The sequence below is a fragment of the Micromonospora sp. DH14 genome (assembly GCF_029809455.1).
Taxonomy (GTDB): Bacteria; Actinomycetota; Actinomycetes; order Mycobacteriales; family Micromonosporaceae; genus Micromonospora; species Micromonospora parva.
Window position 1 is genome coordinate 1 of record NZ_JARVKT010000022.1, and the last position, 56,661, is coordinate 56,661.

Sequence of the window (56,661 nt, forward strand, 5' to 3'; positions counted from 1 at the left end):
CACGCCGGACCCGGGCTGCCGCGTTCATGCCACCACCAGCCGGATACCTCATACCTCCGGCCTACCGAATCAATCGACCGAGATCACGCCGACACGCCGACGGACGTCAGCCTTTCAACCTCTGTAGCCACCGCCCGATTCTCCGCGCCTCTGAATTACCGGCTGCGGTCGGGACTGATGAGGGACGACTCAGCTGCCGTCAACCGTGCCGTCGCTGAGCTGCGGAGGCTTGGGTAGCAGGATCGGGACCGTTGACAGGCCTTGGATCGCCATGGAGTAGTACGAGTCGAAGAGGTCGAACACCTCGTTGGCCTGGTCAAGGGTGAGGTCGTCGGCGCCGGTGCCGGCTGGCCAGTCATGCGATGAGACGTGGTACTCGGAGTCCATGGACATCACCTGAACCGATCCGATCTGCCGGGGCGTACGGGGCTCACCTCAGTGAAAACGTACGCGGTGCCGTTCTGGTTCACAGGCGGGTGCGTCGATGTATCGTGATCGCTCGATGTAGTGGGCCGAGTGTAACAGGGCTCCACCCTAGTGAAGGTGCTCTTTGGGGCCACCGAATCCGTCGGTTCTGCCCGATAGATGGATGAATTCCCACGTCCTCGCGAGGTACGCGTAACCGGTGGTGCTCGCGTTCAACAGGGCCAGCAACATCAGCGCGCTCCATGCCATCGACGTGATGCCGAGGATCTGCATATCGGCCGGGACCTTCCATTGCAGGAGGGGGAGCTCTGCTTTGTAAACCATGAACAGGCCGCTGGCGGCGATCGAACACAGCACAGTGGCCAGCAGGGAGATCCGCGCCGCGAGTGTTCCCTCAAGCAGACGTCGCGGTTGGCTGTCAAAGCCGAGCCAGGCTGCGGCGACGGCGGGAAAAACCAGAAGGAACGCCGGCACGTCGGTGCCCGGGTCGGGGTCGCGCGAGGTGACGAAACCGATCAGCCAGATGAGGAGGGCTGCCGCTGTGGAAGCGATGAGCGCGCGGAAGACCGAACCCGGTGGCACCTCGTAGAAGCGGAACCGCACATCCGGGATGCGATCGCCGTTGGGCAGTTTTTCTCTGGGTTCGGGAAAGAACCGTGTGTAGAAGTGGGCGTAGCGTTGACCGGCGCGGCGGCGGAAACGGTAGTAGGGCGGGGGCGTGGTCAGTTCCAGCAGCGGCCCCGACTTCTCCTGTGCGAAGCTCTGCTCAAGTCGTGACTGGCGATCGTTCCAGTGGGCGTTCAGGTATCCCACCAGTTCCTGCGCCTCCTGGACGCCGACGAACACCCCGTCCTGGCAGTCGATGATGAGGTGATAGCTCTGCGTGGTCCACGCGTTGTCCAGCGATATGGAGAAGTCGACAGGTCGGGAGCCCAGCAGCAGTCGTGCGCGCGCCTTCAACCAGCTCAGGATGCCCTCGGACAAGGGCGCAAGGGCGAGGGTGGGCGTCATCATCCGCTCGTACGAGACGACGAATCGACCGTCCACGGGACAGGGCACGGCCGCCACCACCGCGTAGTGGGATGACAGCTTCTTGATCAGTTGCGCCGCAAGCTTCAGCGCTGCGGGGTTCGCGAGCTTCGCCCGGCCGTTCGCGTGTCCTGCCCGGTACAGCGCGATGCTGCCTTCGCTGTCATCAGGCTCATCGCTCGTGGTCGTGGCCCGACGCATCACCGCCTGGAGGGCGGTCCGTTCCGCTTCGAGAGCGTCCGGGTGTCTGCCGTTGGAGATGTCCTCGCCGTAGGCGATGTCGAGGAGGGTCCGGAGCACTTTGGCGACAAGTTGCAGGTACTGCCGGTAGGAGAGCACCGGTACCGCGCTGCCGTCGGCCGCCAGGACCCGCAGGTTGTCCACCATTTCGCCCTTGCGGGGCACGAGCACGGGGAAGAGGATGACGGCCGGATGCTGGGTGGCGTCGGCGGCGTCGCTCCGCCCACCTTCGGAGCCCTCGTTGCCTGTTGTCGTCCGCTGGACCGGAATCCCTGGCCCCGGAAGTGTCGCGGTATCAGCGGAGTTCAGCAGCCGTTGGACGTCCCGTGACGGCAACTGCGCATCGATGGTGACCAACTGGGTCAGTGTCCGCTGGCCCGGATCGTATCGCTCGGTGAGCCGCTGACGAACGTGTGCGGGGTAGATGACGGCAGAGGCGAAAATGCGTGCCTGCGCGGGCCCGGCGTTGTCCGAGGTGTTGCTGATCTGAGCTTGGCCAGCCGTTCGCTGCAGGACGTTGACCTGGTATTCGGGTAGCCCCCATACCTTCGTGGATCGATGTGATGTCCGTTGCGGAAGAACGTAACGGCGTCGGGTGTGTATGACGAGGAGCAGACCGAGTGTCAACGCCGCCAGTGCCCGTAGCGCCCATCTCAGGTCGGCGCCCCAACTGTCCGGCGTGCCGACGATCACGAAGACAAACAGCAACGCCATGAGGATGCAGGTGACGAAAACGGATAGGGCCGATGGCGGCGATACCACTTTTCGCTCTGCGGCGACACGGGCCGACGACGATTTACCCGCCGGCTCTGCTTCCTGCGCGGCCGGTGCGTGTTTGAGCGAGGAGACCACATCCACCTCCGGGATCGCCGCTAGGACTCAATGAAATTCACGTTGGGCTCTACACCCTTACGGCCGGCCATAGAGGGAAGAAGATTGGTGTCAGCGATGTGACAGCAGGACCGGGCGGGCGGTTACAGTTGCCCACAGCAACGGTTCGATTACGGTGGACGGCCGGGCTGACTGCTGCTCCCCCGAACCGGTTGATCGGGTCCGGCGGCTCAGCCTGCGGGGGCTGTGTCGCTCGGTGCGCTGGCCGTGGGAGCCATGGCCGTCGGGGCCGTGGCCGTCGGGGCGCTGGCCATCGGGCGGCTGGCTGTCCGCAGGGCAGTGGTGCGGGAGTTGCGCGTCGGCCGTTTGGAGATCGACGAGCTGGTGGTGCGCAGTCGACCCACCGCCGGCGAGTGGGGCGACGCGTGTCCGTCGGCGGGAGCATGCCCCGCCGACGGACCTCACGCAGGGCGGGCCTACGGTTTGCGGGCGAGCATCCCGACGAAGGTGTGGTAGGTGTCGGTCTGCACCGTGGCGGGAGCGTCCGGCTCCGGGCGCCACTCGGCCAACGGCACCAGCCCCGGTTCCAGCACCGTCAGCCCTTCGGCGAACGAGAGGATCTCCTCGTCGGTACGCCAGCGGCCGGTGCCCAGCGACTCGTTGAAGACCCGTTCGACCTCGCGGGCCTTGCGGGAGCCCTCTGGGTCCCGCTCGCCCGGGTCGCGGAAGTGTGAGATCGCCACGTAGCTGCCGGAGGGCAGCGCGTCGATCAGCGCCGCCGCCACCGCCTTCGGGTCTTCGTCGTCACCGAGGTGGTGCAGGATCGCGAAGAGCAGCAACCCGATCGGCCGGTCGAAGTCGAGGAACCGGCGTGCGTCGGGGTGGTTGAGGATCTTCTGCGGTTCGCGGATGTCCGCCTGGATCACCGTCGCGGTGCCCTCCGCGGCGAGCAGGGCGCGTCCGTGCGTCAGGACGATGGGGTCGTTGTCCACATAGACGACCTGAGCCTTCGGGTTGTGCTCGGTGGCGACCTCGTGCACGTTGCCCTGGGTGGGCAGCCCGGAGCCGATGTCGAGGAACTGGTTGATGCCCGCCTCGGTGACGAGGTAGCGGATCACCCGACGCAGGAAGGCCCGGTTCGCCTGGCCGGCAGCCGGCCCGTCCGGTGTGATCCGCAGGGCGTGCTCGGCGACCTTCCGGTCGGCCTCGAAGTTGTCCTTGCCGCCCAGGAAGAAGTCGTAGACCCGGGCCACGCTGGGAATGGTGGGGTCGATGCCGGCGGGTGCCGCCTTGTCGCGGGTCATAGGCGTCTCCATTCGATCGGGGTTGGCGCAGGCAGAGGTCTGCGGGTGGTGCCGGTGTTGCGGCGAGTGTAGCGATCGGAACTGTTGGATTTTGCCCTACTGGTATCGCTCCCAGCCCAGCGAGGGGCGTGAATGGTGCCGACCTGGGAGGAAGGGTGCGGCGAGCGCCCGGTGTGAGCCGGGCCGCCGCCGACCGAGGCGTGAGATACGTTGGCGATCATCGATGTGTCACTGCATGGTCGGTGTATGACAGGCGTCTCCCGGTCCTCGCTGTTCTGCCGTCCGCGGCCGGCCCTGCTGGCCGCCGTCCTGCTGTCGACGGCGGTCCTCGGCACCGCCCTGAGCGCCGCACCGGCGGCCGATGCCGCCACCGCCGCGCCCGCCGCCCATCCGGGAGTCGCCCCGGCAGCCGGTGCGGCAGCGGTGTCCGCCGCGGCGCCGGCCGGAACCGCGCCGCCGGCGCCGGTGAGTACGCCGAGCACCACGCCCGTCCCGCCGAGCCCGCCCACGAACCTGACCGCCAGCGAGGTCCGGACCGGGTCGATCACCCTCACCTGGACGGCCGCCACGTCCAGCTGCTGCGCCATTACCGGCTACGACATCACGTACTACCAGGAGTTTGGCGACGTCATCCTCAGCGCCACCGCCGGCGCGGTCACCACCACCACGATCACCGCCCACGTCGGGCCGGGCATGCAGCTCTCGTTCCGGATGATCGCCCGGGACAGCCTCGGGCAACGTTCGAACTGGTCGGACAGGCTGACCGTGGTCACGCCGGTGACGGACACCGGACCGGACACCACCCCGCCGAGCGCGCCGCAGAGCCTGACCGTCGGCGAGGTGACCGCCTCGACCGTCGCGTTGTCCTGGTCGCCGTCGACGGACAACGTCGGCGTGCTCGGATACAACGTCTACCGGTTCGACGGCTGGTTCACCTCCAGGTTGATCGCCACCGTGCCGGGTACGACGTACACGGCGTCGCTACCGACGTCGACGCCGCTGCGCGACCTGTACTACGTGCGGGCCCGGGACGCGGTGGGCAACGTCTCGATCGCGTCCAACACGGTCGAGATGCCCACGACGCCCACGACGCCGCCACCGCCGCCGCCCTCCACCTGCCGGGTGACCTACCGCAACCAGTCCGAGTGGGCGGGCGGTTTCGTGGCCACCGCGACGGTCCACAACCTTGGGGCAGCGCCGGTCGACGGCTGGACCGTGACCTTCAGCTATCCGGGGGACCAGCAGGTCACCTCGGGGTGGAACGCCACGATCGGCCAGACCGGCGCCACCGTGACTGCCCGCAACGTCGACTGGAACCGGGTCCTCCCGCCGGACGGCTCGGCGACCTTCGGCATCCAGGGCCGGTGGGGCGTCAGCGACGCGCCGCCAACCGGTTTCTCGCTGAACGGCGCTCCCTGCGCGGTGGGCTGAAGGAGTCTCGTGAACACCCGTCCCCGCACCAGGGCCCTGGTCGCCGCTGTCACCGCCGGTGTCCTCGTCGCCGCCACGCTCGTCGGCGCGCCCGCACCCGCCCGGGCCGCGAACACGCTCACCATGAGGGGCGCCGACGTCTCCTCGTTGCAGCGCAGCCTGGATCTGGGGGCCGCGTACTACGACGCCGGCGGCGTCGCCCGCGACCCGCTGGACATCCTGAGGTCCGTCGGCGTCAACTACGTCCGGCTGCGCGTCTGGAACAACCCGATCAGCGGCTACAACAACAAGAGCAGGGTGTTGGCCCAGGCGAGGGCGGCCAGGGCGAAGGGCCTCAAGGTGCTCGTCGACTTTCACTACTCGGACACCTGGGCCGACCCTGGTAAGCAGTACAAACCCGCCGCCTGGGCCACCCACAACCTGAGCCAGCTGCGTACCGACGTGTACGCCTTCACCTACGACGTCTGCGCCAGCCTCAGCGGGCAGGGCACCCCACCGGACAGCGTCCAGATCGGCAACGAGATCAACGTCGGGATGCTGTGGAACGAGGGCAGGGTCGTCAACAACGACTTCGCGCCGCTGGCCAGCCTGCTGAAGCAGGGCTACCACGCGACGAAGGCGTGCGGCGGCGGCATCCCGGTGATGATCCATACCGCCAACGCCGACAGCAACGCCAACGCCCGATGGTTCTACGACGGCATCCGCGCCCAGGGTGTGCAGTGGGACATCACCGCCCAGTCGTACTACTGCATGTGGCACGGCAGCCTGGCGAACCTCTACAACAACATCGTCGACCTGCGTGGTCGCTACGGCAAGCCGGTGGTGATCGTGGAGACCGCGTACCCCTTCACCCGCGACAACGCGGACAGCGAGCCGAACGCCATCGGCGACGCGACCTGCGACGGCATCAGCGCGACCTGGTCCGGGCAGGCCCAGGAGTTCGACTGGGTCCAGAACACGGCGCGCAACGCGGGAGCCATCGGTGTCTTCTACTGGGAGCCGACCTGGTACGCCGTCCGCGGCAACGGCTGGGACCCGGCCAACATCAACGGCACCGGAAACCAGTGGGACAACATGGCCGTCTTCAACTGGTCCGGCCAGGTGAACCCGGGCGTGCGCTGGACACCCTGACCCGGCTGGGTCGGGCGTCCGGCGGCGGCTCCCGGCGTATGCCACTGCCACCCGGAGCGGCGACCACTTTCCGTCGCCGAACGTCCGCGATCAGGCGTCGGGGGAGGGTCAGCAGGTGCGCGTCTGCCAACTCACCTTCGTCGCGACCAGCGGCACGTAGAAGTTTCCCCCGCCGGGGCGAACGCACTCGACGCCGGTGTGCTCCGTCCCGAGATAGTTGTAGGACCAGCTGATCTCGGCGTTGCGTGAGGTGCGGTTGTAGAAGTTGAAGGCCGGGACGCTGCCGGACCATTCGCTGCTGGTCACCAGGGACGGAGTCGCGGTAGGACCCTCCGCTGGGTGATCCCAGTTGGCCCAGATGCAGAACGTGCCCTGCGGGCAGTTTCCGGGCGGCCAGACGTCGTTGGATGCTGCGGGGGGTGCCGCCGAGGCGGCGGGGGCGGTGGCCAGCACCCCGACGACAGACGCGACGAGGGCGAGGGATTTCACCAGCACGGTTCACCTACCTAAATCGATGGTCTTCGATGAATATCGATAGGTTACCGGTGGAAATTTGAATGGTCAAGCACTTGGCATCGACCCGGAGTGGAGCGCGGCCTACACTGCGCAACAGGTGCCCAGGAGGCTCCCGTGAACCGTCAGCGGTTGAGGTAGGCGGCCAGGCCGCCGAGTTCCTCACTGGCGATGAACACCGACCGCACGTTGAGGATGGCCTCCTCGACGTGCGTGGGACAGCCCCACGCCGCGTCGCCCCACGAATCGGCGATCTTGATCTCGGCCGGCGCGGTGCACCCGGCGGCGCCACCGAGCTGGCAGTGCTCAGGGTGCGGCGCGGCGGCCTGCGCCGCCGCGGCGGCTCGCATCTGGGTGGCGAGTTCCGCGGCGGCGGCCGCACGCTGCTCAGCCTCGGCGCGGAGCTCCCGCTCCACGAGCACCACCCTGGCCAGCTCGTCATTGGCCGACCTGGCGTGTGCCTCGGCGGCGAGCTTCGCCTGCTCGATGTGGTGGCGTTCGATGGCCAGGGCTGCGGTGCCGGCGAAGAGCCGGGCGAGGGCGAGGTCGGTGTCCTGCGGGACGCGCGGGGTGCGGTGGTACATCGCGAAGGTGCCCAACAGGCCGCCGTCGCGGGCCAGGATCGGCGTCGACCAGCACGCCGCCAGTCCGGCCTGGTCGGCCAGGTCCCGGAAGTCGTCCCAGAACGGGTCGGTGGCGATGTCGGTGACGATGACCGGCGCCCGCCGGTGGGCGGCGGTGCCGCAGGAGCCGACACCTTCGCCGGTCGCGATGCCGTCGATGGCCTTGTTGTAGAAGTCGGGCAGGCTCGGCGCGGCGCCGTGGCGCAGGTGTCGGGCGTCTGCGTCGGCGAGCAGGACGGAGACGAGCACCCCCGGTGCGAGGTTCTCGATGCAGCGGGCCATCCCGTCGAGCACCTCGGTCAGTGGTGCCTGGCGGGCGATCTGCTCCAGCAGGGCCCGGTGTTCCGCCATCAGCCGCTGGGCATGTCTGACCTGTGTGGTCTCCACACCGAGCACCCGAATCCCGGTGACGTTGCCGTCGGCGTCCCGGCGCGGCTCGTAGGTGAAGTCGAAGAACGCCTCCCGCTCCTGCGGGCCGCTGCCCAGCATCACCTGGATGTCCCGGCCGGTGTAGGGCTCACCCGTGCGGAAGACCTGGTCCAGTAGCGCGATGAAGCCCTGATCGGCCAGTTCGGGCATCAGCTCGGCGAGCGGGAGCCCGACGCGGGCGCGTTCCTCACCGATGGTGGCGAAGAACGCCGGGTTGGCCGTCTCCAGCACGTGCTCAGGCCCCGTGAGCGATGCGAAGACGGCGATGGACTGCCCGAACAACCCCCGCAGGTCCTCCTCCGCTGCCTGCTCGGCAGCAGCCGGAGCCGCAGCGGCAGGAGACCGTTGGCCTGGCACTGCGGTCATCGTGTGGTCTCGCCTCTCGTCTGCGGCTGTCGCCGGTCCAGCGTACTCACGGGTCCGGCACCGAGGTCCTACCCACCAACCAGGCGTCGCAACCCGTCGCCCGAGCAGCCACGACACCCGGCACGCGGGGTTCGTCAGCCCGTCCGGTGTGAGGGCTCCGCCGTGGTGGGCCGGGGTTGCTGTTGCCACGGATCACCGCGGGCGCCGGCGGCGAGGTGTCGCTCGTAGCTGTCCACCTTGCCGTCGACGAGGTCGAGGCAGTCACGCAGCCGCGTGAGCTGCTCGGTGATGTGGCGCCGGTGTTCGCGGAGCAGTTCGAGCCGTTCGGCCTCGTTGCCGCTGCCCTCGCGAACGAGCTGGGCCAGGCGGCCGATGGTCGTGAGCGGCATCCCGGAGGCCCGGAACTTGACACAGTTCGCCAGCCACTCGACGTCCCAGGCGCTGTAGACGCGCCTGCCGGACCTGTCCCGCTGCACCTCGCTGGCCAACAGACCCGCACGCTCGTAGAGGCGCAGGGTGTGCACACTCAACCCGGTGCGCTGTGCCACCTGCCCGATGCTCAGCCCGCCGTCCGCCATGGCACCGACCGTAGCCCGTTGACCTAGACCCCGGTCTAGCACCTAGCGTCCGCCGCATGACGCACACCACACTCGGCGCGCACAGTACGACCGACGACGTCCTCGCCGGAGTCGACCTCACCGGCACTACCGCCCTCGTCACGGGCGGCTACTCCGGCCTCGGTCTCGCCACCACCCGCGCCCTCACCCGGGCCGGCGCCCGGGTCATCGTCCCCGCTCTCCGGCCGGACGCGGCGCGACAGGCACTCGCCGACACCGCCGGGGTCGAGGTCGACCGACTCGATCTGGCCGACCTCACCTCCGTCCGCGCGTTCGCCGAACGGTTCCTCCGCAACCATCCCGCCCTCGACATCCTGGTCGCGAGCGCCGGCATCATGGCCTGCCCGGAGACACGCGTCGGACCCGGCTGGGAAGCGCACTTCGCGGTCAACCACCTCGGCCACCATGCGCTGACGAACCTGCTGTGGCCCGCCCTGACCGCCGCCGACACGGCTCGGGTCGTCTCGGTCGCCTCCGGGCGGGATCCGGCGTGGCGTATCCGGTGGGACGACGTGCAGTTCGAGCGCCGCTACGACAAGTGGGAGGCGTACACCCAGTCGAAGCTCGCGAACATCCTGTTCGCCCGCCACCTCGACCTGCTCGGCAGGGCACACCGCGTCCGCGCCTTCTCCGTGAACCCCGGCTGGATCCGCACGCCCCTGCAACGGCACCTCGCGGCCGAGGAGATGGTCGCCGCCGGCTGGATCGACGCGGACGGGAACTCCGCGCCGGGCCTGTTCAAGACCGTCGAGCAGGGCGCGGCCACCCAGGTCTGGGCCGCCACGTCACCCCAGCTCGACGCGAACGGCGGCGACTACTGCGTGGACTGCCACCTCACCGACAGCGACCCGACGGACAGTGCCGAGGCAGCCCGACTCTGGGCGTTGTCAGCCGACCTGACCGGCCTCGATCTCGGCGAGCGGGCCTGAGCCGTGCCGGTCGCGGCGGTCAGATCAGGGCCGCGGCCAGGGTGCGGAACGCGTCGGCGGGGAAGGTCGTGTCGTCGCCGCCGTTGAGCACCTGGATCGCCACCTCGTCCGCGCCGGCCTGGTAGTGCTGCTCCAGGCCGGCCGCCACCTTCTCGACCGTCCCCCAGGGGATCAGGGCGTCGACGAGCCGGTCGCTGCCGCCGTCGGCGAAGTCCTCATCGGTCCAGCCGAAGCGCCGCAGGTTGTTGGTGTAGTTCGGTAGCGCGAGGTATCCGCTCGTGTACTGGCGGGCGGTGGCACGCGCGGTGGTGGAGTCCGCGTCGAGGACCACCGCGACCTCCGGGGCGAGCAGGCGGTCGGGCCCGATCGCCGCCCGGGCCTCGGCGGTGTGCTCGGCCGGGGTGAAGTACGGGTGGGCCCCGGCGGAACGGTCGCGGGAGAGTTCCAGCATCCGCGGGCCCAGGGCGGCCAGGATGCGCCGCTCGGGCGCAAGCCCGGCCGCGTCGAGGCCGTCCAGGTAGTCCACCATTCTTGAGTACGGCCTGCGGTAGTCGGTGCCGCCGGCCTCCACCACCAGTCTGCTGTGGACAGTGACGGTGTCGGCCTGCTTCGTCGCCAGGCCGGCCTGAATCTCTCACGGTGCCAGGCCGGCCTGGATCGCCAGGATGGCCGCGCGTACCCGGTCCCGGCTGTTGGTCTTGGCCAGCACGTTCGTCACGTGGGACTTGACGGTGCTCATCGACAGGTAGAGGCGTTCGGCGATCTCGTTGTTGTTGAGCCCGGCGCCGATCAGGGCCAGCACGTCGACCTCCCGGGCGGTCAACTGGTAGGCCGACAGGTCCACCCGGGTGGCCGGGCCGGTCGCCCGGACCCGGTCGAGGACGGCACCGGTGACCTCGGCGGAGAGGACCGCCTCGCCGGCCGCGACGGTGCGCACCGCGGCGATCAGGTCGCGGGCGCTGGACCGTTTCAGCAGGAACCCGCGGGCCCCGGAGGCAATGGCGTCCAGCACGTAGGCGTCGTCGTCGAAGGTGGTGACGACGATGACGGCCGGTGCGTGCGGGATCGTGGCCAGCTCACGGGTGGCTTGCAGACCGTCGAGTACCGGCATGCGGATGTCGACGAGGGCGACGTCGATGCGGGAGTCGCGGCGTACCGCGTCGAGGAACTGCCGGCCGTCGGCCGCCTCGGCCGCGACCTGGATGTCGGGTTGGGATCGCAGGATCAGGCTGAAGCCGTCCCGGACCAACTCCTGGTCGTCGGCGATCGCGACGCGGATCACCGGTCCACCACCGGCAGGTTGGCCTGCACGACGGTGCCGCCGCCGGGGCGTCGGCCCAGCTCCCAGCTGCCACCGCAGGCGGAGACGCGTTCCCCGATGCCGAGCAGGCCCGACCCGCTCGTGGGCGTGCGGGGCGGCCCGACGCCGTCGTCGCTGACCCGCAGGCGGGCATGGTCGCCGACCCGGACCAGGTCGACCCAGGCCGCCGTGGCTTTCGCGTGCCGGGCGATGTTGGTGAGGGCCTCCTGGGCGATGCGGTAGACGGTCAACACCCCGATCTCGTCCAGGCCCGGCTCGGGATCCAGTTGGACCCGCACCGTCACGCCCTGCTGGCGCAACGGCTGCGCGAGCAGTTCGTCGATGTCGGACAGGCGCGGCGGCGCGCTCACCGCTATCGACGCGTTCGGGTCGCGCAGGTGCACGACGAGAGTGTCGAGTTCACTCAGCGCGGTACGGCCACTGCCCGCTATCGCCCGCAGCGCCGCCCCCGGGTCGTCGCTGAGTTGGCCCGCCTCGGCCTGCACCACCATCGCGGTGACGTGGTGGCCGACCACGTCATGCAGCTCCCGGGCCAGGTTGGTGCGCTGTTCGAGCCAGGCGGCCTGGCCGCGCAGGTCGGCTGTCTCCCGGGTGAGGGCGTAACCGCGTGACCACGAGCGCAGCAGGATCGCCAGGAGGTAGCCGGCCGTCACGAAGAAGAACGGCTGCTCGTACAGCCCTCGCTCGTTGAGCAGTGCGATGCCGAGTGCGCCGGTCGCACCGGTCAAGCCACCCACCCAGCCCAGCCACGGGTGTCGGGCCGGATCCTCGCAGGTGGAGACGAACACCAGGCCGGCAGCCGCGAGGCCCAGCTGCACCGATTCCCCGGTGCTCACGATCGCCACGAACCCCGCGCAGACCGCGAAGATCAGGGTTCGGTGGCGTGGGTGCAACGCGGTGGCCCCGAGGCCGACCGGCAGCACCAGCCACGCCCAGCCCGCCGGAACCGACACGCCCCCCTCGACGGTGGTGACCACGGCGACGATGATCACGCCAACCACGCCGTACGCGAGCCGGCGCGCCCGCGCGGGGTCACGCAACAGTTCGCGGATTCCAGTGCTCACCCGCACAGTCTCCGCGACCAGCCGGAACGCCGACCAGTACCCAGGTACCGGATCGGCCGGCACCTCGGTGCCGCCCGCGCGCCCAGATCGGCACCGCGGCACGTTCCGCGCGACCGCTCACCGGACGAACCTGCGGGGGTGACTCTCGTTGACTCCCGCGCCGCCCTCACCGTCGGCCCTTTCCGTACGGTTCCCAACTACATCACCGCCGTTCGTACGGTCGCCGCTGTCGCCGTCGGTGTTGTCGCCCTCGTCTCCGGTTCGGTGGCATTGATGGCGGTATCGTACGGTATCTACTGGGTCGGCGACGTGCTCGACGGCTGGGCCGCCCGTCGACTCGGCCAGGAAACCCGAGCCGGTGCCGTCTTCGACATCGTGAGCGACCGCGCCTGCACCGCCGTACTCTGCGGGGGTCTGGTCGCCCTCGTGCCTGAGGTCGCGGTCGTGGCGGTGGTCTTTCTGCTCTCGTTCCTGGTGCTGGACACCATGCTGTCGCTGGCGTTCCTGTGCTGGCCGGTGCTCAGCCCCAACTACTTCCACCTCGTCGACCGGCGGGTGTGGGCGTGGAACTGGTCGCCGCTGGCCAAGGTCGCCAACACCGCCGGGGTGATCGGCGCCATCGCGTTCGGGCAGTACCGGCTCGCGCTGGGCGTCGCCGTCGCCGTCGTCGCGGTGAAGCTGTGGTCGGTCGCGGCGGTGGTCCGGCTGCTCCACCGGGACGGCCGGGCGTGAACAGCCTCGCCGAGGCCGCGGTGGCGCTCGGCTACGGTCTCGCCTCGGCGCTCGTCCCGGTCGTCAACGCCGAGGCGTACGCGGTGGTCGCCGGGCACCGTGGCGGGCACGCCCTCCTCGCCGTGCTCGCCCTGGCGCTCGGGCAGACCGTCGGCAAGCTGCTCCTGTTCGAATCGGCGCGACGCGGATCGGGGTGGTTGGCCCGGACGCTCGCGCGGCGCGGCGAATCAGGTCGGGCGGTGGCCCGGACGGCACGGTGGGCTGCGCCGATCCGGCGCTGGCTCTCCCGCCGCCGCACCGCCCTGCCGACCGTGCTCGTCTCCGCCACGGTGGGGGTTCCGCCGCTGGCCGTCGTCAGCCTCGCCGCCGGCACCGCAGGCCTTCGACGCTGGGAGTTCGTCGTCGTGTGCCTGTCCGGTCGGCTGCTCCGGTTCGCAGTCCTCGTCCTGCCGGCGGCGCTGGCCTGACCACCGGTTCGCGTCAGAGGAGCCGGCCGTCGTGGGCGAGCAGGGCGATCTGGGTACGGTTGTCGAGATCCAGCTTGGTCAGGATGTGCGAGACGTGGGCCTTCACCGTCGTCACGCTCATCAGCAGTTCGCCGGCGATCTCGGCGTTGGAACGCCCGTGCGCGATGGCCAGCACGACGTCGCGTTCCCGGGGCGTGAGCACCGCCAACCGCGCCCGCGCCTGCTCGTAGGTCTCGGCTCCCGACGCGACCCGCTGCATGAGCCGGCGCGTCACCCCCGGCGACAGCATCGGGTTGCCGGCCGCCACCGCGCGGACCGCCTGGCTGATCTGCTCGGGTGGAGTGTCCTTGAGCAGGAAGCCGCTCGCGCCGGCTCGCAGGGCCCGTACCACGTGCTCGTCGGTGTCGAAGGTGGTGAGCACGATGATCTCGGGGGGACGGTGGCGGCGGCGCAGGCGTTCGGTGGCGGTGATGCCGTTGACGCCGGGCATCCTGATGTCCATCAGCACCACGTCGGGCAGGTGCCGGTCCACCGCGGTGATCGCCGTGGCACCGTCGGCGGCCTCGCCCACGACGACGATCCCGTCCGCCCCGTCGAGCATCAGCGTGAGCATCCCCCGCACGAGGGGGTCGTCGTCGACGATCACGACCCGGACCGGTCCCGTCACGTCGGCCACGGCAGCCACGCGGTGAGGTGGAACCGGCCCGTGGCGTCGACGTGGTGGGTGACCCGACCACCGGTGAGCGCGGCCCGTTCGGCGAGGCCGATCAGACCCGTACCGGCGCTGCCGGTGGCGCCGCCGTCAGGCGTGGTCGGGTTGCTCACCGCGATGCGCAGGCCGGTGCCGGGCGCGCCGCCGAGCACCAGCCGGACCGGCTGCCCGGCGGCGTGCTTACGGGCGTTGGTCAGCGCCTCCTGCGCGATCCGGTACGCGGTGCGGCCCACCGCGGCGGGAATCTCGACCGGCGGGCCGAGCGGGTCGTTCACCTCGATCCGTTGCCCGGCGGCCCGCGCCTCGTCGAGCAGGCGCGGCAGGTCGGCGAGTGTCTGCCCGGGTGGCGCGTCAGTCGGCGACTCGGCGTCGTCGCTGCGCAGCAGGGTGATGACCTCGCGCAGCTCGTCGAGGGCGTGATGGGCGCTGGCCCGGATCACCCCGGCGGCGGCGCTGAGCCGCTCGGGCGGCGCGTCCGGCCGGTACTCCATCGCGCCGGCCGCCGCCGCCAGCAGTGACAGCCGGTGGGCCAGCACGTCGTGCATCTCCCGTGCGATCCGGCCGCGCTCCGCCGCCCGCGCCTCGTCGACCCGCCGTTCCTGCTCCTGCTCGGCCCGCCGGGCCCGGTCCCGCAGCTCCGCCAACAGGGCGTTGCGGGCCTGCGCCCAGGTGCCCCAGCCGAACAGGGCCGCGTACGCGATCGTCATCAGCACCAGCCGCCACCCGTACGGCAGGCTCGGCACCGGCCGCCAGAACGCCTGCACCGCCTCACCCGCCACGCTGATCGCCGCCACCGCCGCCGCCTGCCGAAACGGCCGGTTGCGGGCGAGGAACAGCACCGCGAAGCTGGCCACCGGCGTGGCCACCGGGGACAGCGCGACGAGCACGCCGGCCAGCACACCACCGGTTCGTGGGCGGAGGATGACCACCGGAACGAGGATCAGGGCGGCCACCGCCAGCGCGACGTCGACGCCGACCAGTCCGGGGGAGCTGGACCGGGTGGCGGACCACAGCATGGTCGCGACGAGGACACCGACCGCCGCTGTCGTCACGCCCACCTGAGCGAATCGCCACGCCCCGGGCGGTTCGACCTCGCACGCCGCCGCATCCACATCGCGCACGCTACTGCGCTGGTGGCGGGCCGGACCACCTCCTTTGGTAGTACGCCGAGCCGCCGGCGGACGTACCCGTCGCGGCGTCCGGACCGACGCGTCCGGGCCGGCCCGGTCCGCAGACTCAGGCCATGACGAAGAACCTTCCCCTGGTACGGGCCATCGTGGCGGCCGGCGCGATCGTGGTGGCGGTGGCCGAGTTCGCGCTGCTGCACTCGGCTGCCGGCGTCGACCTGTCGGTCAGGTCCGGCGGCTCGACCCGACAGGTCACTGTGGGCGCGGTCATCGTCGCCGCGACGGTCGCGGCGCTGGCCGGCTGGGCGCTGCTCGCGGTGCTGGAACGTCGCATCGACCGCTCCCGTGTCTGGTGGACCTCGACCGCGGTCGCGGTCCTGCTGCTGTCGCTCGTGGTCGGGCCACCCAGTGGCGTCGGCGGGGCAGCGAAGGCGACCCTCGCGCTGCTGCACCTGAGCGTCGGCCTCGTCCTCATCCTCGGCCTGCCCCGGCCCCGACCGGTAGGGGCGGACCGGTGACCGCGCTGACCGTCCGCAAGCAGGACGGGGCGTTCGTCCTCGACCCCGGGTCGCGCGCCTCGCTGCGTACCGGCTGGACCTGGCGGTGCGGCGAGATCCGCACCGGCACCGGCCGCTGGACGGTCGAACCGACCGGCCGCCGACGGATCGGATTCGCCGCCCGGGGCGAGCACGGCGTGCCGGTACGGCTCGACCCGGGCCGCTCGCACGTGCCGGGGCCGGGCGGGGTGGCGCGCTGGACGCCCGGCCACTGCGGTGGCGAGCTGGTCCGCGACGGGCACCGCCTGGCGGTGCGGCTTCCCGGCCGACGGGGTGGGCCGATCCGCGTCGACGTCACCGGCGAGTGGGCCGAGCTGGAGCTGGTGGTGCTCACCGCCTGTTTCGCGCTGATGAGCCGGCGGCGGCGGCGCACCCTGATCATGATGGCGGTGGTCAGCGGGGCCGGTGGCTGACCGTTCGACGGCGGAGCGTGCGACGCGACGCGGTGGGATCGGTCGGCGCTGGTCCGACGGCGCGACCGCGACGCGTGTCCACGGCGAGCAGGGTGAGCGCGGCCAGCGCCAGCAGCCCGCCGACGAGCGCCAGCGGGCGGGCCCCCGAGGTGGGCAGCAGGGCACCGCCGAGCAGTGACCCGCCGGCGATGCCGGTGTTGAAGGCGATGCTGACCCCGGCCGACGCGATGTCGGTGCTGCCCGGGGCCAGGTGCAGCATCCGGTTCTGCACGGCGGAGCCGAACGCCGCGTACGCGAGGCCGATCCCGGCGAGGAACGCGACCACACCCGGCTTGAGCGCGCCGAGCGCGTACAGCCCCAGCAGCGACACCATGCCGATGCTCAGCGGCGTCAGCAGCGAGGCGATCGGTCGGCTGTCCAGAGTCCGCGCCGCGACCAGGGTGCCGACGACCCCGGCCGCGCCGGAGACGAACAGCAGCGGTGCCAGCACCGCGTCGGCGAAGCCGCTGACGTCGAGCAGGAACGGTGTCACGTAGGTCTGCAGGGTCATGAAGCCGCCGATGCCGAGGGCAGTGGCGATCAACAACACCGCGAAGCGACGCCCGTCCGGCGCGGAGCCCCGGGCGGCGCCACCAGCGGCCGGGGGATAGGACGGAAGGAGGACCACCACTGCGGCGGCGATCGCGAGACCGACCCCGGCCAGCACCGCGAACGCGGCGCGCCAGCCGGCCTGCTGCCCGAGCCAGGTGCCGAGGGGTACGCCGAGCACCGGGGCGAGCGTCGCCCCGGTCGCGAACAGGGCCACCGCCCGGCCGCGCACCGCGACCGGAAACGGCCCGATCACCGTCGCCGTGGCGACGGACCAGAACAGCGCCTGGGCGAGGCCGGTGACCAGACGGGCACCCGCCAGCACGGTGTACGTCGAGGCGAGCGCGGCGGCGGCGTTGGCGGCGGCGAACAGCAGCATCGTGACGCCGAGCAGCTGCCGCCGGGGGATCCGCTGGGTCAACCGGGTCAGCGGCACGGACGCCAGCACCACCACCACGGCGTACCCGCTGACCAGCAGTCCCACCTGTGAGCGGGACCGGCCGAGGTCGGGTGCGATGTGGGTGAGCAGACCGACCGGCAGCAGCTCGGTCGTGATGAACGCGAACGCGGCGAGGGAGAGCGTGACGAGCACCGCCCCGGCCCTTCGCGGCGACACCTCCGGTGCCATGGTCCACCCCCGTTCCAGGGGGCACCGTAGTGGAGCCCCCGACCTCAGCTCCGCTCGCGGGGTATCTCGACGGACGTCGATCCCGTCACGGGCGGCCGCCCGTCACCGGCTGCACCGTCACCACCTCACGCATGCCGGCTCGGTGCAGCCGCTCCAGCAGGGTCATCTCCGGGATGCTCCTCGTGTCCGGCGACGGTCAGCCGATCCTAGGTGGCCGGTCACGGCTCGTCCTGCCGGGCCGGTTGTGGACGAACGACACGTCACCGGCCGATAGGGCGACGGCGACCTCCCAGCGGCGCAGGCCGGCCGGTGGGGTGCCCACGGACGCCGCTTCGATCCGGGCGAGGTCGTCTCGCCGTCGACGGGTATCCCGCTCATGCGAAGCGGTCGGCCAGCTTCGTCAGCTTGCTGACGTAGGCCGGCCAGTCGAAGCCGTCGGGGAGGATGGTGCTGTCCCGCCGAAGGCCGATCGTTGTGTCGTGCTGTTCGCGCATGATGTCGGCGTGCCCGGCGTGACGGGCGAGATCGCAGGTCACATGAATGATGATCTTGTGCAGCGTCACGTCCTGCGCACCGGGCCGCCACCACGACACGTGCCCCGGCGCGTCGAGTGGCAGCTCGTCGATCGTTTGGTCGGCGAACGCGCCGACCCGGCGATACAGGTCGATCAGACCGTCCTTCGTCTCGTCTTCCCGGGCGTACCAGTCGGCCTGGGGGTCGTCGTCGAACGCCGCCAGCGGGACCAGCTCGCCAGGGGTCGGGAATTCGCGGCCGAAGGTGGGCCCGAAGTAGCCGGCTTCGACATTGAGGCAATGCTTGAGGACGCCCAGCAGGTTGTTGCCGGTCGCCGTGCGGGGCAGCCTGGCCTCGCGTTCGCTGAGCCCGTCGAGCTTCCAGATGAGGGTATCGCGGGTCCCTCGAAGGTAGAGGTGCAGCGCAGCCTTCATGTCGCTCAGATCAGCCATGCCGGCGAGTCTTCCCTATCCGCCGGACCGTCGCGCACCCTCGGCGGGCCGGTGCCAGGGCGCCGGCCCGCCGAGCGACGTGGTCAGCTTGCGGTGCAACTCGCGGTGGCTCCGCTGCCGGTGCCGGTGCCCTGGAATCCGAAACTGGTGGCCTGTCCCGCGGCCAGGCGCCCGTTGTAGCTCTGGTTCGCGACGGTGATGGTCCCGCTGGTGCCGCTGCTGACCCCGTTCCAGAGCGAGCTGACCGACGCGCCGCCGGGCAGGGTGAGGGTGACCCGCCAGCCGGTCAGCGCGGTGGTTCCCGCGGTGACGCTGACGTTGGCGACGAATCCGCCGTTCCACTGGTCCTGCACGGAGTAGACGGCGGTGCAGCCGGGGGTGCCGGTGGGCGGTGGGGTGGTCGGCGGCGGCGTGGTGGGCGGTGTGCCGTCGTCGAGCGTCAGGTTCTTCTGCTGGACGCTCCACTGGCTGCGGCACAGACCGCAGTCGGCGCCGACGAAGTTGCGACCGGTGGTGGTGTCACCCTTCAGGCGCCACGTGAAGTAGAGGGTCGCGACCCGGCCGAACTCGCCGCCGTTGGTCTGGTCGTAGGTGCCGCCGTGCCCGACATTCAGGTTGCCCATGAAGGCGGGCAGGCCGGCGGGGAGTTTGCCCCAGTCATCCATGGCGTTCGGGTAGGCGATGTCGCTGGGCCCGCCGACGAAGTAGGCGATCGGCCTGGTCAGCCTCCGGAGCTGGTAGTCGTCGGCGTCGTTCAGCAGTCCGCTGCTGAAGATGCCGGTCGTGGTGACGCGCGGGTCGTTCGAGACGGCGTACGCCTCCAAGCCTCCGCAGGAGAAGCCGGCGACGGCGACCTTGCTCGTGTCGATCTTGTTGTAGTACTTGCTGCCCTGCCGGGAGTTCTCCGCGACGGCCCAGTCGATGGACTGGGTGAGCATCTGGGAGGTGGTGGAGCCGGACCCGTTCGGGGCGCCGTTGGCGATGGCCAGGAAGCCGTGGGAGGCGATCTCGCGGAGGAAGTTGCCCTGGGAGAGGCCGTTGGCCGAGCAGCCGCCGTTGCCCCACACCACGATGGGCAGGCGTTCGGACGGGAGTGTCTGGGGCCGGAAGATGGTGTGGTTGGCAAGGGTGGTCGAGGTTTCGTAGTCGGCCGGGTAGGGGCCGGAGCCGCCGACGGCGGCGGACGCCGGTGTCCCGCTCAGCGCCATGATCACGGAGGTGACCGGGACGATGGCGGCCGCCAGGCCCGCGTAGATCTTCGATCGCCTTCTCATTGAACCCTCCAGAAACAGTCACGGTGGCGCTCCCTGGGGTGGTGTCATCCGCACCCCGACGAAGGTGGTCGGCGCTGGCCACGGGTCTGGTCGACAGGGGCGCGTCGCGGCCTGGGCGGTGGCCGTGCCCTCGGCCACCACTGCCCGCTCGTCCAGCGCCGGCGACCGCCCGGCCGCGGTCCCCACAGGCGATCTGATGGGAGCTGTGTGCAGTTACTATCACTCTCGTAACGAAAAGTGTCAATGTCTGGGCTGCTCTGACCGGCCGCGACCGGTCAGCCGACGCGTGCTGTGCCACCGATCGGCTCCGGGCGCGAGGGGTTCCTCGACGCCCGGAAATGGGTGATCCACGACGAGGCCTCCGGCCAGTGCGGCGTCATCACCTCGATCAGACGCGCCTGGGCGAGCGAGCCGAGCATGGTGTGGATGTCCAGGAAGGTCTCCCGCGCCTCGGGACGGGGCCAGGGCTGCGGTAGCAGATGCGCGGGCAGGTCCGGGTCGACGTCGGCGAACTTCCGCCAGGAGTCCATGGCCGAGGTGCGCGCCACCAACGCCCGGGCCCCGTCCACCTCCCCGTTGCGCGCGGCCGCCCGCAGCTGCGCGTACCGCGCGACGAAGCTCGCGTACGCCGAGGCGAGAGCGGTCAGGTCGTACGCGGCGGCCGGGCCGTGTGGCCCGGTCTCCTCGTCGAACCGGGCGTGCAGGACCGACCACCGGGCGCCCTCCACGTGCCGCAGCAACGCACGCAGCGCCTCCCGCACCGGCGCGGCGTCGGACCCCGGCCGGATCCACACGCTGTCGTACAGGCCCACGAAGCCCAGTGCGCTCAACGACCTGCGCAGCGCGTGACGGGCCGCCTGGCCGGAACTCGGAAGGGAGAAGGACGCCAGCAGCCACTCGCCGGTCCAGGACGCCGGGTGGGAGCCGAAGTTCAGGAAGTGCTGCATCCGGGAGCGGTGCTTGGCGATCGCCTGCGGCGTGAGGTGGTAGACCGGCGGCCGGCGGTTCCCCCGCACGGCGATGAGACCACGCTTGACCAGCCGGGACAGCGCGGCACGGGCACTGGACTCGCTGACCCCGAACTCGCCCAGCATCGCGATGACCGCCGTCGACGGCAGGTCGGCCTCCGCGGAGTCGAGGTACTCGCCGAGCAGGGTCGTCAGAAGGTGCTGCGGGCTGGACCCGGCCTGGGCCCGGGGGGTTCGGACGTCGTCGGCGGGCTCGTGGAGGTTCACCTCACCAGATTGCCGCACCACGACGCGCACGGGCCTCGTCCCGAGCAGGGCGGGGTAAGGCGCTACCCGGGGCGGACGAGGGCACTATCGTTCTGGCGTGCACATCCGCTTCGACGTCCCCGCCGATCCCGCCTACCCGGGCCGGGTGGCCGCCGCGCTCGGCGCCGTCCGGCTCCGCAGATTCGGCTATATCGGAGCGGTCCTGACGGCGGTCGGGGTCATCGGCCTCGTCGTCTCGCGGGGGTTCGGGTGGGGTGAGCGGAGTGCACCGCTGTGGACCGCGCTGGTCGTCGCCGGCGTGCTGTCGATGCTGTACCGGCCGTGGGTGCTGGCCCGCGCCCGACGCCGCTCCGGCCGCTACGCCGTCGCGGGCGCCTACGACATCACCGACGACAACATCATGATGCGCAGCGGCTCCGAGTCCGGTGGCATTGCCTGGGACGGGGTCGACCAGGTGCGCGACGTCGGAGATTTCTGGGTCGTGTACGTCGGCCGGATGCCGGCGACCGTGATCCCGCGCTGGCTGATGTCCGCCGAGGACGCCGAGACGTTGCGCGCCCATCTGACCGAACGCGGGCTGCTGGGACGTCGGTGAGCCCGGCGGCGTGCCGGAGAGCGGAACGCCAGCGTCGCGGAATCGGGCCGCCGTGTCGGCATCCGCGCCCCTGATCGGCGACGGCTACCTATTCTCGACGGGGACGCACCGAATCCCAGTGGTGGCCGTCGGCCCGACGGCTGACAGGAGGCCGTCATGAGCAGCAAGGATCGACCTGCGGGGATCAGCCCCACGGCGGTGAAGTCAGCGCCGGGGCTGTGGCGGATCGACCTGCAACGGCACGACCTCAGCATTCCCGGACGGGAGGTCATTCAGACCCGGGTGGAGTTCACGCCGGATTCGCCACCGTTCAAGCACTTTCACCCCGGCGAGGAAATCATCTGCGTTCTGCAGGGAACGCTGGAATACCGGCTTGAGGGGCAGCCGCCCGCGGTGTGCAATCCCGGCGACGCGCTGACCGTTCCGTACGGTGTGCACCACCAGGCCCGCAATGTCGGCGACGGCATCGCTGTCGAGCTGGCCACGTACGTCGTCGAGAAGGGGAAACCACTTCTCACCAAGGTGGAGTGAGCGCGGGGGCCAGGCGAGTCGCCTGACCCCCGCCGTGCGGGCTCGGTCAGCCCAGGTACTTCTCCCACGGACCGGTGATGGCCAGGGTGAGGCCCGGGTCCTGCATGTTGACGAAGAGCACCTTGCCGTCGGCGCTGAAGGTCGGCCCGCAGAACTCCGAGTCGTTGAGCTGGTTGCGGGCGATCGGGTACGTCGGGCCGCCCGGGATGGTGCTGAGCACGTGCGAGGCGCCGGAGCCGTCCTCGGCGAGCACGAGGCTGCCCCACGGGGTGACCGTCACGTTGTCCGGGCCGTCGAAGGTGAGGTCGGTGTACCTGACCGCCGTGCCCTCCTCGGACTGGGTCTGGTGCGGGAAGTACGTCACCAGCTGGATGGTCTGGTCCTTGAAGTTGTAGAACCAGACCATGCCGTCGTGCGGCGCCGCGTCCGCCGGCAGGTCACCCTCGTCCCAGGCGTACGAGTTGACCACGTACACGCCCTCGTCGGTGGCCCACACGCCCTCGAACTTGCGTCCTCGGGTGACCTGGCCGTCGGCGAACTGCTCGCGTACCGACGTGGTGCGCGCGTCGCGGTCCGGCACCTCGATCCAGCGGACCGGGAAGGGGCGGCCCAACTGGGCGGAGGTCAGGTACGCGACGTCCGGCAGCACCGAACCGTCGTCCATGATGATCTGCATGGCGGCGAGGACACCGGCGTTCGGTGCGAGGCGGGTGAGCACGCCCGGGCCCAGCTTGACGCCGTGCGGCGCCGTCCAGCGGTAGAAGAGGCCGTTGGGCCCGTCGGCGTCCTCGGAGAGGTAGATCCGGGTGCGGTCCTTGTCGACGGCCAGAGCCTCGTGGGAGTAACGGCCCAGGCACTTGATCGGCTTCGGGTCGGCGCTGCCGTCGGCCCACACCTCGAAGACGTAGCCGTGGTCCTTCTGGTAGACGCCGGAGCGGCTGCCCTCTTCCCACTTGTCGCCGGCCCGGTCCTCGGTCTCCTCGCAGGTGAGCCAGGTGCCCCAGGGGGTCGGTCCGCCGGCGCAGTTGGAGATGGTGCCGGAGAGCGCCACGAACTCACCCAGGTTGCGGCCCGCGAGGTCGGTCTTGATCACGGTGCAACCGCCGGCGTCGACCGCGCCCGCGTCGTAGACGGTCCCCTTGACGTGGGGCACGCCGAACTCGGCGCCCGGGTCGATCTCGTGGTTCTGGATCAGGGTGTACCGGCCACGGCCGGCGTCGTAGACGGCCATGCCGTCGTGGTCCGACGGGGTCACGCCCTGGCCGCGGTCGAGCCGGGTGACGCCGGTCCGGGTGATCACCGTGTAGCTGAAGCCCTTGGGCAGGGCCAGGACTCCCTTGGGGTCGTCCACCAGCGGCGGGAAGGGCACGTTGCCGGGCTTCACCGGCGGGTGCGGCCGGGCCGGGCTGGCCTGGGCCAGGGACGGCAGGCCGCCCGCGACGGCAAGGCCGACGCCGGCGGCGGCGCCGCTGGCGAGGAAGGTACGACGAGAGGAAGGCACGCGGATCAGCTCCTGGTCAGGACAAGTGCGATGGCTCGCAGCCAACTCCTGCGGGCGGACGGCGACACGTCACCAGTGGGAGCGGGCGGTGACATCGAAGTGAAGAGTCAGGGTCGCGACGGCGTGCGGTCCGTGGTGTCGGCGGCCTGCGGGCTTGACCTTGACGCTGCGTCAACCCTCCATGCTGACGCCATGAGCATCCCGCCACCAACAGCGCAGGCCGAGCAACCAGCGATCCACGTGCACGGCCTGGAGAAGTCGTTCAAGCAGCTGAGGGTGCTGCGCGGCGTCGACATCGACGTGGCGCGCGGCAGCATCTTCGCCCTGCTCGGCTCGAACGGGGCCGGCAAGACCACCGTGGTGCGAATCCTGGCCACGCTCCTGAAGGCCGACGGGGGGACCGCCCGGGTTGCCGGCTTCGACGTGGCGACCCAGGCCGCCGACGTACGGCAGGCGATCAGCCTCACCGGGCAGTTCGCGGCTGTCGACGAGATCCTCACCGGCCGGGAGAACCTGGTCCTGGTCGCCCGGTTGCGGCACCTCAGTGAGCCCGGCGTGATCGCTGACGACCTGCTGCGGCGCTTCTCGCTGACCGAGGCGGGCACCCGCAGGGTGCGGACCTACTCCGGCGGCATGCGTCGCCGGCTGGACATCGCGATGAGCCTGATCGGGAACCCGCCGGTGATCTTCCTCGACGAGCCGACGACCGGGCTGGACCCGGAGGCGCGCATCGAGGTGTGGCAGGCGGTCAGGGAACTGGCCAGTGGCGGCACCACAGTGCTGCTCACCACCCAGTACCTCGACGAGGCGGAGCAGCTCGCCGACCGGATCGCGATCCTGCACGAGGGCCGGATCGTCGTGAACGGCACCCTCGACGAACTCAGGCAGCTCCTGCCACCCGCCCAGGTCGAGTACGTGGAGAAGCAGCCGACCCTGGAGGACGTCTTCCTCACCCTCGTCGGCACGAAGACGGAGAAGGAACAACGATGAACAAGCACTTCCTCGGCGACACGACGGTCCTGCTGGGACGCTCACTGCGCCACATCGCCCGCAGTCCGGACACCATCATCACGACCGCTGTCATGCCGATCGCCTTCCTGCTGCTGTTCGTCTACGTCTTCGGCGGCGCGATCGAGACCGGCTCCGACTCGTACGTGAACTATCTGCTCCCCGGCATCCTGCTCATCACCATCGCGTCGGGCATCTCGTACACCGCCTTCCGACTGTTCCTGGACATGCAGGGCGGCATCTTCGAACGGTTCCAGTCCATGCCGATCGCCCGATCCTCGGTGCTGTGGGCGCACGTGCTGACCTCGCTGGTCGCCAACCTGATCTCGCTCGCCGTGATCGTCCTCGTGGCCCTGGCGATGGGCTTCCGCACCGGCGCCGGGGTGCTGGGCTGGCTCGCCGTCGCCGGCATCCTGCTGCTGTTCACCCTGGCGCTGACCTGGATCGCCGTGATCCCCGGCCTCACCGCGAAGTCGGTGGACGGCGCGAGCGCGTTCTCGTACCCGCTGATCTTCCTGCCGTTCGTCAGCTCGGCCTTCGTGCCCACCGCGTCGATGCCCGGCCCGGTGCGCGCCTTCGCCGAGCACCAGCCGGTGACCGCCATCGTCAACGCGATCCGGGACCTCTTCGCGCAGAAGCCGGTCGGTGCCGGCATCTGGGCCGCGCTGGCCTGGTGCGTCGGGATCCTGGTGGTCGCGTACGTGTTCGCCAACCTGACCTACCGCCGCAAGATCTCCTGATGCGGATTCTGGTGGGGCCGGACGACCCGCGAGGCAGGATCACCGCATGCTGACGATCAGCCAACTGGCGGCGTACGCCGGCGTCACGGTGCGGGCGGTGCGCCACTACCACCAGATCGGGTTGCTGCCGGAGCCCGAGCGGGACTCCTCGGGCTACCGGCGGTACGGCCACGGCGGCGGTGTCCCTCATCCGGATTCGGATCCTCGCCAACGCCGGGGTGCCGCTGTCCCAGATCGGTCAGATGCTGGAGGCCGACGCGCCGACCTTCGCCGCCGCGGTCGCCGACATCGACAGGCAGCTGCGCGACGAGATCGCCCGACTGGAGGCCAGCCGTCAGCAGATCGCGCAACTCGCCGCCGGGGACCGGCTGGCACTCCCGCCGCAGGTGATCGCCTATCTCCACCGGCTCCGGGAGATCGGGGCCTCGGAGCGGGTGGTGGCGGGCGAGCGGGACGGCTGGATCCTGATGGCGGCCCGTTGGCCCGACCGCGTCGGCGACTGGATGCCCGGCAAGATCGCGCAGCTGGATGACCCGCAGGTCGTTCGGCTGTACCAGATCCTTTCCGGGGTCTTCGACAGCGACGCGGGCGACGACGCGCGCCTGGAGGAAGCCGCCGACCTCATCGCCGGCCTGGCCGAGCAGGCGTACGCCTCGGGCGAGATCGACCTCGGCGAGGTGGGGCAGGACGATCTGCCGTTCGACCTGCTGGACGCGCTCGCCGTCGAGGCCGACCCGCGGTTGCAGCGCCTGCTGGACCTGGTCCGGGAGCGGGGCTGGGCCGGGCTGGCCCGGTTGGAGCGGCTGCCGGCGTCACCCGACTGACCGTCGCCACGGACCGCGGTCAGCTCTGCTGGTAGTTCACCGCGGCGAACCCGCACGGCTGGTGCAGGTGCAGGTAGTAGGCGCCCTCGCCGACCTCGTCCAGGTCGGCACCCCCGATCAGGCCCAGGTAGTCCATCGGCTCGCCGCAGCCGGGGCAGTCGGCGTGCTCGGCGTCCTGGATCCAGTCGGGCCGGCCGCCCAGTGTCGAGCCACCCTCGTTCCAGGCGCTGGCCTGGTACGGGCTCGCCAGGGCCGGCCCCGGAACCGGGAGCAGTGTCGGCGGGTCCTCCGGCCCGACGTCACCGCCCAGGTAGCTCGGACGGGTGTTGTCAGCCCACCAGTCGGTGGTGCCGGCCGGCGTGACCCGGCTGTACAACGTCGTGTAGCAGGCGCAGAAGTGGCAGGTCTCGATGACCAGGCGGCCGGACCAGCCGGTGTGTGCCAGCGCGGCGCGGATCGTGGGGTCGGTGGTGTCCAGGTCGGCGGCGACCCAGAGGGGTGACGTGCACCAGGGGCAGGTGGGTCGGCCGGCTGGCGCGGGCCCGTCTCGCATGACCCACCGGTACGCGAGGTCAGCGCACAGGTCCCGGCGGTTGCCGTCCGGCCCGATCGTCCAACCGCCCTCGAGCGCATAGCTCAGCACGCCGACGTGCAGGTCGTCCGCACCGGCTGGCGGCTGCGTCGACCAGCGACGCAGGGCACGCTCGGCGAGCGGGTGCCCGCTGTGGGCCAGGATGAGGAGCAGGTGGTTGAGCCGGTCCGGCGTCCGCCCGCCGTCGATCTGCTCGATGACCCGGCTGACCACGTCGACGTTCGCCGCCCGGTACAACGTCGCCGGCCACAGCAGATCGAGGTCGAGCAGGCTTGCGTGGTACGGCGACAGTCTTTGCGGATCGGCGGCACCGATCTCGGTCAACTCCTCGATCGCGTCGTCGTCCCCGTCCGCCGCTCTGCCGATCAGTTCCTCGATCACCAGCGGATGGTAGCCGGGTGGCAGGCGCGCTTCGTCCGCGGTCGATCGGTCGACCTCCGCCGCAGGCCACGCGCCCTCGCCTCTCGCCCGGCCCCGAAACCTACCCGGACCGGGCGGCAGCCGTTCGCCCGTTTGCGACACCCGTGGGTTGGGCACACAGCGGCATGGCGACGCAGATCCTGGTGATTCAGGGAGCCGGTGCCGGCGTACACGACGAGTGGGACAACCGGCTGGTGGACAGCCTGCGCCGTGAGCTCGGGGACGGGTACGAGGTCCGCTACCCGCGGATGCCCGACGAGGACGACCCGAGCTACGCCACCTGGAGTACGGCCATCCGGCGGGAGATCGCGGTGCTGGCCGACGGGGCGGTCGTCGTGGGCCACTCGGTGGGCGCGACGATCCTCGTCCACACCCTCGCCGAGCAGCCACCACAGCGGGTGCTCGGCGCGATCGTGCTGATCGCCGCCCCGTTCGTCGGCACCGGCGGCTGGGCCGCCGACGAGTTCGAGTTGCCACCCGATCTCGGCGCGAGGCTGCCGCGCGGGGTGCCGGTGCACGTGTTCCACGGCCTCCGGGACGACACGGCGCCACCGTCGCACGCCGACCGGTACGCCGACGTCATCCCGCAGGCACGTCTGCACCGGCTGCCGGAGCGCGATCACCAGCTCAACGATGACCTGCGCGAGGTGGCTGCGGTGATCCGGCGCGGTCCAGCGACCGCGGCGGATCGTGTTCCGCCGCGGTCGCCGCTCGCCTGACCCGAAGCTGGCGCCCAGCGCAGCACGGGTTCATCGGGGTCGCAACCGCACCTCGGGCTGGTGGCGGCGGGCGAGGTGATCGATGCCGGTAACAATGGCGGCGATCACCGCGATGAGGATTGCCAGTGGTAGCGGCTGACCGTCGAAGTGCCGCATCGCCGTGTCGACGAGAAGCGGGTCGGGGATGAGCCATCCGGCCAGGAAGCCGGTGAGTCCGACGCCGACGATGACGGCGGGCCGATGGCGGCGGACCGCGAAGCCGGCGACGACAGCGGCGGTGGCGGCGGCGAGGATCCCCAGGACCGTCGGCACGGCGTCGAGAACATAGACGCCGTGGCGTCCCCATGCTCCGGTGCCTTTCCAGGCGAGGATCCCGAGCGGGACGAGGGCCCACCAGAACAGGCGCGGCCGGGGCGCGGTCCACCGCTCGCGGGCGGCGATCGCGAGCAGGACGAGGATCGAGACCGGTACGGCGGTGGTGAACAGCCGTTGGTCGAGATTGGTGCCCATGCCGCCGCCGTTGCGCGCATCGACGACGTACCAACCGACGATGGCCGTCAGGAATATCGCCTGCACGGTGAGGGCGGTCCGGGCCGCGCCGCACAGCCAGGCGATGAGCGGTGCGAGGGGCAGCAGGCCGAAACCGACTAGCTGCGGCCAGCTGGCGATGATGGCCGGCATGTTGGTGGCGAGGGCGGCGCCGGTGAACAGGTCCAGGGTCTGACCGGCGGGCTGGGTGCCGGCGGCGACGAGCAGGGCACTGAGGCCAGTGGTGAGGGCTGTGGTGGTGGCGGGCGTGCTGAGTCTCAGTCGGATCGCCAGGGCGATGATGTGCAGCGTCTCGTGCCAGCTCGGGTGCCGGCGGCCGTGGTCGAGGTCCAGCAGCAGTCCGAGCAGTTCCTCCCCGCGGGCGGCGCGGTGCGCGGCTGGCAGCAGCCGCAGCAGCCGTCGATATCGTCGCTCCAGACTGCTCATGCCCGGGTTCATCCGGTGGTCCCGAGGCGCGGAGCGTTGCGGGCGGCACGCTTGCTGAGGCGCTCCTCGGCGAGCCGGACCGCTCCGGCCATCCGCTGACTCTCGGCACGGATGGCGTCTGCCCCCGCGTCGGTCAGTTTGTAGAAACGGCGCAGCCGACCCTTCTCCACCTCGTCGTGGTCGGGGGCGATGAGCCCTTGGCCGACGAGGCGGTCAAGGGCTCCGTAGAGGGTGCCGGCGCGTAACCGGATCCTGCCGTCGGTCATCTGGTCGACCTCCGTCACCACCGCGTAGCCGTGCCGGGGTTGGTCGGCGAGGGCGGAGAGGATCAGGAACGTCTGCTCACTGAGGTCCATGCACGATATATACCGCACGACGATATATAAAGCAACAGTGTCTGTGTGAGACGTCGTCGGGCGCGCCGCCCCACCGCAGCTTTTCGGGGGGCGGCGCGACCCCTCACTGGGGGGGTCGCCCCGCCCCCGGGGTGTTTGGGGGGGGGGGCCGCGACCGATCAGTGGGTGGGTCAGCTGCGGGTGGACCACTGCTGGTTGCTGCCACCGTTGCAGGCCCAGAGGATGAGTTTGGTGCCGTTGGCGGTGGCGGCGCCGTTGGCGTCGAGGCAGAGCCCGGACTGGACGCCGGTGATGGTGCCGTTGGGGTTGAGGTTCCACTGCTGGTTGGTGCCGCCGTGGCAGTCCCAGATGATGGCCTGGGTGCCGTTGGCGGTGCCCTGGCCGTTGGCGTCGAGGCACTTGTTGCCGTACACCTGGAGTTGTTTGCCGGCGGTGTAGGTCCAGCGCTGCGCGGTGCTGTTGCTGATGCAGTCCCAGAGCTGGACCTGGGTGCCGTTGGTGGTGGTGCCGTTCGGTACGTCGACGCAGCGCCCGGACTGGCCGCCCACGACCTGGATGTTCTGTTGCGGGTTGCCGCCTCCGGCCGGTGCGTAGCCGGCGGCGTTGATGTTGGCCTGGACGGCGTTCTCGGTGGCCGCCGTCGGGTAGCCGGAGGTCAGCACGCCCTCGAAGAAGGTCCCCCGGCCGGTGATGCTGTTGTCACCGCCGATGCCGAGCAGGATGGCCCCTTCCTTCTTCATCGGGTGGTAGCCGTTGGGGCGTGGCCCGTCGAAGTAGGTCGTCAGGCTGCCCGACTGCGCGTTTCCGCCCCGGATCGCCCAGTGGTTCGGCTCGCCCTTGACCATGGCCGTGACGAAGCGGTGGTTGATGGACGCGATGTTGTTGTAGCCCGCGTTCACCCCGGAGAACAGCCCCCACTCCAGGTCGGCCATGATCCAGGGGCCGGCGCCCGCGCCGTAGCCCCACTGCTTGTTGGCGCCGAAGTAGACGGTCTCCATGATGGCGCGTTCGTCGGCCAGGTTGTTGGTCTGGGCGTTGCCGTAGTCGAAGCAGCACCACTGGTTGTAGTGCGTGCCGTCGACGACCGCGTAGATGCCCTCGGGCTGGTCGCCGGTGGCGACGCCGTTGGTGTTGTTGTTGCGGTAGCCGGTGCCGGGGGCGATGTAGACGCCGTACGCCTTCTGGCCGCCGACGGTGACCGGGGCCGCCTTCGCGTCGGCGAGGTTGTCCCAACCGCCGGGCGCGGGGCCGGCGAAGCCGCCGGGCGGCGCCTGGGTGAGCCGGTTGTTGCGGCCGGACTGGTCGTAGATGATCGTGATGACGCAGCTGGTGTTGGCGCAGAACGCGTCCTGGGTGGCGGCGTTGGCGTAGCCCCCCTCGCTGAGGACGCCGACGTCGCGGGTGGTGTTGTCCGACGAGCGTCGGACCTGGTAGAGCGGGCCGTTGTAGGCGCCGTACAGCGCGCGGGTGGTGCTGTGCGCGGCCACGCAGGGTGTGCCGCCGGAGGCGTAGATGTCGCACGGGCCGGTGCCGGCGGCATGGGCGACGCCCGGGTTGTCCGAGACCACGTAGACGCCGGCGCTGACGACAACTGCCAGCAGGGTCCCGGCGGCGGCCATCAGGCGACCCAGTTTTCTCTTCACATTCATCGGATCCTTTCCGGTGCGGGACGGGGTGCGGTGCGGAGATTGACGTCACACGTCATACCTGTGACATTAATAGTCGTCCATCTATGAATGCTAGTTGACACACGTTGGTTGTCGATCGATGAGCCTGAGGACGGATATGCTGGTCGGCGGTGCAAGGTGCGTCCCCGTGTCGGGGCAAGAATCGATTCGAGGGCGATTGATGAACATCGGGGAGATCGCTCGTCGGGCGGGGGTGTCCCGCAGCACCGTCTCCTACGTGCTCAGCGGGAAACGCAGCGTCTCGGAGGGGACCCGGCAACGCATCCAGTCGGTCATCGACGAGTTGAACTACCGGCCGAACGCCAGCGCCCGCGCGCTGAAGGAGGGGCGCACCCGCACCCTCGGGCTGGTCATCCCGCCGGCCAGCCAGCGCTTGACAGACATGCAGCTGGGCTTCGTCGCCAGCGTCGTCGAGGCGGCCGCCCGCCACGACCTCGACGTGCTGCTGTCCCCCTCCGGGGGCGACCATGACCGGTCCTTCGAACGGATCGTCACCGGGCGTCGGGTGGACGGCGTGATCCTGATGGAGATCCGGTTGGCCGACGACCGGGTGACCCGGTTGACCACGGCCGGGCTGCCGTTCGTCACGATCGGCCGGACCGCCGAGCCGCACGGGATGAGCTGGATCGACATCGACTACGCCGGCCTGATCGCCCGGTGCGTGCAGCACCTGGCCGATCTGGGGCACCGGCAGGTGGCCCTCGTGAACCGGTCGGCGGAGCTGGTGGCCGCCGGATACGGCCCCAGCCATCGCGCGCTGGCCGGCTTTCGTGCGGCGGCGCTGGAGCGGGGGCTGACCGGCGTGGAGGTCTGCAGCGGCGACGACACGGCCTCCGGCGAGGCGTGCATGGAGCAGCTGCTCGCCACGCACCCGGAGGTCACCGCGGTGGCCACCATCAACGAGGCCGCACTGCCCGGGATGCAGCGCGCGCTGACCGGCGCCGGGTTGTCGGTGCCCCGCGACTTCTCCGTCACCGGCGTTGCCGCGCAGCACTGGGCGGAGGATTTCCGCCCGCCGTTGACCGCCGCCGACGTGCCGATGGTCGAGATGGGCGCCGAGGCGGTGGCGCTCCTGCTGGAGATCATCGCGGCTCCCGGCGCCGTGCCACGACACCGCCTCTACAGCCCGCCCATCTCGTTGCGTTCCAGCACCGGGCCGGTCCGGGCCCGCTGATCCGACCCGGCTACCCGCCAGTGACCCGCCGTTGCTCCGCGGCGGCGGCGAGGATGAGATAGCTGCTCGCGGTCCAGGTGTACGCCCGGTCGCGCAGGCCGGTGCCGGTCTCGGCGTCGAAGTTCTCCGCGAAGCCGGACTTCTCGCACAGGGCGAGGAATCGTCGGCTGATGTCGTCGGCGATCCTGGTCTGCCCGGCCCGGCGCAGGCCGTCCTCGACCAGCACCGTGGACGGTGCCCAGATCGGGCCACGCCAGTAGCCGTCGGCCACGTAGTGGGCCGAGTCCGTCGGCTCGGTGGCCAGCCCGTGCGTGGTCAGGTGGGTTTCGACGCCTCGCGCCAGCGCGGCGGCGACCGGGGCCGGCAGGTCGGCCCCCAGCGCGACGGGCATCAGGTCGAGCAGGCTGCGGCTGGATCGCCGCTGCCCTGTACGTGGGTCACGGGCGCGGAAACGCTCCCCGTCCCACAGATCGCGCAGCATGGCAGCGTGGATCCGGTCGGCCTCCCGCGACCAGCGGGTGGCGGGCTCACCCAGCTCGGTGGCGAGGTCGGCGAGGCAGCGCAGCTGCGACACCAGGAACGCGGCGAGGTCGGCCGTCTCGAGGACCCGGCTGTCGTCGAAGGTGGTGGCGTTGTCCCAACCGCTGTCGTTGCCGTGGTGGTAGTGCGGCAGGTCGTGGCCGGGGGCCCGCCGGGCGTCGAGCCAGAACCCGGTCCAGCGCGCCAGCCGGTCGTAGGTCTGCGCCAGCGCCGCCCGATCCGGCGGCTCGGGAAGGCGTCGGCGCAGGTGACGCAGGGCCCAGCCGTGGATGGGGGGCTTGACGTAGTTGTGCAGGACCTCGGAGTGGGTGACCGAGTCGGGCAGGGCGCCGGTCTCGTCCTGGTGGTCGAAGGGCAGCTGGAACTGGTGCCAGGCCAGCTCCGGCTCGCCGGCTGCCAGGGCTATCGCGTTGAAGCAGTGGTCCCAGCTCCACACCTTGTCCATCCAGTGCTTGGACATCAGCACGGCCGGTCGGGTGACGAACCCCGCCGGAGCGACGGTGGCCGACCAGAGGACGTACGCGGCCAGCTCGGCCGCCGGGGTCTGGGCACCACGCCAGGGTGCGATCGCGTCGACGAACGCGGTGAACTCCGCCATCCGGTCACGGCACAACCGCTCGAAGGCGACGGATCCGGCGTACGGGCGGCGTGCCGTGGCGTACTCCTCGATCGCGATCTCCCAGGGCTGGTCGCCCGGCAGGTCCACGGACCGGTCGGCGGTGCCGAGCGCCTGCGCGCCGTCGGTCCGCGACAGAGCGCCGGAGAGCACGGTGACCCGGTAGCGGCGACCGGTCTCGTACGAGGTGAACACGTGTGACCCGTCGACCGGGTCGGCGTACAGGTAGGTGCCGCTGAACGGGGTGAGGGTGTGCGCGGCGGCGGCCACCCGCAGGCCGAGCCGGTGGCCCCGGATCCGCAGGGTGTCCGGCCCGTCGTAGACGGCCTCGATCCGGCCGGTGCCGTTGTGCCAGGTCAGCACCGTGGGTGTGGCGACGACGGTGGTGCCGGCGACAGTGGGGGTGAGCCGCAGGACGGGGTGCAGCCCGGTCTGGTGCGAGACCAGGTGCAGATCGTCGGCGTACGTCTTCTCGGCTACCACCGGGGAGATGTTGAACCAGGATCCTCGGTAGCTGAACGGGATGTCCTGGATTCCGAACTCCGGACCGGACGGGGCGACGGTCATGGGTGGCGGGTGCCTTTCTGTGGTGCGGGTGGTCGGTCCTCGACCGCCGCGGATGGTCAGTCCTTGACGGCGCCGGCGGTCACGCCCATCGAGACGTAGCGCTGGGCCAGGATCAGCAGTACGGCGGCGGGGATCGAGGCGACGACGGCGGTGGCCATGATGGCGTTCCACTGCTGGTTGTTGTTGCCGATGTAGTGGTAGATGCCGAGGGTGATCGGCTGGTGGTCGCCGCCTCCGGCCAGGGTCGAGGCGAAGATGAAGTCCGACCAGGACCACAGGAACGCGAAGAGCGACACCGTGACGATCGAGTTGCGGCTGACCGGCAGCACCACCGACCAGAAGGTCCGCAGTCGACCGGCGCCGTCGACCACGGCTGCCTGGAGCAGTTCGTCGGGGATGCCGGACATGAAGGCCGTGAAGATCAGGACGCCGAACGGCACCGCGAGCGTGGTGTCGGCCAGGATCAGGCCGGGCAGCGTGTTCAGGACGCCGAGGGTGAGGAAGATGGCGTAGAAGCCCATCGCCATGATGATTCCCGGGATCATCTGCGCGATCAGCAGCACGAAGCTCAGCGCCGGCCCGCCGGGTGGCCGCAGCTTCGCCAGGGCGTAGCCGGCGGGGGCGGCCAGTGCCACCGTCAGTGCCACGGTGCCGAGGCCGACCAGGAAGCTGGTGCCGAGGTACGGCAGTTGCTGGTCGAGCACCGCCCGGTAGCCGTCCAGGGTGCCGTTCGTGGGGAACAGGTGCGGGGGAGTGGCCCGCATGTCCTGGTCCCGGGTGAACGACACGTTGATCATCCAGTAGACGGGGAAGAGCATCAGCCCGGTCAGCACCAGGCCGACGCCGGTCTTCCACCAGGCCCGAGGCGTCGAGGTGGTCATCGCAGCTGCTGCCTCCGCTCGATCCGGATGTAGACGAGGCCGGCGATCAGCGCCAGCACGATGAGCAGGTTCCCGATGGCCGCGCCCGGGCCGAACTCGGGCAGCAGGTTGCCGAAGCCGAGCCGGTACGACCAGGTGGCGAGCGTGGCGGAGGAGCCGGTCGGGCCACCCCTGGTCATGATCCAGATGATGTCGAAGACCTTCAGCGTGTAGATCAACCCCAGCAGCAGCGTGATCGCGGAGACGGGACGCAGCAGCGGGAAGGTGATCCCCCAGAACCGTTGCCACCCGGTCGCGCCGTCGAGCGCGGACGCCTCGTACATCTCCGCCGGGATCGCCTGGAGGCCGCTGTACAGCACCACCAGGTTGAACGGGATGCCGATCCAGACGTTCGCGATGATCACCGAGGTGAGCGACCAGCCCGGTGAGGTGAGCCAGTTGACCGGGTCGATCCCGACGACGCCGAGCGCCGCGTTGACCAGCCCCGAGTCGCTGTTGAGCAGCCACGACCAGGTCGACGCCGAGACGATCAGCGGCAACAGCCACGGTACGAGGATCAGCGCCCGCAGCGTGCGCGACAGCGGGAAGTGCTGGTGGAAGAAGAGGGCCAGGGCCATCCCGATGGTGAACTGGAAGGCGAGCGAGGCCGCGGTGAAGACCACCGTGTGCGTGAGCGTGGGCCAGAACGCCGGGTCGGTCAGGACCGTCCGGTAGTTGTCGAGGCCGGCGAACGGCGCCCCGCCCTGCACGAACGAGCGGACGGTGTACTCCCGCAGGCTCAACTCGACGTTGCGGTAGAGCGGGTAGGCGTAGAAGGCTGCCAGGTAGATGGTCACCGGGGCCAGGAAGCCCCAGGCCAACCATCGGTTGGGCCGGCGGGCCCGGGACGGGGGAGGCCCGGGTGCGGCGGTGCCCGCCGCCCCACCCTGGTCCCGTACGGCAGTGGAGGTCTCTGTCGTGGCGCGCATGGTGTCGGTTCGGATCGCTTACCTGGTCGAGGCGGCGGTCTGCGCGGCCCTCAGCGCCTCCTGCGGCGACTTCCCGCCGCTGAGGGCCGCCTGGACCGCTGTCCACAGGGATTCGGAGATCTTCGGGTACTTCGTGCCGAGGTTGTCACCGGTGCGGCCCTTGGCCGCCCGGACCGCCTCCACCCAGACCTTGAGCTTCGGGTCCGCGGTCGCCTGCCGCTCCTGTACGGCGGCGACGGGTGCGACGTAGGAGAGCGTGGTGTCCGTGGTGAGGAGATTGTCGGCACTGGTCAGACAGGCGACGAGCTGCTGCGACGTCTGGTACCGACCGGTGTTCTTCTGCACCGGGATGGAGACGAACTCACCACCGGTGGGCGCCGGGGCCGGGCCGCCCGCGCTGGCCGGAACCGGGATGGTGCCGTACGCGAAGGGAAGCTTCTCCGCGTTCGCCAACTGCCAGGTGCCGTTCTCGGCGAACGCGTAGTCGCCGGTGGCGAACTCCTGCCAGCTCGTCGTCTGGGTGTTGTTGATGACGGAGTTGGGGGCGTGGCCCTGCTTGAGCCAGTCGGTCCAGAGCGTCAGCGCGGACACCGCCTGCGGCGAGTCCAGACTGGTCAGTTGGGCCCCCGATCCCCAGAACCAGGGCAGGAACTGGAAGCTGCCCTCCTCGGTGCCGATCGCGGAGAAGGTGATGCCCTTCTTCCCCTTGGCCTTGACCTTGGTCAGGGCCGCGGTCAGCGACGTCCAGTCCGTGACGGTGGCGGGATCGACGCCGGCGGCGGTGAGCAGGTCCTTGTTGTAGTAGAGGGCGAGGGTGTTGGCCCCGATCGGCACCCCGTAGGTCTTGCCGTCGCTCTGGCCGGCGCCGAGCAGGTTCTTCTCCATGGCGGAGACGTCCAGCTTGTTGTCGTCGGTGGTGGTGAGCGCACCGGCCTCGGCCAGCGTCGAGATGACCGGGTTGTCCACGATCAGTACGTCCGGCGAGTTCCCCTGCTGGGCGGCGAGCAGCGCCTTGTTGGTCAGGTCGGTGGTGTCGTAGCCGGTTCGCTCGACTGTCACTCCGGCGGAGGTGCCGCACTTCTTGAGCAGCGCGACCCACTCGGAGTCGTCGGCGAACTGCGGGTACGGGTCCCAGACGAGGTAGGCGCCCCCGTCGGCGGGGCCGTCGGTGGACGACGAGCAGGCACTGCCCGTCACTGCGGCGAGAGCTATCACGGCGACGGCGGCCAGGCGCCGCCGACGGTTCAGTCCGGTCATCTGGTGCCTCACTTCAAATCGATCGTCAGGTGGGGTGGGTGGGGTTGATCGTCGCGGGTTGGACCAGTCCAACCATGAGGCGAATCGATTCGACGAATCGGTTCGCCCGAAGATAGGTCTGGCCGTGCCCGGGGGTCAAGGGCCAGTCGGCCGGTCGAGGAGGATCGCTGGGCAACGTGGACGTTACCGCGCCGTCATCTCATTGACATCGTTCAGTTCGTGGTCCTACGATCCGTGCGAATCGATTCGCAAGCGCTGCCCTCCGGAGAGCGTCCCCCGCGCCCCACCAAGGAGCCGCCCGTGAAAACCCCGTCCCGCAGCAGGTCAGGACGAGCCCGCGTGTTCGCGGCCCGACTCGTCGTCGGCCTGCTCGCCGCCGCAGCCGCCGTCACCGTCGTCGGGTCCCCCGCCCAGGCCGCCGACGAGTCGATCAGTGTCAACTTCTCCACCACCAGCGGCGCGCCGACCTACCGCGCGTCCGGCTGGATCTACGGCATGACCGAGAACGCCAGCGGCCCCGCCGACCACTTCTACCGGGACGTCAAGTTCCAGTACATGCGCGCCGGTGGCGCGCAGCTTCCAGGGAGTGGCTGGGTCGGCGGCACGTACGACCGTCGCTGGAACTCCACCCTCGCCCAGGCGCGCCGGACCACGTCCCTCGGCGGGAAGTTCATCATCCTGCCGCACGACCTGTGGGGCGCCGACGGTGCCGGAATCTCCCGCTTCCCCGGTGACAACGGCAACTGGACCGACTACGACAACTTCCTGACCCGCCTGATCAGCGACGTACGGGCGTCCGGCCTGTCGGTGCAGTGGGACATCTGGAACGAACCCAACATCACCATCTTCTGGAACCGGCCGATCTCCCAGTACCTCGAACTCTGGCGTCGGACCTACCAGCGCATCCGGGCGGAGTTCCCCAGCCAGCTCATCGTCGGGCCGAGCTGTGCCTGCGTACCGTCGACCAACCACGCCTTCTGGAACCAGTACCTGGACTTCGTCCGCTCGACGAACACGGTGCCGGACATCATCAGCTGGCACTCGCTGCCCGGTGACCCGGTCGCCAACGTCGCCGCCGCCAACGCCACCCTCGACCCGCGCGGCATCGCCCACCCGCGTCCGTACCAGATCAACGAGTACGGCGCTCCCGACGAGCAGAACCCGGCCGACGGCGCCTGGTACATCGCGCGTCTGGAGCGGGCCAAGGCCGACGGCCTGCGGGCGAACTGGGCCAGCGGCGGCAGTCTGCACAACGACCTCGGCAACCTGTTGATCCGTAACTCCGCCGGCCAGCACCAGCCCAAGGGTGAGTGGTGGAACTACCGCTACTACGCCTCCCAGGTCGGGGAGAACGTCGCGGTGACCCCCAGCCAGTCGTACGACGCGTACGCCACGAAGACGGCCGGGTCGGCGAAGGTCCTGCTCGGCGGTGGTCGTACCACCGGGAACCTGACCGTCAACCTGCAACGCCTGGACACCACCAGCGGCATCGTGCAGAACAACCAGGTCCGGGTCGTCACCCAACGCATCCCGCACAACGGCGGTGGCGCCGTGCCGGGGCCGGTCACGGTCTCGAACAGCGTGGTCACGGTCTCCAACAACACCGCGACGGTGACAGTGCCGTACACCAACCAGACCGACACCTACACCGTCACGCTGCTGCCTCCCTCGGACGGTGGCTTCCAGTCGGTGGCGGTGGCCCAGCACTCCCAGCAGTGTCTGAACAACGCAGGGCTGAGCACCGCCGACGGCAACGTCCAGCAGCAGAACTACTGCGACGGCGGTGACCAGCAGCTCTGGAACTTCCGGCCGGTGGCCGGCGTGGCCAACACCTACACGGTGGTCAACCAGCAGAGCGGCAAGTGTCTCGACGTCAGCGGCGTGTCCACCGCCGACGGCGCGGCCGTGCACCAGTGGACCTGCCTGAACAGCACCAACCAGCAGTTCACGCTGCGCAAGGTGACCTACTCCGGCAACGACTCGCACGACTACCAGCTCATCGCCCGGCACAGCGGCAAATGCGTCGATGTCAACGCGGTCTCCACGGCGGCCGGCGCGCAGGTGCACCAGTGGACCTGCCGGGCGGCCAACCAGGGCAGCCCGTTGAACCAGACGTGGCGGCTCCTGGGGCGGTAGGCGCCCCGGGAAAGGGTGACGCGCTGGCCGTCGGTCCAACGGCCAGCGCGTCACGCCACATTGCATTCATTGACATAAATTCTTTAAAGGTCATACGATTCGCTGCGAATCGATTCGCCGTCACCACTGACCTGGCGCATCGACAATCCCCCGCGCCTCCACGACATCCGAGGAGCACCCCGTGCGAACCCCGTCCCCCATCGGGCCAGGAAAGGCCCGTGACCTCATCCCGAGACGTCATCGCGCCCGACGGCTGACCGCCGTGGCGGGCGCTCTGGTCGGCGTTCTCGTCGGCATCGGCGCCACCCCGGGTGCCTCGTCGCCGCCCGCCGAGGCGGCCGCCGCGCAGCTGGCGGCCGCCATCCAACCGGGGCAGAGCACCCCGATCGTCGGCACCGCATCCGGCCGCTGCCTCGAAGTGCCCAACTCCAGCACCGCCAACGGCACCCAGACGCAACTCTGGGACTGCAACGGCAGCGCCGGCCAGGGCTGGACCTGGACGTCGACAAAGCAACTCCAGGTGTACGGCAACAAGTGCCTGGACGCCTCCGGCCGGGGCACCACCAACGGCACCCAGGTGATCATCTGGGACTGCAACGGCCAGAACAACCAGCAGTGGAACGTCAACAGCAACGGCACCGTCACCGGCGTGCAGTCCGGGCTCTGCCTCGACGCCAACGGCGCGGGCACCGCCAACGGCACCAAGATCATCCTCTGGGCCTGCAACGGCGGCACCAACCAGCAGTGGGCCTCGCCGACCACCACCCCACCGCCGACCAACCCGCCCACCGGCGCGCGCCCGTGCGACATCTACGCCTCCGGCGGCACCCCGTGCATCGCCGCGCACAGCACCACGCGAGCGCTCTACGAGGCGTACGCCGGCAACCTGTACCAGGTCCGACGCTCGTCGGACAACACGACTCGCAACATCGGGCTCACGGCAACCGGCGGCACCGCCAACGCGGCGACGCAGGACTCGTTCTGCGCCGGCACGACCTGCGTGATCACCGTGGTCTTCGACCAGTCCGGGCGTGGCAACGACCTCTGGTACCAGGGGTCGAGCGTGGTGCCGGGCTCACCCCAGAGCAAGCCGGCGATCGCCACCTCGGAGTCGCTGACCGTGGGCGGCGCGAAGGCGTACTCGCTCTACATCAATCCCGGTAACAGCTACTGGCGCGACGGGCACCTCACCGGCGTGCCGACCGGCGCGGCCCCCGAGGGCATGTACATGGTGACCAGCGGGACCCACGTCAACAGCGGCTGCTGCTTCGACTACGGCAACAGCGAGACGACGCGCAAGGCCGACGCCGCCGGGGCGATGGACGCCATCAACTTCAGCAAGCAGTGCTGGTTCGGCGGCTGCTCCGGCAGCGGGCCCTGGGTGCAGGCGGACCTGGAGTGGGGCCTCTTCCCAGGTGGCAGCCAGACCTGGAACCCGAACCAGCGTGCCTTCACCAGCAAGTTCGTGACCGCGACGCTGAAGAACAACGGCACGACCCGCTTCGCCATCAAGGGCAGCGACGCGCAGTCCGGCAGCCTCTACACGCTGTACGACGGCTCGCTCCCGCCGGGATACAGCCCCATGAAGAAGCAGGGCGCGATCATCCTGGGCAGCGGCGGTGACTGCTGCAAGCCTGACGGTGGCGCGAACCTCAGCGCCGGCACCTTCTACGAGGGGGCCATGGTCGCCGGCTACCCGTCCGACGCGACCGAGAACGCGGTGCAGGCCAGCGTGGTGGGCGCCGGTTACCGCTGACCCGGTGACGCCGGGACGGGGGAGTGCGCCGGTCACCACGCGGTGGTGACCGGCGCACTGTCTCGTCGACGCCAGCCTGGTCTCAGGCGATGGTGCAGGACGCGCCGTTGAGGGTGAACGAGGACGGCCGGGCGTTGTTGCCCGTGTGGGTGGCCTGGAAGCCGATGGTCACCGAGCCGTTGGCGGGGATGCCGCCGTTGTAGGCGACGTTGCGGGCCGTCACCTGCCCGGAGTTGGGCGAGTAGGTGGCGTTCCAGCCCGAGGTGATGGTCTGCCCGCCGGGCAGGGTGAAGACCAGTGACCAGCCGTTGACGGCGCTGGTGCCGGTGTTCGTGATGGTGATGTTCTCGGTCAGGCCGTTGTTCCAGGCGTTGACGGCGACGCTCACCCGACACGCGCCGTTGGTCGGCGGCGGCGTGGTGGGCGGCGGCGTGGTCGGGGGTGGCGTCGTCGGCGGCGGGGTGGTCGGCGGCGGCGTCGTGGGGTTGGTCAGGCCGAAGAACTGCAGGGCCGCGGCAGCCATTCCGCCGGAGGGCAGGCTGTGCCCGGCCCCCTGGATGCTGTACGCCTCGACCTGGACGGTGCCGTTGCTGTCGGCGTAGCGACGCCGGTTCCAGTTGGCCTGGGGCGTGTCGGTGGAGGTGGGTGTCTGGCTCAGGCCGAACACGTTGGTCCACTGCTCGATCGTCTCCTGCAACAACGAGTACGGCACGAGCGTGTCGCTGGTGCCGTGCCACAGCTGCACGCGCGGGCGGGGCCCGGAGTAACCCGGGTACGCCTGGCGGACCGCGTCGCCCCACTGCTGCGGGGTCCGGTTCATGTTTCCGCCGGTGCACTGGCTGCTGCCGGGCGGGTAGTCCGCCGCGTTGGCGAAGCAGTTGAACGGCACGCCCATGAACGCGGCACCGGCCTTGAACACGTCGGGGTAGAGCGCCAGCATGTGGTTCGTCATCATGCCGCCGGACGAACTGCCGGTGGCGTAGACCCGGTCCCCGTCGGCCGCGTACTGCTGCTGCACGTACCGGATCATGGAGATGATCGACACCGGGTCGCTGCCGCCACCACGTCGCTTGGCGGCGTCCGACCAGGTGTCGAAGCAGTTGCCGAACCCGGCCTGCTGGGTGGCGGACGGGTAGATGACGATGTATCCGTAGCGGTCCGCGAGGCTGGCGAACTCGCTCCCGGAGTAGAAGCCGGGGCCGGACCCTCCGCAGCCGTGCATGGCCACCACGACCGCCGGGCGGGCCGGGCGGTTGTCCGGCACGTAGACGTGCATGCGCATCCGGCCCGGGTTGTCCCCGAAGCTGGTCACCTCGGTCAGCGACGCCGCGTACGCGGGTCGGAGCGCGGGGACCAGCAGGCCGGCTGTCAGCAGCGGCACGGCGAGGGCGAGCAGCAGTTTTCTCTTGATTCTCAACGGACGACTCCTTCGATTGCCGGTTCGGCTGGGATTGGTCGCGCGATCCGTCAGCGGGTGCGCCCGGTTCCCGCGTGATCGCGCCTGCCCGCTACCTGTGGCTTGCCCTGCCCGGCTCCGGACGGCATTGCGTGGCAATTAGTGTTCCCCTCGGACCGACAAGTGTCAATCGAAGTATCTCTATCGCGAAGCGGTCCCGGGGTTCGGTGGGGAGCGGCGATCCGTCTACAGTCGTCACACCGTCCCTGAAGAGCACGGAGCGCCTGTGGCAAGCCCGTTCGACATCGACGAGATCTATCCGGACGACGGAGATCACGAACTCCGGCTGCCCAGGCGGCAGGTGGGCAACTCCCCCCAGGGGGTCGCCGTGACCCTGTTGGCGGACTACACCCTGCGGACCCGTGTCCCCCTGCCGTCCGCCGCCATCGTGGCGCTGCTCGGAGAGACCGGCGTGACGACGGCTGGGGCGCGCACCGCGATCAGCCGGCTGGCCCGCCGCGGTGTCCTGGAGGGTAGCCGACTGGGACGCCGCAGCTCGTACCGCCTCAGCCACGCAGCGGCGGCAAGCCTCTCCGCGGGCGCCCACTGGATCCTCGCCTCCACCACCTCGACGGTGCGATGGGACGGGTGCTGGACGGTCGTCGCCTTCTCGCTGCCGCAGGAGCTGAGCACGCAGCGACGGACGCTGCGGGCTCAGCTGCGGTGGCTCGGCTACGCGCCGCTGTACGACGGGTTGTGGATCTCACCGCGCGAACTGAACGCTCCGGCTCGGGCTCGGCTCGACCAGCTCACCCTCGGTGCCGTGACGGTGTTTCGCGGCCGACAGACCCCGCTCGGCTCGGCGGCTCATCGTGCCCCGATCGAGGCGTGGGACATCCAGGCGATCAGTCGGAGCTACGACGCGTTCCTGCGGCGCTGGACGCCGCTGCTGCCCGCTGTGGTGTCCGGGGAGGTCGACGGGGTTGCCGCGGTGCGGGCGCGTACCGAGGTGATGGACACCTTCCGGCGGTTTCCCGTACTCGATCCGCAGTTGCCCCTGGAGCTTCTTCCGCAGGGGTGGCTCCGGCGGCCGGCGCAGGAGTTGTTCGCGGCCGTCTACGACGGCCTCGCCGCGCCCGCCGAGCGGCACGTTCGGGCGGTCGTCGCCCGGTTTGCCGACGGCGCGCAGCCCGACATCCGGGCGCACGCCACCGCGGACATGCTCTCCGGTGTACGCGTCGAGGGGAGCCTGGCCGAGCACGGGCACGGCGGCTCTGCCGGCTGACGGGAGCGGCCGACCGAAAGCTCGGTGATCTCGACAGTGCCCGCGTGCTCACGACCATCGCACTTGACAGTCGACGTCAAGTACTTGACGATGGGCGTCAAGTAGTGGAGGAGGCGGCATGGCACCCAGCCACGAGGAACTGACCGAGCATCTCATCCGGTTGATCGACATCCGGTTGCTCGACCCCCTCGAAATCCTGGTCGACGGCCACGAGGCCATCGGCCCGCTGCGCGCCGTCATCAGGGAGAGGGCCCGATCCTGGGCCACCACGATCGTCAGCGGCGACCATCCGGCCGCCGTCGGCGCGATCATGCGCGCGATCTCCACCCTCTACCCGGGGGACGGGCCGTTCGACCCGCCCATCGACTGGTGGCGCAGTCCTCTCGGCCAGGCCGTCGCCCGACGGGTCGGCCATCCCACCGCGGAATCCGTGTCGTACGCGGTGGCCGGCGCCATGCTCGGCATCACCCGCCAGGGCGTCCACGACCTGGTCTCCCGTGACAAGCTCGCCCGCCACCCCGACGGCGGCGTGCGCTGCGCTTCGGTACGAGACCGACTGCTCAAGGAGGGCACCCGCCGTGGCTGAGAGCTATGTCGACTCCGGGACCGTGCCCATCGCGATCCGCGACTTCGGTGGATCCGGACAACCGTTGCTGCTCCTCCATGGTGCCGGTGGCAACCTCGCCCAGATGGCCACCCTCGCCGAGCACCTGCGTCCGAGCCACCGGGTGGTCACCGTCGACCTGCGGGGTCACGGGCGGTCCGGAGACGGCCCGTGGCGCTGGGACGACGTACTGGCCGACCTGGCCGCCGTCGCCGACGACCTCGGCCTCACCTCCCCCGCGGTGGTCGGCGTCTCCCTCGGCGGCATGCTCGCCACCCTCTGGGCGCAGCGTCACCCGGAGTGCCCCGGTGCCGTCAGCCTTGACGGCAATCCGCCGCTCAACCGTCCGGACCAGCTCGCCGGGCTGGATCCGGAGCAGGCCGAGACCGGGCTGGCCAAGCTGCGGGCCGTCTTCGACGGGATGGCCGCGATGCTGGCCGAGCCGCTGACCGCCGAACAGGTGGCCGCCATCGTGGCGGGGCAGCGGGCCATGGCCCAGCGCTACGGAGGCGCACCCGACGGCTGGGTTGCGGCGTTCGAGCGCAACCTCGTGCCCGGCGACGACGGCCGCAGCCGGCTGCGGCCCGCCCCGGACCTCACCCGGCAGCTCCGGGACGCCATGGACTCCCTTGACCTGATGCCCGCCTACCGCGACGCCCGCTGCCCACTGCTGCTCGTCCTCGCCACCGAGGATCTGCCCGAACAGCAGCCGTTCCACAGCTTGTACGAGGCGTACCGCAGGGTGACCGCCGAACGGCTCGCCGCTGTGGACAACCCGTCTCTGCGGGTGTGTCATCTCGCCGATGCCAGTCACGCTATGGTCGCCGAACGGCCGCAGGAGCTCGCCGCCCTGATCACCGACTTCCTCAGCCCTCACGGCTGAGGGCGACCGCAGGAGCCCGCCTCCCGGCGTGGGTCGGGCCTGGCCGCCGGGCGGTCGTCGCCCGCATCACGGAATCGCCCGCGACGGTGCGCCGGCCACCCTGGGACGCGGCTGGTCGCCGTCAGCATGCGCCGGACCGCCTGCCCTGCCGCCCGCGCTCGGTCTCGCTCGCTAGCTGTGAGCGATAACAGGGCCACCCTCAGGCGTCTTCCGTAGTGCCGTGGCCCGGCCGTTCCGCCAGGTCGCGCGGCGAATGACGCCGATCTTCGCAGGCGGTCGGTGGTGGGCGAGGCGAGGTGCTCCGGCGCGTCGGCGTGAACGGCTCATTTCGTCTTGACGAACGACATGTTATCGCTCACTCTCGATATAGAGGACGATCGTTTCATTGGGTTCACCGGGCGGGCCCTACGGGTCGTTTCTCGGTTCTCGGCGTCCATCCGGGCAGGCGGACGTCACCTCAGGGCTCCCGGCGGTGCCGGCGAACGCCTTCCCCACCATGTGCGCCGGCACCAGGGGCCGTCCTGACTGAAGTGGCACATCACCACCACCGATGCACCCACTGAAAAGGAACGACATGAAATCACCGAGAACGTTGCTGGCGGCGGCGACCCTCGCCGTCGCCCTCACCACCGGCATGACGGTGGCGCTGACACCCGCAGCCGGTGCCGGCACGACCCTGAAGGCGGCCGCCGCCGAGAAGGGCCGCTACTTCGGCGCGGCTGTCGCCGTCGGCAAGCTCTCCACCAGCGCCTACACGACCATTCTGAACCGTGAGTTCAACAGTGTCGTGGCCGAGAACGAGATGAAGTGGAGCTCGACCGAGCCGCAGCAGGGTGTGTTCACCTACTCCAGTGGTGACCGCCTGGTCAGCCACGCGCAGGCCAACGGCATGAGCGTGCGCGGTCACACGCTGTTGTGGCACGCGCAGCAGCCGGGCTGGGCGCAGGGCATGTCGGGCAGCGCGTTGCGCAACGCGATGATCAACCACGTGACCCAGGTGGCGACGCACTTCCGGGGGAAGATCTACGCCTGGGACGTGGTGAACGAGGCGTTCGCCGACGGTGGTTCCGGTGGGCGGCGGGACTCGAACCTGCAGCGCACCGGCAACGACTGGATCGAGGCGGCGTTCCGGGCGGCGAAGGCTGCTGACCCGGGTGCGAAGTTGTGTTACAACGACTACAACACCGACGGGATCAACGCGAAGTCGACGGGGATCTACAACATGGTGCGGGACTTCAAGTCCCGTGGCGTGCCGATCGACTGTGTGGGGTTCCAGTCGCACCTGGGGACCTCGCTGGCTGGTGACTACCAGGCCAACCTGCAGCGTTTCGCCGATCTCGATGTGGACGTGCAGATCACCGAGCTGGACGTGATGACCGGTGGCAACCAGGCCAACATCTACGGCGCCGTCACCCGCGCCTGCCTGGCGGTCTCACGCTGCACCGGCATCACCACCTGGGGGGTGCGCGACTGCGACTCGTGGCGCGGCTCGGACAACGCGCTGCTGTTCGACTGCAACGGCAACAAGAAGGCCGCGTACAACGCCGTCCTGGACGCCCTCAACGGCGGCTCCACCCCGCCCACCACGCCCCCGCCGGGCACCGGGGTGGACACCAGCGCCTGGTACGTGCTGCTGAACCGGAACAGCGGCAAGGCACTGGACGTGTACGCCTCGGCCACCAACGACGGCGCGCGGATCAGCCAGTGGACGCGCAACAACGGCACCAACCAGCAGTGGCAGTTCGTGGACTCGGGCGGCGGCTACTACCGGGTGAAGTCGCGCAACTCCAGCAAGGTGCTCGACGTCAGCAACTTCTCCACCGCCGACGGCGGCGCGATCGTGCAGTGGTCCGACCTCAACGGCACGAACCAGCAGTTCCGACTCGCCAACTCGTCTGACGGCTATCTGCGGCTGATCAACCGCAACAGCAACAAGGCGGTCGAGGTGCAGGGCGCGTCCACCGCCGACGGCGGCAACATCGTGCAGTACGCCGACTGGGGTGGCACGAACCAGCAGTGGCAGCTGGTCCGGATCGGCTAGCCGCTGCCATTGCCTGAGCTGGGGGAGAGGGCTGCCGGCCGACCGGGATCCGGCCGGCGCCCGCCCCGGCGAGGTGTGCCGGTCGGTGGCCCGTCCCCGGGTGGGGGCGGGCCACCGTGGCCATCGGGTAGTCGTTGCCGGGTCACCGCTCAGATCGATGACAGTCATTTGACGTATGACGTCTTTGCCGCTAATTTTCAGCAGCGGGCCACGCGGCAGCCGAGAGCCAGGACGTCGCGTCGCACGGCTCGGCGCGGCCTGCTCCGAAGCCCGGATCGCGGCATCGCCATCGACGTGCGCCGTAGCCGCAGGATGCCCGCACGACACCCCCAGACGTGCTGACGCCACCACCACGACGCCGGCACGCACGCCAGGGCACCCGCGGCTCTCCGCTCGTGGGTGGCCCCGATCGAAGGAGTGGACATGAAAGCCCTCGGTGAGGCTCGTCCCGCCTCTCGACAGAGACGTCGCTGGCGGTCAGGGTTGGCCGCGGCGGCGGCCGCGGTCATGGCAGCCAGCACACTCGTCGCGGTCAACGCGGCGCCCGCGGCGGCAGCGACAGTGGACACCAACGCCTGGTACACCCTGGTGAACCGGAACAGCGGCAAGGCGTTGGACCTGTACGCCTCGGCCACCAACGACGGCGCGCGGATCAGCCAGTGGACGCGCAACAACGGCACCAACCAACAGTGGCAGTTCGTGGACTCCGGGGGCGGCTACTACCGGGTCAAGTCCCGGCACTCGGGCAAGGTGCTCGACGTCAGCAACTTCTCCACCGCCGACGGCGGGGCGATCGTGCAGTGGTCCGACCTCAACGGGACCAACCAGCAGTTCCGGCTGGCCGACTCGGACGGTGGCTACGTCCGGCTGATCAACCGCAACAGCAACAAGGTCGTCGAGGTGCAGGGCGCGTCCACCGCCGACGGCGGCAACATCGTGCAGTACGCCGACTGGGGCGGCACCAACCAGCAGTGGCAACTCGTTCCCGTCGGCGGCAGCAACCCACCGCCGACCGGCGGCAGCGGGTGCGGCAAGGCGCCGACGCTGTCCAGCGGCACGCACACGATCCAGAGCAACGGCAAGAGCCGGACCTTCATCCTGCGGGTGCCCGCCAACTACAACAACAGCAACCCGTACCGGCTGATCTTCGCCTTCCACTGGCGGGGCGGCACCATGCAGGAGATCTCCTCCGGCGGCACCAGCGGGGCCGCCTGGTCCTACTACGGGCAGCAGGAGCAGTCGAACAACAGCGCGATCCTGGTGGCGCCACAGGGATTCGGCAACGGCTGGGGCAACTCCGGCGGTGAGGACATCACCTTCGTCGACGACATGATCAGCCGGATCGAGAGCAGCCTCTGCGTCAACCCGAGGCAGCGGTTCGCGCTCGGCTTCAGCTGGGGTGGCGGCATGAGCTACGCCGTCGCCTGCGCACGGGCCACCGTCTTCCGGGCGGTCGCTGTCATCTCCGGCGCGCAGATCAGCGGGTGCAGCGGCGGCACCCAGCCGATCGCGTACTTCGGGCTGCACGGCATCTCGGACAACGTCCTGAACATCTCCCAGGGCAGGGCGTTGCGCGACACCTTCGTCCGTAACAACGGTTGCACCGCCCAGAACCCGCCCGAGCCGGCCGGCGGCAGTCGTACGCACATCACGACCGCCTACTCCGGTTGCCGGGCCGGCTACCCGGTGCAGTGGGCGGCGTACGACAACGGTCACATGCCCGGCCCGGTGGACGGCACCTACGCCGAGAGCGGCATCACGACCTGGACCAAGGGTGAGATCTGGAGGTTCTTCGCCCAGTTCTCGTGACACTGATCGGCGCAGCCGGCGGCGTCCGCTCCCGTACCCCGGGGGTGGGCGCCGTCCCGGCTTGTGTGGTGGTCAGCGTTCGAGGCGGGCCGGGCTCCCCGAGCCGTTGCGGCGGACCAGCCAGGCCTCGGTGATGTGGGTGAACATCGCCTCGGCGGCGCCGTTGGCGTCGTGGGCGGCGATGCGCTCGTAGATGCGTCGGTGGCCCTGGTTGGACGCCACGCACAGGGCGCGTTCCGTCCGGCCCATGTACCGGGCGGTGTTGATCACCTGGCTCTCCAGCGCACGGACGACGCCACGAGCGATGCGGTTCCCCGACGCCTGCATGATCGTGTCGTGGAAGGCCCGGTCGTGGTCGTGGTAGGTGACGTGGTCGTCGACGAGTTCGTCCATCCGGTCGACCATGGCCCGCAGTCGCTCGATGGTCTCGGTGTCGGCGAGGCGGGCGGCGACGTTTGCCATGTCGGACTCCAGCACCCGCCGGGTGACGACCAGGTCGTCGAGGATGGCGAAGCTGTCGTCCACGGCGATGGTCGCGGCGAGGACGAGCTCGTCGAGCATGTCCCAGTGTGCCGGTGGGGTGACCATGGTGCCGGCGCCCTGGCGGACCTGCACCAGCCCCTTCTCCTGCAGGATCTTCACTGCTTCCCGGACGACGGTCCGGCTCACGCCGAAGGTCTCGCAGAGGATCGGCTCGGGAGGTAGGGACGTCCCGGACGGGTGTACGCCGCGGACGATGCGCTCCACCAGTTCGGCGGTGACCGCCCTGGCGAGGTTGGTCGGCCGACGCACCCACGCCGGGGTCGCCGGGCTGTTCAGGGCTGTCTCCCGCGGTGGCGTCATGTCCCCCTCCGAATGTCTCGCCGTGGCACGACGTCCGGATCAGTGTACGGCCGAATGTTGACGTCACACGTCATACGAGTTACGTTCCCGTCAACATTGGCTCGCGGGGCACCCGCCGGCCACCCCCCATATAGAGGTGACAACTGATGAGACAGCGCGCAATGTGGTCGGCCGTCCTCGTTGTGGGCCTGGCCCTGGCCGGTTGTGGAAGTGCTAGCGATTCGGGCAAGTCAACCAGCTCGGACGGCAAGTTGGTGGTGTGGGACTGGAAGTCCGGCGAGCCGTTCGCCAAATCCTATCTGGACAAGGCCAAGGCCGACTTCAAGAAGAAGCACGCCGACGTCGAGGTCGAGTTCGTCGCCCAGCCCTTCGATCAGTACTACACCCTGCTCGGTGCGGCGATCCAGTCCGGCAAGGGCCCGGACGTCATGCTGTTCAACGGTGGCGGCCAGATCCGCGACCGGGTGGACGCGCTGGTGCCCCTCGACGAGTACGTGGCCGAGGACAAGCAGCGGCTGGCCGGCTGGGAGGCGTTCACCAAGGACGGCAAGATCTACGCCGCCCCGGTGACGCTGCAGGGTTACCCGATCTACTACAACAAGGCGATCTACCAGAAGGCCAACCTCGACCCGGCGAGCCCGGCCACCACCTGGGACAAGTTCGTCGCCGACTGCGCCGCCATCGCCAAGGCCGGCTCCAAGTGCTTCGCCCTCGGCAACAAGGAGGGCGTCGGCATCCAGTTCTGGATCTCCAGCATGGGCTCGACCACCCTCACCGCCGCCGAGTACGACGCCTGGATCGCCGGCAAGCGCGACTGGAACTCGGCCAACGTCAAGCGGCTCTTCCAGCTCTGGAAGGAGACCGGCGACAAGAAGATGAACAGCGACGGGGCCAACTCGACCGCCATGTTCAACGACTCCTTCGCGCTCTTCCAGTCCGGTAAGGCCGCCCACGTCATGGGCCTGATGTCGGACGTGGGTCACTGGCAGGACTTCAACGAGTTCCTCACCCCGGAGAAGCTCGGCGTCATGAAGGCCCCGGTCGTCACCGCCGGCACCACCCCGAGCCTTCCCTACGACGGCGGCATCGGCTACGCGGTCGCCAAGTGGACGAAGGACCCGAAGATGGCCGCCGACCTGGCGCGCTCGCTGAGCTCGGCCGAGGCGCTGAAGGCCTTCTACGCTGACGCCGGCGCGGTCGCCGCCGACACCACCATCGACGTGTCGGCGGGCGGCCCGGCGGTCTCCACGATCGTCGGTGAGCTCAAGAGCGGCAAGCCCGCTCTGCACGTGGCGCTCTCCTCGAAGACGATCGACCTGATGGGGCGCCTCTCCCAGCAGCTCCTCAGCGGTTCGATCACCGTCGACGAGGTGGTGAAGCAGTTGGCCGCTTCTGACCAGGCGGGCTGACCTCGTGCCAATGGGAAACACGCAACCATCGGTCCGTCCGGCTTCGGCCGGACGGGCCGGCGGGGCGGCAGTCACCCCCGCCGCCCATCGCAGCGGCGCACGACCGCGTCGCGCCCGTGGCGGCCTGGGGGCCGAGCGTTACGCCCCCTACATCCTGGTCGCCCCGGCTGTCCTGATCATCGTGTTGCTGCGGCTCTACCCGCTGATCCTCGGCGTCAACTTCTCCTTCACCGGTGACGGCGCGCAGAACGGCACGGCGGTCGGATTCGGCAACTACCGCGAGCTGTTCGCGGACCCGCTGTTCCGCACCGCGCTGAGCAACGTCGGGCTGCTGGTGCTGCTGCTGCCGGTGGCGGTGGCGATCCCCGGTCTGCTCGCGACGTTCATCTACCTGCGGGTGCCCGGCCACCGCTTCTACCGCAGCGTCTACTTCTTCCCGGCGGTCCTCTCGCCGGTCATCGTCGGTGCGATCTTCAACCTGCTGCTCGCCTTCGACGGCCCGCTCAACGCCGTGCTCGGGTCGGTCGGTGTCGGTCCGGTGGACTGGCTCGGGGACCCGGACATCGCGATGTTCATGGTGGCGGGCGTGCACATCTGGGCCACCTTCGGCATGGCCCTGGTGGTGTTCCTCGCCGGCTTCGCCACCCTGGACGCCGCGCTCCTGGACGCCGCCCGGGTGGACGGGGCGTCGCTGCGCCAGGTCGTCTGGCATGTGATCATCCCGGCCCTGTCGCGCACCATCCAGTTCGTCTTCGTGACCACGATGATCGGGATGCTGACCTCGATGTTCGGGCTGCTCTTCGTGATGACAAGCGGTGGGCCGGAGGGGTCGACGTACCTGCCGGAGTTCTACATCTGGAAGCAGCAGGGTCAGATGAACCGCCCGGCTCTCGCGTCGGCGGCCTCGACGATCCTCTTCATGATCATGCTCGTCGTGGGGCTGTTGCAGATCAAGCTGCTCGAACGATCTGGAAAGGAGGACTGATGTCTCGCCTCCGCCTGGGACGGTGGTTGGTCGCCATCCCCATGTCGCTGCTCGCCCTGGCGACGATCTACCCCCTGCTCTTCACCGCCAACGTCGCGATGAAGACGCGGCGCGACTACATCCTCGACCGGTTCTCGCTGACCGACGCGCTGCGCTGGGAGAACATCAGCACGGCGTGGAGCAGCGTCGGCATGGGCCGCTACTTCGTCAACTCGCTCTTCGTGGTGACGGTGTCGGTGCTCCTGCTGCTGCTGTTCGGGTCGATGGCCGGCTTCGCACTGAGCCAGCTGCGGTTCCGCGGCTCGTCGGCGTTGTTCCTGGGTTGCCTCGCCGGGCTCTTCATCCCGTTCCAGGTGATCATGGTGCCGCTCGCCCGGATCATGGCCGACACCGCGCTCATCGACACCTACCCGGGCCTGATCCTGGTCTACGTGGCCCAGTTCCTGCCCTTCACGGTCTTCCTCATGACGAGCTACTACAAGGGCATCCCGCCGGAGATCGTGGACGCCGCGCGGATCGACGGCAGCACCGTGTACGGCGTGTACCGCCGGATCATGCTGCCCCTGGGCACCCCGGCGCTGCTGTCGGTCGGCATCCTCAACGCCCTGTTCTGCTGGAACGACGTCCTCATGGCGCTGGTGATGATGCCCTCGGCCGACCACCGGACGCTCATGATCGGGGTGACCTCGTTGCGCGGGCAGTACTCCGACAACATCCCCACCTTCGCCTCGGGTGTGCTGATCGCCGCGATACCCGTCCTGATGGTCTACCTGTTCCTCCAGCGCCAAATTGCCGACGGCGTCGCCGCCGGTTCCACGAAGGGTTGACATGCGGATCACGGGATATCGGACGCTCACGACGGTCCAGGAGTGGGGGCGACCCGTCGGCGACGCCAACGGGGTGTTCGCCGACGGGGTGGTCCCCGTCTCGATCGTCATCGTCGACACCGACGAGGGAATCTCGGGGATCGGCCTCGGGCCGCACGTCGAGATAGAGCGGATCTTCGCAGCCGTCGAGGGCGAAGACCCCCGTGCCGTGACGTCCCTGTACGACCGCATGTTGCGGCACACCTTCAAGGCGGGCCACGCGGGGCCGGTGTTCGGCACCATCGGCGCGTTGGACACCGCGCTCTGGGACATCAAGGCGCAGGCCGCCGGCGAACCGCTGTGGCGGCTGCTGGGCGGAAATGACCGGCGGGTCACCGCCTACGCGTCCGGTCTGGACATCGGGCTCACCGACGACGAACTCGTCGCGGAGTACGAGGTCTACGCGAGCCACGGCCTCCGGGCGGCCAAGCTCAAGGGCGGGCTCGACATCGAGCACGACAGGCGCCGCCTCGGGCTGGTCAAGGAGGTCCTGACCGAGGCTGGGAACGGGCAGCGGCCGGGCCTCATGCTCGACGTCAACGAGGCGTGGACGCGCAAGCAGGCTGTCCGGCACGTGTGCGAACTGGAACGTACCCTGGACCTCATCTGGATCGAGGAGCCGGTCCGGCGCTGGGACGCCGAGGGTCTCGCCGCGGTGAGCCGGGGCGTGTCCGCGTCGGTAGCCACCGGTGAGAACCTCACCGGGCTCGAACAGTTCCGTCCGCTGATCGCGGCCGGCGCTGTCGACATCGTCCAGATGGCGGCCGTCTGGGGGGTCACCCACTTCCTGCGGGCGTCCGCCCTGGCCCACGCCCACGACCTGCCGGTCAGCCCGATCGGCAACAGCCCGATCGGGCTGCTGCACGCCGCGACCTCGGTGCCGAATCACCTGACGAGCGAGTTGCAGGACCTGCACCCGCCGGTCGGTGTCTCCATCGACCTGCACATCGAGGACGGCGCCTTCATCCTCGGTGACACACCGGGGCTGGGGGTCCGGGTGGACGAGGACCGGATCCGGGCGGCCAACCGCCGCCCGCAGGCGCAGACGGCCGACAGCCCCAACGTCCGGCCGGAGCGGGCCGGTCGGCGACTGCTGGCCGATGTCGACGGGGTGATCCCCACCCGTCAGGTTCCGGTCACGTCGCTGCACCCCCACAATGACGTGTCACCGACCGCACGGCACTGAGCTGACCGACAGAACAGGGAGACGTGGGTGCATCGCGACGGCGGTGCACCCACGACCATGCGCGGTCGGCACGACCGACGTACCGACCGTCGAGACGGAGGAACGATGAAGGCAGTCGTCTACCGGGGAGCGCGAAACCTCGGAATCGAGCACCGCGACCCGGAGCCACCGGGCCGGGGTCAGGTACGGATCGAGGTGGCGTACACCGGGATCTGCGGTACGGACCTGCACATCTACCACGGCGACATGGACGCCCGGGTTGGTGACTCCGCCGTCATCGGGCACGAGATGTCCGGCCGCATCGCGGCCCTCGGTGAGGGCGTGACCGGCTGGGATGTCGGTCAGCCGGTCACCGTGATGCCGACCCGACCCTGTGGACACTGCGCCGCCTGCCAGCGGGGCAACTCCCACGTCTGCCACGCCATGAACTTCCTCGGCATCGACTCACCGGGTGCCATGCAATCGTCCTGGACGGTGCCGGTGGAGCTGGTCCTGCCACTTCCGCAGGAGTTGCCCCTCGACCACGCGGCGCTCGTCGAGCCGGTGGCGGTCGCCGTGCACGACGTACGCCGGGGGAACGTGACCGCCGACGACCAGGTGGTCGTCGTCGGTGGTGGGCCGGTCGGCGTCCTCATCGCCACCGTCGCGCGCAGCCGTGGCGCGCGGGTCCTCCTCGTCGAGCCGGACCCGTTCCGCCGCGAGGTCGCCGAAGGGATCGGGGTCGAGGCCGTCGACCCGCTGTCGACCGACGTCGTGGCGCTGGTCAACGACCGTACCGACGGCGCGGGCGCCGACATCGCCTTCGAGGTGTCCGGCTCCGCCGCCGGTGTCACCACGGCGGTCGACGTCCTCACCACCCGTGGGCGGCTGGTCATGGTGGCGATCCACCCCCAGCCCCGGGAGGTCAACCTGCACCGGTTCTTCTGGCGTGAGCTGGAGCTCCTCGGCGCCCGGCTGTATCAGCGCGACGACATGGTGGAGGCGATCCGGCTGGTCGCCGCGGGTGCGATCCCGGCCCAGCGGCTCATCTCCCGGATCGAGCCGGTCGAGTCGGCCAACGGGGCCTTCGCGGCGCTGGAGGGTGGCGGCGTGATGAAGGTGCTGCTCGACGTGCGGGAGGGCAACCAGTGACGGCCCTGTTCGACCTGTCCGGACGGACCGCCGTGGTGACCGGGGCGCGGCGCGGTATCGGTCTCGCCATGGCCGAGGCGCTGGCAGTGGCCGGTGCCGACATCGTGGGCGTCTCCGCGCAGCTCGAAGCCGACGGCAGCGAGGTCGAGCGCCGGGTGCGCGCCGCCGGCCGCCGGTTCACCGCGTTGCGGGCGGACCTCGGCGACCGGGCGGCCGTGCACCGGCTGGCCCGCGACATCATCGCGCTCGGACCGGTCGACATCCTGGTGAACAACGGCGGCACGATCGCCCGGGCCCCGGCCGCGGAGCACCCGGACGAGATGTGGGACCAGGTGATCGAGGTGAACCTCAGCAGCCAGTTCATCCTCAGCCGGGAGATCGGCCGGACGATGGTCGAGCGCGGCCGAGGGAAGATCGTTTTCACCGCGTCGCTGTTGAGTTTCCAGGGCGGCATCACCGTCCCCGGTTACGCCGCGTCGAAGTCCGGCGTGGCCGGCCTCACCAAGGCGCTGGCGAACGAGTGGGCGGCCCACGGGGTGAACGTCAACGCCATCGCGCCCGGCTACATCGCCACCGACAACACGCAGGCGCTGCGCGACGACCCCGATCGCAACCAGGCTATCCTCGGCCGCATCCCGGCCGGGCGGTGGGGCCGGGCCGACGATCTCGGCGGTGCCACGGTGTTTTTGGCGTCGTCCGCGTCGGACTACGTCAACGGCGTGGTGCTGCCCGTCGACGGCGGCTGGTTGGGCCGATGACGGGCGCACCGGAGCCCGGCCTCGCCGGGATCGTCGACGCACACCACCACCTCTGGGTCCGGGCCCGGCACCCGCAGTCGTGGATCGACCCGATGACCATGGCGGCCATCGACGCCGACTTCGAACCCGCCGATCTCGCGCCGCTGGCACGGGCGGCCGGGGTCACCGCGACCGTGGTGGTGCAGTCCATCGCCTCGGTCGCGGAGACGGTGGACCTGCTGGGCATCGCGGCCGAGGACACAGTGATCCGTGGGGTCGTCGGCTGGGTGGACCTGACCGCCGACGACGTCGCCGAGCGCCTCGACCGGCTACGGTCCGCTCGGGGCGGGGAGTGTCTCGTCGGCATCCGCCACCTCGTGCAGTCCGAGACCGACCCGGCGTACCTGGACCGCCCGGACGTCCGCCGGGGGATCGCCGCGGTGGGGGCCGCCGGCCTCGTCTTCGACCTGTTGGTACGCCAGCACCAACTCCCCATGGCCGTACGCCTCACGCGCGACCTGCCCGAGGTGAGTTTCGTCCTCGACCACCTGGGCAAGCCCGCGCTCGGCCGCCCGGAGATGGCGCAGTGGAGCCGGGACCTGCGGTCGTTGGCGGCCTCGCCGAACACCACGGCGAAGCTCTCCGGGCTGGTGACGGAGGTGCCGGGTTCGGCCTGGACGCCGGGGGACC

Annotated in this window: 53 protein-coding genes and 1 pseudogene (1 of these 54 only partly in view); 28 read left to right on the top strand and 26 right to left on the bottom strand. The window is 70.1% G+C overall.

What is annotated here, in order from left to right; genetic code table 11:
- Positions 1–189: 189 nt before the first annotated feature.
- The 3 genes from QCZ28_RS24170 to QCZ28_RS24180 all read right to left on the bottom strand — a co-directional run bounded on the left by QCZ28_RS24170 (position 190) and on the right by QCZ28_RS24180 (position 3,830).
- Complete coding sequence (locus QCZ28_RS24170; protein WP_030333752.1) at positions 190–387, bottom strand: hypothetical protein; 198 nt, start codon at positions 385–387, stop codon at positions 190–192.
- A 147-nt stretch (positions 388–534) separates the two neighbouring features.
- A complete protein-coding gene (locus QCZ28_RS24175) occupies positions 535–2,553 on the bottom strand; it encodes a hypothetical protein (RefSeq protein ID WP_279518794.1) in 2,019 nt (672 codons plus the stop codon).
- A gap of 449 nt (positions 2,554–3,002) precedes the next feature.
- The gene (locus QCZ28_RS24180) at positions 3,003–3,830 is read right to left on the bottom strand and encodes an SAM-dependent methyltransferase (protein ID WP_279518795.1); all 828 of its coding nucleotides are present in this window, start codon (positions 3,828–3,830) and stop codon (positions 3,003–3,005) included.
- A 246-nt stretch (positions 3,831–4,076) separates the two neighbouring features.
- Between QCZ28_RS24180 and QCZ28_RS24185 the strand changes: the two genes are divergently transcribed.
- Together QCZ28_RS24185 and QCZ28_RS24190 are read left to right on the top strand one after the other, a co-directional pair.
- A complete protein-coding gene (locus QCZ28_RS24185; RefSeq protein WP_279518796.1) occupies positions 4,077–5,261 on the top strand; it encodes a cellulose binding domain-containing protein in 1,185 nt (394 codons plus the stop codon).
- A gap of 9 nt (positions 5,262–5,270) precedes the next feature.
- On the top strand, positions 5,271–6,392 hold the full coding sequence (locus tag QCZ28_RS24190; RefSeq protein WP_279518797.1) for a glycosyl hydrolase 53 family protein: 1,122 nt from the start codon (positions 5,271–5,273) through the stop codon (positions 6,390–6,392).
- Positions 6,393–6,500: 108 nt separating this feature from the next.
- Here QCZ28_RS24190 and QCZ28_RS24195 read toward each other — a convergent pair whose 3' ends face one another.
- The 3 genes from QCZ28_RS24195 to QCZ28_RS24205 form a co-directional block, all read right to left on the bottom strand.
- Entirely contained in the window at positions 6,501–6,887 is a 387-nt protein-coding gene (locus QCZ28_RS24195) for a hypothetical protein (protein WP_279518798.1), read from the bottom strand.
- Positions 6,888–7,030: 143 nt separating this feature from the next.
- Complete coding sequence (locus QCZ28_RS24200) at positions 7,031–8,323, bottom strand: GAF domain-containing protein (RefSeq protein WP_279518799.1); 1,293 nt, start codon at positions 8,321–8,323, stop codon at positions 7,031–7,033.
- 134 nt (positions 8,324–8,457) lie between these two features.
- Positions 8,458–8,901: a MerR family transcriptional regulator gene (locus tag QCZ28_RS24205; RefSeq protein ID WP_279518800.1), complete on the bottom strand. Its 444-nt coding sequence runs from the start codon at positions 8,899–8,901 to the stop codon at positions 8,458–8,460.
- Between the two features lie 56 nt (positions 8,902–8,957).
- Between QCZ28_RS24205 and QCZ28_RS24210 the strand changes: the two genes are divergently transcribed.
- On the top strand, positions 8,958–9,869 hold the full coding sequence (locus QCZ28_RS24210; protein WP_279518801.1) for an SDR family NAD(P)-dependent oxidoreductase: 912 nt from the start codon (positions 8,958–8,960) through the stop codon (positions 9,867–9,869).
- 19 nt (positions 9,870–9,888) lie between these two features.
- Here QCZ28_RS24210 and QCZ28_RS24215 read toward each other — a convergent pair whose 3' ends face one another.
- The 3 genes from QCZ28_RS24215 to QCZ28_RS24225 are packed head-to-tail and all read right to left on the bottom strand — an operon-like array spanning position 9,889 to position 12,254.
- Positions 9,889–10,443, bottom strand: coding sequence for a TIGR03620 family F420-dependent LLM class oxidoreductase (locus tag QCZ28_RS24215; protein ID WP_279518802.1), 555 nt, complete (start codon positions 10,441–10,443; stop codon positions 9,889–9,891).
- 60 nt (positions 10,444–10,503) lie between these two features.
- Positions 10,504–11,151 (bottom strand): response regulator transcription factor, encoded by a 648-nt coding sequence (locus QCZ28_RS24220; RefSeq protein WP_279518803.1) that lies wholly within the window; start codon positions 11,149–11,151, stop codon positions 10,504–10,506.
- A complete protein-coding gene (locus QCZ28_RS24225) occupies positions 11,148–12,254 on the bottom strand; it encodes a sensor histidine kinase (RefSeq protein ID WP_279518804.1) in 1,107 nt (368 codons plus the stop codon). Before QCZ28_RS24225 ends, QCZ28_RS24220 begins: the two co-directional genes overlap by 4 nt.
- Before the next feature lie 138 nt (positions 12,255–12,392).
- Here QCZ28_RS24225 and QCZ28_RS24230 point away from each other — a divergent pair, with 138 nt between their 5' ends.
- Both QCZ28_RS24230 and QCZ28_RS24235 read left to right on the top strand, forming a co-directional pair.
- Complete coding sequence (locus QCZ28_RS24230; RefSeq protein WP_279518805.1) at positions 12,393–12,986, top strand: CDP-alcohol phosphatidyltransferase family protein; 594 nt, start codon at positions 12,393–12,395, stop codon at positions 12,984–12,986.
- Positions 12,983–13,453, top strand: coding sequence for a hypothetical protein (locus QCZ28_RS24235; RefSeq protein ID WP_279518806.1), 471 nt, complete (start codon positions 12,983–12,985; stop codon positions 13,451–13,453). The genes QCZ28_RS24230 and QCZ28_RS24235 overlap by 4 nt, the downstream gene beginning before the upstream one ends.
- Positions 13,454–13,466: 13 nt before the next feature.
- Here QCZ28_RS24235 and QCZ28_RS24240 read toward each other — a convergent pair whose 3' ends face one another.
- Both QCZ28_RS24240 and QCZ28_RS24245 read right to left on the bottom strand, forming a co-directional pair.
- Entirely contained in the window at positions 13,467–14,129 is a 663-nt protein-coding gene (locus QCZ28_RS24240; protein WP_279518807.1) for a response regulator transcription factor, read from the bottom strand.
- On the bottom strand, positions 14,117–15,286 hold the full coding sequence (locus QCZ28_RS24245) for a histidine kinase (RefSeq protein WP_279518808.1): 1,170 nt from the start codon (positions 15,284–15,286) through the stop codon (positions 14,117–14,119). The genes QCZ28_RS24240 and QCZ28_RS24245 overlap by 13 nt, the downstream gene beginning before the upstream one ends.
- A 122-nt stretch (positions 15,287–15,408) precedes the next feature.
- Here QCZ28_RS24245 and QCZ28_RS24250 point away from each other — a divergent pair, with 122 nt between their 5' ends.
- Together QCZ28_RS24250 and QCZ28_RS24255 are read left to right on the top strand one after the other, a co-directional pair.
- Positions 15,409–15,810 (top strand): DUF6069 family protein, encoded by a 402-nt coding sequence (locus QCZ28_RS24250; protein ID WP_279518809.1) that lies wholly within the window; start codon positions 15,409–15,411, stop codon positions 15,808–15,810.
- A complete protein-coding gene (locus tag QCZ28_RS24255; RefSeq protein WP_279518810.1) occupies positions 15,807–16,262 on the top strand; it encodes a hypothetical protein in 456 nt (151 codons plus the stop codon). The genes QCZ28_RS24250 and QCZ28_RS24255 overlap by 4 nt, the downstream gene beginning before the upstream one ends.
- On the opposite strand, the gene QCZ28_RS24260 is transcribed toward QCZ28_RS24255, so the two are convergent.
- The 4 genes from QCZ28_RS24260 to QCZ28_RS24275 form a co-directional block, all read right to left on the bottom strand.
- The gene (locus QCZ28_RS24260) at positions 16,243–17,478 is read right to left on the bottom strand and encodes an MFS transporter (protein ID WP_279518811.1); all 1,236 of its coding nucleotides are present in this window, start codon (positions 17,476–17,478) and stop codon (positions 16,243–16,245) included. The two genes, QCZ28_RS24255 and QCZ28_RS24260, sit on opposite strands and share 20 nt — an antisense overlap.
- A gap of 374 nt (positions 17,479–17,852) precedes the next feature.
- Positions 17,853–18,443 carry a DinB family protein gene (locus QCZ28_RS24265; RefSeq protein WP_279518812.1) on the bottom strand — a complete coding sequence of 197 codons (591 nt, stop codon included), beginning with the start codon at positions 18,441–18,443 and terminating at the stop codon, positions 17,853–17,855.
- A gap of 83 nt (positions 18,444–18,526) precedes the next feature.
- A complete protein-coding gene (locus QCZ28_RS24270; RefSeq protein WP_279518813.1) occupies positions 18,527–19,717 on the bottom strand; it encodes a cellulose binding domain-containing protein in 1,191 nt (396 codons plus the stop codon).
- Positions 19,718–19,992: 275 nt separating this feature from the next.
- The gene (locus QCZ28_RS24275; RefSeq protein ID WP_279518814.1) at positions 19,993–20,952 is read right to left on the bottom strand and encodes a PaaX family transcriptional regulator C-terminal domain-containing protein; all 960 of its coding nucleotides are present in this window, start codon (positions 20,950–20,952) and stop codon (positions 19,993–19,995) included.
- 97 nt (positions 20,953–21,049) lie between these two features.
- Between QCZ28_RS24275 and QCZ28_RS24280 the strand changes: the two genes are divergently transcribed.
- Positions 21,050–21,547 (top strand): YcxB family protein, encoded by a 498-nt coding sequence (locus QCZ28_RS24280; protein WP_279518815.1) that lies wholly within the window; start codon positions 21,050–21,052, stop codon positions 21,545–21,547.
- Positions 21,548–21,703: 156 nt separating this feature from the next.
- On the top strand, positions 21,704–22,078 hold the full coding sequence (locus QCZ28_RS24285; RefSeq protein WP_279518816.1) for a cupin domain-containing protein: 375 nt from the start codon (positions 21,704–21,706) through the stop codon (positions 22,076–22,078).
- A 46-nt stretch (positions 22,079–22,124) separates the two neighbouring features.
- Here QCZ28_RS24285 and QCZ28_RS24290 read toward each other — a convergent pair whose 3' ends face one another.
- Positions 22,125–23,579 (bottom strand): alkaline phosphatase PhoX, encoded by a 1,455-nt coding sequence (locus tag QCZ28_RS24290; protein WP_279518817.1) that lies wholly within the window; start codon positions 23,577–23,579, stop codon positions 22,125–22,127.
- A gap of 192 nt (positions 23,580–23,771) precedes the next feature.
- Between QCZ28_RS24290 and QCZ28_RS24295 the strand changes: the two genes are divergently transcribed.
- From QCZ28_RS24295 to QCZ28_RS24305, 3 genes and pseudogenes are all read left to right on the top strand, one after another.
- A complete protein-coding gene (locus tag QCZ28_RS24295; protein ID WP_279518818.1) occupies positions 23,772–24,569 on the top strand; it encodes an ATP-binding cassette domain-containing protein in 798 nt (265 codons plus the stop codon).
- Positions 24,566–25,327, top strand: a complete 762-nt coding sequence (locus QCZ28_RS24300) for an ABC transporter permease (protein ID WP_279518819.1) — start codon at positions 24,566–24,568, stop codon at positions 25,325–25,327. Before QCZ28_RS24295 ends, QCZ28_RS24300 begins: the two co-directional genes overlap by 4 nt.
- A 46-nt stretch (positions 25,328–25,373) precedes the next feature.
- Positions 25,374–26,151: pseudogene (locus tag QCZ28_RS24305) on the top strand (MerR family transcriptional regulator).
- Between the two features lie 19 nt (positions 26,152–26,170).
- Here the strand turns inward: QCZ28_RS24305 and QCZ28_RS24310 are convergent.
- The gene (locus QCZ28_RS24310; protein ID WP_279518820.1) at positions 26,171–27,124 is read right to left on the bottom strand and encodes a hypothetical protein; all 954 of its coding nucleotides are present in this window, start codon (positions 27,122–27,124) and stop codon (positions 26,171–26,173) included.
- Between the two features lie 164 nt (positions 27,125–27,288).
- Between QCZ28_RS24310 and QCZ28_RS24315 the strand changes: the two genes are divergently transcribed.
- Complete coding sequence (locus tag QCZ28_RS24315; RefSeq protein WP_279518821.1) at positions 27,289–27,882, top strand: alpha/beta hydrolase; 594 nt, start codon at positions 27,289–27,291, stop codon at positions 27,880–27,882.
- A gap of 30 nt (positions 27,883–27,912) precedes the next feature.
- On the opposite strand, the gene QCZ28_RS24320 is transcribed toward QCZ28_RS24315, so the two are convergent.
- The 3 genes from QCZ28_RS24320 to QCZ28_RS24330 all read right to left on the bottom strand — a co-directional run bounded on the left by QCZ28_RS24320 (position 27,913) and on the right by QCZ28_RS24330 (position 30,862).
- A complete protein-coding gene (locus tag QCZ28_RS24320) occupies positions 27,913–28,857 on the bottom strand; it encodes a hypothetical protein (protein ID WP_279518822.1) in 945 nt (314 codons plus the stop codon).
- Between the two features lie 8 nt (positions 28,858–28,865).
- Entirely contained in the window at positions 28,866–29,213 is a 348-nt protein-coding gene (locus QCZ28_RS24325; RefSeq protein ID WP_279518823.1) for a PadR family transcriptional regulator, read from the bottom strand.
- A gap of 170 nt (positions 29,214–29,383) precedes the next feature.
- Positions 29,384–30,862, bottom strand: a complete 1,479-nt coding sequence (locus QCZ28_RS24330) for an arabinofuranosidase catalytic domain-containing protein (protein ID WP_279518824.1) — start codon at positions 30,860–30,862, stop codon at positions 29,384–29,386.
- A gap of 199 nt (positions 30,863–31,061) precedes the next feature.
- On the opposite strand from QCZ28_RS24330, the gene QCZ28_RS24335 reads away from it, so the two are divergent.
- Complete coding sequence (locus QCZ28_RS24335) at positions 31,062–32,075, top strand: LacI family DNA-binding transcriptional regulator (RefSeq protein WP_210857605.1); 1,014 nt, start codon at positions 31,062–31,064, stop codon at positions 32,073–32,075.
- A gap of 10 nt (positions 32,076–32,085) precedes the next feature.
- On the opposite strand, the gene QCZ28_RS24340 is transcribed toward QCZ28_RS24335, so the two are convergent.
- From QCZ28_RS24340 to QCZ28_RS24355, 4 genes are read right to left on the bottom strand one after another with little or no spacing between them, the layout of a single operon-like run.
- On the bottom strand, positions 32,086–33,798 hold the full coding sequence (locus tag QCZ28_RS24340) for a trehalase family glycosidase (protein WP_279518825.1): 1,713 nt from the start codon (positions 33,796–33,798) through the stop codon (positions 32,086–32,088).
- 56 nt (positions 33,799–33,854) lie between these two features.
- A complete protein-coding gene (locus QCZ28_RS24345; RefSeq protein WP_279518826.1) occupies positions 33,855–34,679 on the bottom strand; it encodes a carbohydrate ABC transporter permease in 825 nt (274 codons plus the stop codon).
- A complete protein-coding gene (locus tag QCZ28_RS24350) occupies positions 34,676–35,647 on the bottom strand; it encodes a sugar ABC transporter permease (RefSeq protein ID WP_279518827.1) in 972 nt (323 codons plus the stop codon). The genes QCZ28_RS24345 and QCZ28_RS24350 overlap by 4 nt, the downstream gene beginning before the upstream one ends.
- Before the next feature lie 18 nt (positions 35,648–35,665).
- Entirely contained in the window at positions 35,666–36,904 is a 1,239-nt protein-coding gene (locus QCZ28_RS24355; protein WP_279518828.1) for a sugar ABC transporter substrate-binding protein, read from the bottom strand.
- Between the two features lie 300 nt (positions 36,905–37,204).
- On the opposite strand from QCZ28_RS24355, the gene QCZ28_RS24360 reads away from it, so the two are divergent.
- Together QCZ28_RS24360 and QCZ28_RS24365 are read left to right on the top strand one after the other, a co-directional pair.
- Positions 37,205–39,040 (top strand): RICIN domain-containing protein, encoded by a 1,836-nt coding sequence (locus QCZ28_RS24360; protein WP_279518829.1) that lies wholly within the window; start codon positions 37,205–37,207, stop codon positions 39,038–39,040.
- Between the two features lie 181 nt (positions 39,041–39,221).
- Positions 39,222–40,796 (top strand): arabinofuranosidase catalytic domain-containing protein, encoded by a 1,575-nt coding sequence (locus tag QCZ28_RS24365; RefSeq protein ID WP_279518830.1) that lies wholly within the window; start codon positions 39,222–39,224, stop codon positions 40,794–40,796.
- 82 nt (positions 40,797–40,878) lie between these two features.
- Here the strand turns inward: QCZ28_RS24365 and QCZ28_RS24370 are convergent, their stop codons facing one another.
- The gene (locus tag QCZ28_RS24370) at positions 40,879–42,213 is read right to left on the bottom strand and encodes a PHB depolymerase family esterase (protein WP_279518831.1); all 1,335 of its coding nucleotides are present in this window, start codon (positions 42,211–42,213) and stop codon (positions 40,879–40,881) included.
- A gap of 265 nt (positions 42,214–42,478) precedes the next feature.
- On the opposite strand from QCZ28_RS24370, the gene QCZ28_RS24375 reads away from it, so the two are divergent.
- From QCZ28_RS24375 to QCZ28_RS24395, 5 genes are all read left to right on the top strand, one after another.
- Positions 42,479–43,477 carry a PaaX family transcriptional regulator C-terminal domain-containing protein gene (locus QCZ28_RS24375; protein WP_279518832.1) on the top strand — a complete coding sequence of 333 codons (999 nt, stop codon included), beginning with the start codon at positions 42,479–42,481 and terminating at the stop codon, positions 43,475–43,477.
- A 118-nt stretch (positions 43,478–43,595) separates the two neighbouring features.
- Positions 43,596–44,063 (top strand): hypothetical protein, encoded by a 468-nt coding sequence (locus QCZ28_RS24380; RefSeq protein ID WP_279518833.1) that lies wholly within the window; start codon positions 43,596–43,598, stop codon positions 44,061–44,063.
- Entirely contained in the window at positions 44,056–44,964 is a 909-nt protein-coding gene (locus QCZ28_RS24385; RefSeq protein ID WP_279518834.1) for an alpha/beta hydrolase, read from the top strand. Before QCZ28_RS24380 ends, QCZ28_RS24385 begins: the two co-directional genes overlap by 8 nt.
- Before the next feature lie 574 nt (positions 44,965–45,538).
- Complete coding sequence (locus QCZ28_RS24390; RefSeq protein ID WP_279518835.1) at positions 45,539–47,005, top strand: endo-1,4-beta-xylanase; 1,467 nt, start codon at positions 45,539–45,541, stop codon at positions 47,003–47,005.
- Positions 47,006–47,428: 423 nt separating this feature from the next.
- Entirely contained in the window at positions 47,429–48,814 is a 1,386-nt protein-coding gene (locus tag QCZ28_RS24395; RefSeq protein WP_279518836.1) for an RICIN domain-containing protein, read from the top strand.
- Positions 48,815–48,886: 72 nt separating this feature from the next.
- Here the strand turns inward: QCZ28_RS24395 and QCZ28_RS24400 are convergent, their stop codons facing one another.
- Complete coding sequence (locus QCZ28_RS24400; RefSeq protein WP_030333841.1) at positions 48,887–49,657, bottom strand: FadR/GntR family transcriptional regulator; 771 nt, start codon at positions 49,655–49,657, stop codon at positions 48,887–48,889.
- 146 nt (positions 49,658–49,803) lie between these two features.
- Between QCZ28_RS24400 and QCZ28_RS24405 the strand changes: the two genes are divergently transcribed.
- From QCZ28_RS24405 to QCZ28_RS24435, 7 genes are all read left to right on the top strand, one after another.
- Positions 49,804–51,066 carry an extracellular solute-binding protein gene (locus tag QCZ28_RS24405; RefSeq protein ID WP_279518837.1) on the top strand — a complete coding sequence of 421 codons (1,263 nt, stop codon included), beginning with the start codon at positions 49,804–49,806 and terminating at the stop codon, positions 51,064–51,066.
- 10 nt (positions 51,067–51,076) lie between these two features.
- Positions 51,077–52,051, top strand: coding sequence for a sugar ABC transporter permease (locus QCZ28_RS24410; RefSeq protein WP_279518838.1), 975 nt, complete (start codon positions 51,077–51,079; stop codon positions 52,049–52,051).
- Complete coding sequence (locus QCZ28_RS24415; RefSeq protein ID WP_279518839.1) at positions 52,051–52,878, top strand: carbohydrate ABC transporter permease; 828 nt, start codon at positions 52,051–52,053, stop codon at positions 52,876–52,878. The genes QCZ28_RS24410 and QCZ28_RS24415 overlap by 1 nt, the downstream gene beginning before the upstream one ends.
- A 1-nt stretch (position 52,879) precedes the next feature.
- On the top strand, positions 52,880–54,103 hold the full coding sequence (locus QCZ28_RS24420; protein WP_279518840.1) for a mandelate racemase/muconate lactonizing enzyme family protein: 1,224 nt from the start codon (positions 52,880–52,882) through the stop codon (positions 54,101–54,103).
- Positions 54,104–54,208: 105 nt separating this feature from the next.
- Positions 54,209–55,234 carry an alcohol dehydrogenase catalytic domain-containing protein gene (locus QCZ28_RS24425; protein ID WP_279518841.1) on the top strand — a complete coding sequence of 342 codons (1,026 nt, stop codon included), beginning with the start codon at positions 54,209–54,211 and terminating at the stop codon, positions 55,232–55,234.
- Entirely contained in the window at positions 55,231–55,992 is a 762-nt protein-coding gene (gene kduD / locus QCZ28_RS24430; RefSeq protein WP_279518842.1) for a 2-dehydro-3-deoxy-D-gluconate 5-dehydrogenase KduD, read from the top strand. Before QCZ28_RS24425 ends, kduD begins: the two co-directional genes overlap by 4 nt.
- Positions 55,989–56,661 carry the 5' portion of an amidohydrolase family protein gene (locus QCZ28_RS24435; protein WP_279518843.1) on the top strand. It continues 206 nt past the right edge of the window, so 673 of the gene's 879 nt are visible here — the first part of the coding sequence; the start codon lies at positions 55,989–55,991; its stop codon lies off the right edge, out of view. Before kduD ends, QCZ28_RS24435 begins: the two co-directional genes overlap by 4 nt.

Excerpts from the sequence above, each read along its gene's own strand:
- QCZ28_RS24300 (WP_279518819.1), top strand. The coding sequence starts at position 24,566 with ATGAACAAGCACTTCCTCGGCGACACGACGGTCCTGCTGGGACGCTCA.
- QCZ28_RS24335 (WP_210857605.1), top strand. The coding sequence starts at position 31,062 with ATGAACATCGGGGAGATCGCTCGTCGGGCGGGGGTGTCCCGCAGCACC.
- QCZ28_RS24420 (WP_279518840.1), top strand. The coding sequence starts at position 52,880 with ATGCGGATCACGGGATATCGGACGCTCACGACGGTCCAGGAGTGGGGG.
- QCZ28_RS24400 (WP_030333841.1), bottom strand. The coding sequence starts at position 49,657 with ATGACGCCACCGCGGGAGACAGCCCTGAACAGCCCGGCGACCCCGGCG.
- QCZ28_RS24345 (WP_279518826.1), bottom strand. The coding sequence starts at position 34,679 with ATGACCACCTCGACGCCTCGGGCCTGGTGGAAGACCGGCGTCGGCCTG.
- QCZ28_RS24250 (WP_279518809.1), top strand. The coding sequence starts at position 15,409 with ATGACGAAGAACCTTCCCCTGGTACGGGCCATCGTGGCGGCCGGCGCG.
- QCZ28_RS24285 (WP_279518816.1), top strand. The coding sequence starts at position 21,704 with ATGAGCAGCAAGGATCGACCTGCGGGGATCAGCCCCACGGCGGTGAAG.
- QCZ28_RS24405 (WP_279518837.1), top strand. The coding sequence starts at position 49,804 with ATGAGACAGCGCGCAATGTGGTCGGCCGTCCTCGTTGTGGGCCTGGCC.
- QCZ28_RS24355 (WP_279518828.1), bottom strand. The coding sequence starts at position 36,904 with ATGACCGGACTGAACCGTCGGCGGCGCCTGGCCGCCGTCGCCGTGATA.
- QCZ28_RS24180 (WP_279518795.1), bottom strand. The coding sequence starts at position 3,830 with ATGACCCGCGACAAGGCGGCACCCGCCGGCATCGACCCCACCATTCCC.
- QCZ28_RS24170 (WP_030333752.1), bottom strand. The coding sequence starts at position 387 with ATGGACTCCGAGTACCACGTCTCATCGCATGACTGGCCAGCCGGCACC.
- QCZ28_RS24270 (WP_279518813.1), bottom strand. The coding sequence starts at position 19,717 with ATGAGAAGGCGATCGAAGATCTACGCGGGCCTGGCGGCCGCCATCGTC.
- QCZ28_RS24340 (WP_279518825.1), bottom strand. The coding sequence starts at position 33,798 with ATGACCGTCGCCCCGTCCGGTCCGGAGTTCGGAATCCAGGACATCCCG.
- QCZ28_RS24265 (WP_279518812.1), bottom strand. The coding sequence starts at position 18,443 with ATGGCTGATCTGAGCGACATGAAGGCTGCGCTGCACCTCTACCTTCGA.
- QCZ28_RS24425 (WP_279518841.1), top strand. The coding sequence starts at position 54,209 with ATGAAGGCAGTCGTCTACCGGGGAGCGCGAAACCTCGGAATCGAGCAC.
- QCZ28_RS24210 (WP_279518801.1), top strand. The coding sequence starts at position 8,958 with ATGACGCACACCACACTCGGCGCGCACAGTACGACCGACGACGTCCTC.
- QCZ28_RS24395 (WP_279518836.1), top strand. The coding sequence starts at position 47,429 with ATGAAAGCCCTCGGTGAGGCTCGTCCCGCCTCTCGACAGAGACGTCGC.
- QCZ28_RS24205 (WP_279518800.1), bottom strand. The coding sequence starts at position 8,901 with ATGGCGGACGGCGGGCTGAGCATCGGGCAGGTGGCACAGCGCACCGGG.
- QCZ28_RS24330 (WP_279518824.1), bottom strand. The coding sequence starts at position 30,862 with ATGAATGTGAAGAGAAAACTGGGTCGCCTGATGGCCGCCGCCGGGACC.
- QCZ28_RS24390 (WP_279518835.1), top strand. The coding sequence starts at position 45,539 with ATGAAATCACCGAGAACGTTGCTGGCGGCGGCGACCCTCGCCGTCGCC.
- QCZ28_RS24315 (WP_279518821.1), top strand. The coding sequence starts at position 27,289 with ATGGCGACGCAGATCCTGGTGATTCAGGGAGCCGGTGCCGGCGTACAC.
- QCZ28_RS24325 (WP_279518823.1), bottom strand. The coding sequence starts at position 29,213 with ATGGACCTCAGTGAGCAGACGTTCCTGATCCTCTCCGCCCTCGCCGAC.
- QCZ28_RS24200 (WP_279518799.1), bottom strand. The coding sequence starts at position 8,323 with ATGACCGCAGTGCCAGGCCAACGGTCTCCTGCCGCTGCGGCTCCGGCT.
- QCZ28_RS24295 (WP_279518818.1), top strand. The coding sequence starts at position 23,772 with ATGAGCATCCCGCCACCAACAGCGCAGGCCGAGCAACCAGCGATCCAC.
- QCZ28_RS24415 (WP_279518839.1), top strand. The coding sequence starts at position 52,051 with ATGTCTCGCCTCCGCCTGGGACGGTGGTTGGTCGCCATCCCCATGTCG.
- QCZ28_RS24320 (WP_279518822.1), bottom strand. The coding sequence starts at position 28,857 with ATGAGCAGTCTGGAGCGACGATATCGACGGCTGCTGCGGCTGCTGCCA.
- QCZ28_RS24380 (WP_279518833.1), top strand. The coding sequence starts at position 43,596 with ATGGCACCCAGCCACGAGGAACTGACCGAGCATCTCATCCGGTTGATC.
- QCZ28_RS24260 (WP_279518811.1), bottom strand. The coding sequence starts at position 17,478 with ATGGCACCGGAGGTGTCGCCGCGAAGGGCCGGGGCGGTGCTCGTCACG.
- QCZ28_RS24350 (WP_279518827.1), bottom strand. The coding sequence starts at position 35,647 with ATGCGCGCCACGACAGAGACCTCCACTGCCGTACGGGACCAGGGTGGG.
- QCZ28_RS24410 (WP_279518838.1), top strand. The coding sequence starts at position 51,077 with ATGGGAAACACGCAACCATCGGTCCGTCCGGCTTCGGCCGGACGGGCC.
- QCZ28_RS24185 (WP_279518796.1), top strand. The coding sequence starts at position 4,077 with ATGACAGGCGTCTCCCGGTCCTCGCTGTTCTGCCGTCCGCGGCCGGCC.